Source organism: Lysinibacillus sp. NPDC093190 (assembly GCF_050280425.1).
Taxonomy (GTDB): Bacteria; Bacillota; Bacilli; order Bacillales_A; family Planococcaceae; genus Lysinibacillus.
Map to the genome: position 1 here is coordinate 1 of NZ_JBNNVG010000016.1, position 56,008 is coordinate 56,008.

Sequence of the window (56,008 nt, forward strand, 5' to 3'; positions counted from 1 at the left end):
AGAAAAACCGAACTATTTTGAAACACTTCATGAGCGTTTCATTGGATAGTTCGGTATTTTTGTTGGCTGAAACACTTTTGTCCCAGCCTCTTTTTGAATGAAATAATGCAAGTCCAGAATTGATTATATTTATAAATACAACTAAGTGGCCTATAAAGATTGAGCCTTTCACATATCAGTGAAGAGCTTTTTTATGCGTTGTACAAGCTATCGAGGTGGTCAACAGTACTAGTTACAGGTGTATTTTGATTACATAAAAAATTGGCGTGGTGTAATGTCGTGATAACTTGCATTAGATAATAATGAATTTAGAATTCGCTCATTTTGTTGGACAATTGCTTAAAATGAAACAAAACCCAATATTCTAATAAGAAAATAGTGTATTGTTGCAATAAATATAGTATAACATTCTATATTTTAGTATAATATTCTATATTTTTAACAAAAACAAGTTTCCTTTATTAGGATAAAGGGCTGAAGGAAGGTATTATATTGTTATATTTAGGATTGATCATGATTGCTTGTTTATTTTTATATTTACAAAGAGCATCATTTTCATTGGTGGCTGATTCAAAGTTGTATTTACCGATTAAAAGAATGGATATGTTAATTGTGATTGCTCCATTTATTTCATTAGTCGTGTTTTCTATTCTTTTTTTAACTGTACTGAAGGGACAATTAGCTGATAGAATATCTCATGCTTTAATAGTTTTTAGTCTTTGGATCTTTTTCACTTATTTCATAAAAACTCTATTTGGTTATTGGAAAAATAAAAATATATTATTAGTTTCTTTAGTTGGAATACCTTTGACGCTATATTTTATTTTCCAATTGACGCCGTTAGACAATTATACAAAGATCGTTTTTCTGAAAATAGGGAATTTCTCATTTATCATAGGTCTAGTATTAATCATTTTATTTTATTCGAATTATTTACATAAAAGGAAATTAGAATTGGCGAAGGTTAATTAAAGAATGGGGCAATTTTTATTTATTCGCCTTTAGAAAATAGAAGCGTATTCGGGAGATTCGAATACGCTTCTAAATTTTTTTAGATAAACAAAGATCGAGTATATAGAGATTTTCTAGGGGTTATATGAGTAATTTAGTAATGCGATATAGTTATGGTAATATAAGTAATATAAAGTTTATAATTAGAATAGGTGATTAAACGTGAACAAACAAAATAAAAAGATAATCAATATCGATGATAATCGCGGTCTGTATACGAAATTTCAACGTGACAGTGCTCCGAGTGTCATCTTTATAGCTGGATTAGGCGATAACTTTGAGACATGGAAAAAAGTCCAAGATCGAATATCGGATGAAACGTCAACTTTGTCCTACACGAGGGCGGGTATTGGTAGGAGTTCAGTCGCAGCTGTCCCACAGACTTGTCATGATTTGGTCGAGGAACTATCTGACTTGTTGCAAGAACTTGACGTAAAGAAGCCATATATACTAGTAGGGCATTCTTTTGGTGGTTTAATTGCAAGATTGTATGCCAGTCTCCATCCACTCGACATCTGCGGAATGATTTTGGTTGATGCCGCACCGGAATATAAAGAACTTGCTTATGAACAGGTTTTACCGGAAAATCTGGTTGCGGGAAATAGAGAATATTTAGAAAACCCTTCGTTGAATAGTGAAAATATTGATAAAATGCAGAGCTATAAGCAAATTGTTGATCATTCAAGACAAACTGACCTCCCTCTCACAATTATTACAAGAGGTTTACCTGATAGTGGAGAAGAGGGATGGCCGTCGCAAAAGATATTGGAAATTGAACAAAGTCTCCAAGAGGATTTCAAAAAACTATCAGCGTTAAGCAAGTTTCGGATTGCTAGTTGTAGTGGACATTATATACATCATGATGAGCCAAAGATAGTGATTGAGGAGATTATTCTAATGTTAAAGGAAAACACTCAGTTGAAAAATAATGATGAATGATCTTCTACTTTAGGATCTTTGGGTAAAACAAAGCAATCAAAAAAGCAACGGGGGAATCTCATTGAAATTGAATTATTATCTTCATTTATTTTAATTTTAGTATTATTAGCAGGGTGCGATAGCGAAAAAGAGTTCACTTTAAATGATATAAAAAAAGTTAAGCTGGAGTTAAAGGAAACTCTAAAAGAAAGAATATCATATTCCATAAAATTGATAAATGATAGTGATTACGTGATAAAGCAAAATAATGTTTTTGTTTCCTTCATGATAAAGGAAGGGGAAAATGCTCATAAAAGTAATGAATATAAGGTTGAAGCTAAGGGAAACAAATTAGATATTCAACCAGAGGAAAAGGTTACTTTAAATGTGTTTATGCCGTTTGAAGGTATGGGTGATAAATCTTTGTTAGGAATTGATAATCCTAGTATTCAATTAAATGGTTATATGGAAACCGTCGATGATAAACATCATTTTAGTACTGGAGGGGACTTAATCAAAGATTGAAGAGCGAAGGGGTGATAGCATTATTTTTTATTTTAAATGCAAATTTGAAAACTTTATTATTGCTGCATATCACTCAGTTTGAATGCACTCCAACAGTTAGGCCAAAATCTAACGATTGGGGTGCATTTCAATTTGAGTAACCTCCGCAAAAAAATTATTCTAATCTCATCTGCGTTTTATTCTTTAATTTACCGCTTTGAAAGGTAATAGATGCACTAGTATACGATGTTTTACCAGCATAAGTATACATTTTGAGATCACCTGATTTAGTAATTAAATCTCCTTCTCCACCAAGAATTTCAAATACTTGAGCTTCTGACATATCATTTTCAAGTTTATTAAATTGTTCCATTGTTATTTTTACATTAGAAGAACTCATACCCATTGGAGTTTTCTTTATTAATTTACCACCTTTGAACATCATATTAACAGCTGTGAGAGATCCATCTGTTTCAAAATCGTACAAAATAGTATGATTCGGTTCACCCGCTGTACCAATTTCAGAAATCATTTTTCCCTTTGAACCAACAATTTTAATAACTTCCTCATAAGTCATGCCTTCAATGATTTGTCTGAACTTTTCTGCGGTTAATTTAGTTGCAACTTTTTCTTTGGTAGCTGATACAATTGTTTCTTGCTTTGGAGATTCATTAACAGGTTTATCTTCCTTAGTGGCATTTTCATCACAACCAGCTAATCCCAAACTAATTACTAGTGTAGCGCTAAAAATTAATTTTTTCATTTCTATAATCTCCTCCTCTATATTTCCATTTTAGGGAATTATAAGAGGGAAGTACAAACAAAAAATAGATAATGGTGATTAGTTATCTTATTATCCAAGGGCCTATGCGCTCGATAAATTAGTTGAGTTAGTCTCTGTTTATCTTGGACATGCTGCTGCACAATATATATTATATCGACTAGATCAATTGCTGTCTGGGTCTTTACAACACTTTAACTTTCATTAGAGGAAGATGACGGTCAGGAAACACAGTAGATGGAGTAGAGCCAATGGTCTTTGCTCCCATTTTTAAATAAAAGCCTTCTGCGTTAGGTTCACTATCAAGAGTAAATTCGCTTATTCCTAACTCCTTTGCTTTATTTAATAAATGGTCCCATATCATTCTCCCAAATCCTTTACCGATATAATCAGGGTCTATGAATAATGCATCTAATTTCTGTTCATTAATAGTAAAGCTATAAAATGCTACTATCTTGTTGTCACTCTCCATTACGTAAACTGGATTTTCTTCTATGTACTCTTTTGTTACAGTTAAATCAGCTTTACATTGTTGTAGAAAAACTTCTGTATATCCCCAGTAGGCTTTGGACTTATAGGCTAAATGGCTTAATAGATGACAATCTTGAACTTTTGAACTTCTAATTAACATTATTATTCCTCCGATAAATCATTTTATGAAAACATGAACCTAAATCCTATTTTATTCATTTATTACCAAAATATCAAAGTTAGAAATATTGAAAGTAAAGCAGATGCTATTTTAATTGGAAAAGAGCTTGAATTAGTATTGTGTAGGTGAGCGAAAAGAAAACTTGAAGATTTTGTGCAGTAAAAAATGTAACGAGGTGAGTATATGACAGGTCAACTAGTATATTTCAAATAAAAAACCACTATGAAGTGGCTTTTAATTAAATATTTTAATTTAATATTCCCCTTTTTGGTAATTCCTTAGTAATCACATGACCATGCCGTACCTGCGGGAACGCATTTAGCAGCAGATGCAGTAGAGGCAGTGGATACAGATGTTACGCTAAAAATCGCTACAGCAAAAAGAATTATTCCTAATTTCTTTTTCAATATAAACACCTCCCTCCTTATTTATTTATACTCAACTAATTGGGAGATTAGAACCAAATAAAATATGAATGTTTTATTAAACTTTATTTTACGAGGAAATTATTACAAAGGTAATTAGGGATTTATGCTATTGGATTTCTTCTATGTACTCTTTTGTTAGTTAAATCACCTTTACATTGTTGTAGAAAATATTCCGAATTTCCCCAATAGGCTTTTGACTTATAGGCTAAATTGCTTAATAGATGACAATCTTGAGCTTTTGCACTTCTAATTAAAACTATAATTCCTCCGATAAATTATTTTTATGAAAATATGAATTTATATCCTATTTTATTCATTTATCCCCATAATATTAGTAGAATTTTAATAGTAAAGCAGAATCCATGTTAATCAATAAAAAGATACAAGACTTATAGGCAAATATGCTGTGGACTTTTAGGTAAAAAAACTATAAAAAGGTCACTTGGGATAGGAGTGACCCTTAGTAACAAGAACCGGACGTGTAAGGCTAAATTAGCTTACATTACTATTAATATGACGTTATAGCTTTGTTTGTATAGTTTATAGCTTGAGAAATAGATTTGAAAAAAAGCCTAAGGGTTAGGTGGAACGCACAGATACACCAATTCGATTTAGAGCTAAAAATATCTACTGGTACGATTGGGGGCACTTGCGTGTGCACAAAGGGGTTCGAATTTGATTAAATTTTGTTCCAAATAACCATAAATTGTGCTGCTTCAGATTCAAGTGCAATTAGATGATCTTCAGTAGAGGGTTCATCTGAAATCAACCTACCTTTTTGAACGTTTAAAATTGCAGGTTTTATATCGGGGGAATGCTCAATGCTAAAATTAGATTGATTTAATAGTGTCAAAGATGAGCGGCATTTGTTTTTATCAATTCGTTCGTCCTTGCCTTTGAAATATAACTTGATTAAGTGTGGAACTCCGTCAATCTTTAATCCAAGTTCTGGTGATGAACGGACAGTTATATATTCGCTATACCAATTGGATTTGCCTGGTTCAAACCATTCAATTTCTTTATTTTTAATAAATTTTAAATGTGCTTTGACTGCTTCCAGGTAATTTTTTTGTTTTGCTTGAGAAACTTTGTTAGCAAGAGAAAGCAGGTAATCGTTACTAAATTCGTTTTCATGAAATTTTCGTATACCATCCCGTAAAGGTTTCCAATAATCAAAAGCAGGATTGTATTCATCTTGATATTTTATTTGTCTAACCATTGAAGTTTTACCAGTAACGCCTTTGAAAGTAAAGTCTGTAAATTGTGTAAGACCGATAGATACATTTTTTGAAGACACTAATAACAACTCCTTTATTTGTAAATATCCCACAAAATACCTTAGATAATTTTCAGGAAGTTGTAACATGAATCAATTACAAATATTCGTCCATGACAACGGTCGTGTATTAACGACTAATTAAGCATCGTAAGGCAACCTACGAAGCTATCGGAGCAATGGAAACAAATGTGGTTATGGGAATATTACGATGTAGCCATGTAAAGAGCATACAACATTATCCAAAGTTTAGAAGCACTACAGGTTAGTCAGAAAATGGATTACATGGAAGTGTAAAAGGTCAATAAGGCCAGCAACAGTTGGAGGTGCCAAATGTTCAAATAAACAAAGTTATCGTTGCATGAACGCTTGGTATTAGTGGGTAAGTGGTGGTTCAGATACTGAAACGGTTAGTGAATTTTCTTTATATGCCAGATGATGGCCGAGATCACATAAAGAATTTTGTGTAATATGTGAGTTACTCATTATAGCCATTGGTGTACCAGTAATTATTGCATGCTAGTAATTAAAAGGCTGCCTAACAGTTACCTGTTAAACAGCACATGGATATTGTAAATATAAAACAAAAAACAGGAAAAAGTCAACAAATTTTTAGATGTTTTTGTATGGTTGCTCTTGTTAAGCAGTTTGCAAATGGTTGGTTTTAGATCATCATTTTTTAATTATTAAATAGATTTGTTCGAAGAAATGATTTTGGTTTTTGGGAAGGGTTAACCCTTCCCATTGTCGCAAAGTTTTGGTTGTAATCTTCGAACTGTGAAACAAGGAAGCATTCAAGTGATTCTTCATTTGGAAATTGCTCTTTAGATGAGGTTGGATCAGCATTTTCACAAAATAATAACAGTCCGGTCATTTTAATTTACCAATTTTCTATTTAAATTCTATTTAATTCATTTATTACTATCATATTAAAATTGAAAATATTGAAAGTAAGACAGAAGCTATTTTATCTACAAAGGAGAAGATTCAAGAACAAAGAGACAGGAATCTCTCGTATAGTCGGGGATCATGTTGTTTTTTTTCATGTTTACTTATTGGTTTTTATATGATAATTTGGGTGATGAAAAAATGAAGTGGATTCATGTTTTAGGTATAATTGTTTTAACAGCTTCGCTGAGTATAGGTGGTACTTATTTAATGATGAAGAAGAACTATGAAAACGAAAAATCTAAAAGTACTGAGAGCGAATTGGATAGCGGTCAATCAATTTCGAAAGATAATAAGAAGAAAGAGTTTGTATCGACAGTTGATACGACTATTGGTTGGAAAAATCAACATATTCCAAAATGATTGATGAATGGAAAAGTGGAAATGAACCCTTTATTGATAATCTAATGCAAGAAATTATTCAAGAAATGGCGCATCAAAAGATTATTGCTGATGAAAAAGAAAGTTCAATTATGATAACGCCCGAAAGAATCGACACTTTGATACAGATGGTAGAAGAAAATAAAGATAAATACGAGCATGATGATAAATATTTAGAAATATTAAAGTGTTGGAAAATGGGTGATTTTTCAACAGTTGACGATGACCACAACGTTATGATGCGTGTTCAAGGGTCAAAAGATCTTGGCGCGGCGATAGGTGTTGCTTCAAAGGAACAAGAGATAGATTATATATTTCAAGTTTTCAGTAAAGAGGTAGAAGAAGTTTTAGGTAGTTCAACGGAAAAATAAATTTTAATTAATAAATTGCGGAAAAAACGAATCCAATAGGCAATCTTTTCATTCGTTTTTGAGTATAACAAAGAAGCTGGCGAATACGTTAGCTTCTTTTTTGGTCTAAAATCGTGCAAAATAAGATGAATGATTTATAATTCTAAAGATAAACCGCTGAATACATTGGAAAATCCTTAAGTTAGATTTTTATCGAACGTTATTATTAATTATCAATCTTTTATATAATGAATGGACTTTGTTCTAAAGTATTTTATTTGAAATCAACACTAAGTAGCAATGCCATAAATAAAAACCGCAGAATCATCAGTAATTTAATAAAAGTGCTTTATTGAACAATCTGTGGAAAGTAACTATAAAAGGGTCACCAGGCTGGGGGCGACCCTTAAATCGGAAATGTTAATACTCTCTATTCATGAAAGTAGCGCTGATAATTATTAAAAGTATAAATAGAACAACAATTAAGGCAAATGTTGAACCATTACCATATCCGCCACCATAGTAACATCCATTATTTATACCACCAACGTTTCCGTAGTATCCCATAAAATATCCCTCCTTTCTACAATCTATAATATGTAAGCTGTTGAGAAGGAGTGGGGTGTTAAACCATTCAGCTAAAGGCATTAAAAAATATATTTTTGTGGGATAAGACAATAAAAAAGGGTCACTTGGGATAGGAGTGACCCTTAGTAACAAGACTTCGGAGGTGTAAGGCTAAATTAGCTTTACATTACTATTAATATGTCGTGATTGCTTTGTTTGTATAGTTCATAGCCTGAGAAATAGGTATAAAAATAAAATGCTGTAGCGTCGTCACACACTACAGCTCAGAATTGGTTTAAGACCTTCTTATAAGGTTTATTTGTATGAGCATTATAGGATGATTGAATCTATTGAGGAAGCAAGACAGCAGAAAGTGAAAGTAGATAATAACAGCTACGTTGGGGCTAAAACGGCTATATATGGCATTGAAGCAACACTTCCAAAGAATGCAAGTAATCTGGTATTTATTGAGGTGCCACAGTCTGCTTAATAGGAATACATACTAGTAATTGGTAAGCTATGAAGCTTTCCAGTACAACGATATTTAGAGTCAGAAACAAATTTTGATGGTGAAGTAGTCGAAAGGCTGCTTTTTTTGTTTTTCAAAAAGATAATTCAACTAACGATGAAGTTTTGTTGAAGTAGAAGGAATTTGTTGGAAGTATAAAGAAGTAATAAAGAAAAGTAAATTATTTGTAGGAGGGGATAAATTGAATGTTATAGACAAAATGGAGAAGTTTGATTTTGCAATATTGGAAATGAATGATGAACAAAAAGAGTTCGTCTCTGCTTTAAAGTTAATTACAGAAGGAAAAGAATGTTTGGCTGCAGAAATTTTAAAGGATCTGTATTGTGAGTCTCATGATCTCTCATTACGAAGTAGCTGTGCCAAGATTTTATTTGAGCTTTATTTTTCTAAATCCGAATGGAAACAATTAGAGATGCTCGGCCTTCTTGATGATCAAAGCATTGATCAAAGCAATCGTAACAACATTCGCCTTCTTAAACGATCAAATATGTATTCCAATGAAACTAAGCATCTCTGGCTCTCCAACGATTGATGTAATGATTAATGGAAGTAAGAAAAGCTTTTGGTTAGATACTGGAGCAGGGATGACGGTCATCTCAAATGCTTTAGTAAGTGACTGTAATATTAACATTGTGAAAGATGAAGAATTTGAGGTTGGAAATTCAACAAACCAAAATTTCAGTACCGATTTGGCCATCATCGATTCAATTGTCATACAGGGTCTGACGATTCTTAAGCAGCCTATATTGGTGTTAGCGAATGATTTATAAAGGATTCAAAATCCTAAAATGGAAGAAATAATGCAGGTAGACGGTATCATTGGATGGGATATCATACAACATATTTTTCTGGAAATCGACTATGGACGAAAACAGGTCGTAATTCAGAAACCGCAACGAAAAAATAGTGTGGATAACAACCTTTTCTTCTGTGGGTATCCGATTTTGAAAGTGAAAGGTCAGAATCAAGTTCCATTGTATTTCGGTTTAGACACGGGTGCGAATAAGACCCATTTTGGACAACCACTTCTATCGAAAATCGGGGATCTTAAAATAACGAAAAGAATGATACATTCTGGAGGCTTCGGTGATGTAAAAGAGAGAAAATTAGACAGCATAGAAAGTTTAATTGTTAATCTGAATGCGAATCAATCGATCAGCTTACACAACGTGAGAGAGATGTTGACAGATCTTGCTACTTTTTCAAGCTAGATGGTGTTTTTGGTAGTGATATTGCTAAGGATGGGCTTATGGTGATTGATTATACGAATAGAAAATTTGAGCTTGTGTTTAACTAATGATGCTTTCAAGAGTCAAGCAATTATTACAACCTCTTATGTATTTAATCATTGTATAAGGTTTTAATATCATAAATTTATTGGAGGTAATAGTTCATGCCCTTATTCAAATACGGAGTGCTAAAAGGTAAAGTTGTTGACGTGAGACCTGTGGATTCATATGACAAGACTCCTCATTACGAAGTGCATATTCGAGCAACAAAGAAGGATAAAAGTGAGGAGAATTATAGGATTGCGATTAATGTTGCCTCTAAGGTAAAGCCTTCAGAAGTCCTATATTTTGTTAGTGAAGATTTCAATTCGAATCAAATAACAATTATTCCAAATTACGAAGAAGGATTTACTGAGGTTACTAGTGAAAATCGCGAAATTGCATTAGATTATATTCGTGGTGGCTTATTTGATCCCAAAAAAATGATTCCTCTTCCTGCAACAAAAAATGGGCCAGACAATGACTTAAATGAGAAAGTTAATAAATATATGCAAGAGGCAATGACTAAAAAAGCAATAGTATATGCTTACGGAGAAAAATTTAAAAATGAAGACGCAAGAGATAAATATTTCGGTTTTTCTCCAGGCAGAGGCATACATGATATTCATATGAATCAAGGAAATAGTAGGGATTTTAGAAATGACGACGGGATATGGCAAGATGGTGGTGTACTCATTTATTTTGAGGAAGAAAATAGATGGGTTGGTATATTCCTTGCATTCCAATCGCAGTCTTGGTGTACAGATGACCATGGACATGCAACTAAGCCAGTTAGTGAATGTAACCATATAAATAACAAATCAGCGGGGAGGTTGTTCCAACAATTATAATTTCTTTAATAGGAGTGAGTAAAGTTGGAAGTAAAACAACAAAAGAAGGGGAAATTAGGTAAAACGATTCAAGTGCGTTTAGTTTCAGATTTAACAAAATCACAGGAATACTATTGAGATATTCTTGGATGTAAAATTGATGACTGGGGGACACGCAGAGCGAGATGAGATGACTATTATTCTTCAGCAGTCGGACTCACCAGAGGATGTACGACCAAATGCAACATCAAAAAAGCGTTCAGATTATCCTACCGTTTGGGAAGGTCCTGAATTCGGATGGGACACATATATTCACGTTAGCTGGGATGTCTTGGACACTTTGGGTGAGGAAGTTCGTGAAAATGGTGGGGAAATTGAGGTGGAGCCTTTTACAGGTACACATGGTAACTGGGAGTATAAAGATACCTGTATAAAAGATCCAGATGGATATAACATCGTATTAGGCTCAATGCGAGAAATATAGAAATATCAAAGTATTTAATGGCTTATATTTTCCATTTCGTAGGAGTTTGTTATTTTATTCGTTGCCAATAGTTCGATTAGATTAAATTTACTTGTCTGTGAACAATTGTACTTAAACTATAGGGTAACTTTAGTTGAAGTACATGAGGAAAAAACGAAAGAATATGCGACATAGAAAAAGAGGCTGGGACAAAAGTATTTTAGCTAAAGTAAAACCCGAACAAATTTGCAAGACACTCATACGGTGTTTTGCCATTGTTGGGGTTTTCTAAATATAGTGCTTAATTTATTTGAAAGTAATTCGGCTTTCGCAAAGAGCTAAATAGTTATGTCCCAGCCTCGTTCCATAGCTTTTAATTTTGCTTTATGTTTAGCTTTTGGAATCGAGTGATACTGCTCGTATCGACACATTCTACGGTATTACAAACTTTATCTCTCGCAAGCAATACCATCTTTGTCGCGATCTTTCGAAGCATTTGCTTTATATAGTTCAGCTGATACAAAAGGTTTGTATTTTGTCTTTCCACCTTTGTTTTTCACATTGGCATCCTTAGCAACGCCACCTTTGTAGTCTTTATTTAACTCTGCGCAATTTTTGTATGTTTTCGCTGCTGCCTCTATTGGTGTCGGGATGCTCATTGTTCCACCGATTAATAATGCACCTGCGATAATTGAAGTAGCTAATTTTTTCATAAATGTTCCTCCTAGAATTATTTTTATCGTTTTATAATGAAATACATAATAACAATAGTAATTTAAGTAGATTTTTCTTTATTATTGTTAATTGATGTAAAACAATAGGTTTAACGACCTTGAGTAAATATTACTATTTTGTTTGTGAAAAAACAATATCCATTATTGTTTTTTATTTACAATGATGGTTGTTGTGAAATACATAATTATGTTTCTTTTAAATTGTTTGAAAATTAATTGATAAAATGTATAATTATTTAAAGCAAGGTAATAAATTCCTTATAAATTGTTTTGGTGTCGTTAGATTCCAAATAAATAAAAAATTATCATTCGCGGTTAAACAAGTAGGAGATGTTCAATCTTCATAAGAATCTTCCACCTCTATGTATATTACCTCTACTTGAAATTCTAAACTAGAAAACAATACTATTATCCTTTTTTTGCCAAAACATTCTATGCAGTATCTTCATTTTGCTTGTAGATAATTCTTTCAAAACAATCTAGGAATGCGGAAGGAGATATGTTATGGAAAAGAACTCAAATCTATGGAAAATTGTATTTGTAGCTAGTTTTAAGCAATGAAAACATAGGTAGAGTTATTACTTTTAGGTCAACAAAATTAAATCCCAGGATCTCAATTGATTTTGAGCCTGTTTTTTTTATTGGTAAAATAAAACCAGCTCATTTTTACCATAATCGGAATATTAATCTAAAAAATATAAGCAGTATTAAAATAAATTGTTATCAGTTAAAAAAAGCAAACAAAAAGCATAACGACATGATTAAACGAAAATAGAGCGATTATAATATCGCTCTAAAAAACTCATAAAATCCCATGTCCATCGGAATAGCCCAAATTAAGAATCCAAGAAGGGCAATCGGGCCAAGTAATAAATTATAAACTTTAGTTGGTAATATTTTTCCGAATAAGGTTTTGTAAATTGCTACACAAACCACCATTACAACAGGTAGTAATAACATAGGTGGAATGAAATAAAGCAGACTTCCACCAAGGGATAAACCTGAAAATATGTCCATTGAGTTACCTCGGTATGTATTTTTTGTAAATGATAACATAAAAAAGCCGCAGCGTCGTCACTCGCTGCAGCTAAGAATTGGTTTATGCCCTTTAGGTTTCTCAAAAGTATAATATCACAGGTAGGAGGGCAAACCTATGTTAAAAGAGCAAACGGCAGTTACTAAAAAGAATTTGTTACAGTGGATTGAGAATTATCGATGGATGGTTGAAACGATTGAGGAAGCAAGACAGCTGCGAAAGTTGATAACAGCAGTTACATTGGGGATAAAACAGCTATCTATGGTATTGAAGCGACATTACCAAAAGCATCTGGAGGTACAAGTGATCCAGTATTTACAGAGGTGCAAAGTCGTGTATATTCACTAAATTATCGTATTAAGGAATACGAGCAAAAGATTGCAGAGGTTCAAAAACGTATTCCGTTAGTGCATGGAGACAGGGAAATCGAAGTGCTTCACAGATTACTTAATGGAAATAGTAAGCGAGCGATTGGCAAGCACGTGAAACTATCAAGTACTACAATTCTCAGAGTAAGAAATAGTATTTTGAGACAGGTGACGAAGTAGTCGGAAGGCTTCTTCATTTTTAGTGACCAAGGAAATTTATAGGCAATTGTAGAATATTTCTATGTACAAAAATTTGATAGGAGTGACTACAATTGCGTTTTGAAAATGATGAAATATATCCTTTTTGCACATTTATTAGTAGAACGGTGGAAGTTGGTGGGCTTACTAAATCGCAGCTTATCCAGAAATTGCAACAATACTCTATCTTGATGAATGAGTATGGAGAGAGGCTATTTGCAGACGATAAATTTATGACTTCTGTACAGCATACAGACCGTTGAACTAACTGTTGAAGACCTTGGTTTTCTTGAAGGAGCTAATATGACTCAAATCTATAAAAGAGCTGGGGAACTTGGTTTGGAGTTGTGCCCGCTTGAGTTAGGACCTCACCTAAGATTGGAGTACCTGGATCAGCTTGAAGGTTATTCAGGCAATCCTTTACAGCAACAACAAGCTCCTTCAGGTTCCATCACAATAGCATCGGAGATACTAACTGAAGATGATGAATTTCCGAAAGGCTTTTACCTTAGACAAATTAATGGTGTTTTGTGGCTTCGTGGATAAGAACAAATGTAACAGATGTAACAAAAGGAACAAATGTAAAACATGTAGCATGTTTTGAGATAGAAAAAATATGTTTCGATGTTCTAATGCAGCCTTTGTGTATTTCAATGATATGGGTATGCATAAAATGACCATTTTAAATGGAAACTTTATTAAAGTAGGAGATTCTTATAATAACGATAAAAGACGCTGAAACAAATGAAATTTTAGCTTATGAAGTATCTTCTACGTTGAGTATAGAAATTGCGCTCAACACGTTACATAAATTGAAGAAGCATCGCCATTTAAGGGAAGATGCTTTTATCCATTCGGATCAAGGTTTCCACTATACGAATCCAAAATTCCAAGGCTTAGTAAAGAAAATTGGCTTGGGGCAGTCCATGTCACGTCGAGGGAATTGTTGGGATAATGCGCCACAAGAATCATTCTTTGGACATTTTAAAGATGAAACAACAATTAGAGCATGTGAAACGTTAGAAGAAGTAAAGAAAGAAATTAAGAGTTATATGATTTACTACAATCATTATCGAGGGCAATGGAATTTAAATAAGCTGCCGCCTGCAAAATACAGACAGCAGCTTCAGAAAGTTGCCTAACCTTTTTTTAAATGTTCTTTACAAAGGGTACATATTACAATTTGAGTGACCTATTTTTTATTTACTGGTACAACTACAGTTACTTTTTCTCCAATATATCTGTTATCTTTTGAAGCACTATCAAAAACAAATTTTAATTCTTTGACACCTACTAAACCTTCTTTTCCTAAATCAAAAATAACTTCACCTTTTTGTATTACCTTACCAATAAATTCCGACTCGAAATGAGAAATTTCAACAATTGAATTGATTTGACGTTTTGTATCAGTAGTCATTTTCGCTGAATTTGGATGAAAACTTAAAGTATCATCAGATAAATTTTCTCCTGTTATAGATAGAATAAGTACATTTGTTTCGGCATCTGTTTCAATCATTTTTGGATCACGCGCAACCAGTTTAGCTGTTTTCATTCCATCAATTGAAAATTCAACATCAGCACTTTTATACTTGTCATTTGGTACATCATATAAATCAGTGATTGTATATGTACCTGCAAAATCATTTTTCACTACATCACCAACATTCGCTTCTGTTAAATTATCTGCTTTATTGGCTTTACTTTCTTCTTTTATTTTAATGTCAGTAGAACCTGTTACAGCTTTTTCTAGTGAAGCCGCATACTTAGCAAATTCATTATCTTCCATATCACCATTCATTTGTAATAAAAATTTTCCACTTTGATGAGTGTGAGAATAAAACATAGAACTTGAATTTCCTAATTCATCATAATAACTCTTTGCTTTAGATTTTCTTCATTATCGAATAAAAATATTCGACCACCTGAATCATCACCAAGAGAAGGGATTAAAATTCTTTTACCTTCTTTTCGGATATTTCCAAATTCATCATTTGGTAAGTCTGAAACTTCTCCTAGTTCTAAACCATCATCTTTAAAATGTTTAATTACATCAGCTGTTGTTTTAGCTAGAACTTTTTGATGTTCTTCAGTATTAACACCATTTTCTTTTGGTTTATCGTCCTTTGATGAATCACTTCCACATCCAGCTAATCCTAAACTTAATACTAATGCTGTACTAAAAATTAATTTATTCTTCATCTATAAAATCCTCCCTCTATATTTCCATTCTAGGAAATATAGAGGTAAAAGTACATGTAAAAAACAGACAAATGTGATTAGTTATCTTATTCTCCAATTAGACCCGCCTGTATTATTCCCATTGATTCTTTGCTAAAATACGAAAGTTTGTCTCAAAATAAAAAGCAACCAAAGCAACAAAAAAGCAACCAAAATTCTCCGCCAATAGACTAATATGAGTATGGCCGAGGATGTAGGTACGGAATTGTTTATTGATGTTGGTGAGGGCACCGAGGCGCTGGACTGTTTGGTTGAGCATCTTGACGGTAGGGGGGATGCCCTCTTTGTCACCAAATACAAAGTCGGATTTGATCCATTTGCGATCCTCACGCCATTGGTAGAGCTGCTTCAATTTCTCCACGACAATATCATCAATATCGACGGATCGGACACTGCCGAAAGTTTTGGGTGGTGTGAGTTCGAAGTCGCCCCGGATGCTTTTTTTCGCATAGACAGTTTTGTTGATGTTAATGATTTTTTTGTTTAAATCAACGTCCTCCAACTTCAAGGCAATTGTTTCACCTGGGCGCATGCCTGTGAAGGCGATTGTGTAAATGAGGGTGCGGTACATTATGTTGCGGTGCTTGTCCACGTAACTTAAAAATTCCTTCAATTCGTTAGTTTCTAAATAGAGTTTCGCGGTTTCTTCATTACTAACATCCTCTAACGTCAGCTTTTTCTTCGGTATAAATGAAGCTTCAACTGGGTTCATCTCAATCAAGCCAATTTCCTTTGCATAGGCAAACATCATCTTCGCTGCATTGTGTGTGCCACGCAGCGTGTAAAAGGCTGTGCTATTTTCAAATAGGTGATTGAGGGTGCCTTGTATTTTCTGTGTCATTATTTATAGCTTATGGTGGTGTAGGGTATGCAGTATCGATTGAAAATGAAGGGCCAGAACTAGTTCAACTTAATACTGAAGAGAATAATTTAGTTTCTAATAGTGAAATAGTAGAGCATAATTATTTTATAGAAGGCGACTCTAAATACGTTGAATCTAGTTTAAATACAGAAGAAATTACTATTATTAGTATGTTAGAGTTTAATGAAGATACAGATACTATAACAGTAAGTGCCAATTTAGATTATAAATATGGTAATTCTATTGATAAAAAATTCGATGTTACGCTTTTATCAATTACTGATGAAGATAATTTTAAAGCCAGCTTTATTGACCATGAAACTGGAGAAGAATATCTGTATGATAGTGCAGAGTTACAGGAATCTGTTTGGCCAGTAGTTGGTGTTATCGTTGGGTTTATAGCAAAGCAAGGTCTTAAACAAGCTTTGAAAAAATGGGGAAAAAGTGTTGTTGCTTCTATGATTCGCTCAGTCCCAGCTGTAGCAAAAGAAGCAGCTAAAGATTTAGGGTATTCTTTAGTTGAAAACCAATATTCACATGGAGCTAAAATATTTTATAATAAAAAAGGAAAACCTAAATATATTTCAATAGATCAAGATGGTCATAATGGAGGAGTATGGAAAGGCGCCGACTCTATAAAAAATTTAGGTTCAAAGAAAACACGTTCAGGAACCTATGATGCCGAATTAAATAGAATAGGAGATTGATACACTTTGGTAAAATTAAAAGACTTTAATATTGATTTTGACTGTACTCAAGTGACACCTTTTTTCCAAGTCCATGAAGACAATCGGATACGATTTGATATTGAGAAGCTAAGTAGTGTTAACCTACAATTAATTATTAATCAAATATTTAATGGGAATAAAGATATTAATGCTATCTTTGTTTCTGAATATATTTTCAATAAAAAACGTAAGTCAGCCAAAACAAAGATTGGTCAAATTATTCATTTGAAAAATTGGAAAGAGGATGTAGTATTAGAAGGCGATACAAATGATGGAGTAATTTATGCTTCTATAAAAAACTTAGATCCTTTAGATGTATATAATTACTGTTTTAATGTTAAAAAAGGATTAACAGGAGCATATATTTCATTCTATTCCAATGAATATTTATTATATGTAAGTAGTGATGTTATTGATATTATTTCAAATGATTACACTAATATTAATAAGCTAAAAGGTAACTATAAAAACCTTTATGATACGTATTATGAGATCTCTAATGAATAATTAAAACATTTGTTAATTTACTAATTAATTAAAGCAGTATTGTACTTAGGGGCTTTCCTTGAAAAAGGGGGAGCCCTTTTGTTATGTAGCTAAAGGGGCAGCATTCTTGAATGAGTAGTTGTAAAAGGTGTGGCCGTAAATTACGGTCACAAAAATCAATTAATAATGGTATGGGGCGTCAATGTAAGAAGAAGGCCACGAAAGAAGCAGAAAATGCAGAATTTTTAAAGATTCAAATGACAATTTTTGACCCTGAATTTTCGTGTGGAGGTGTTATCGATGCAAGGACGATGCATACATGCACTTGAAAAATCGAACCTTGTTGAAGGTGAAATATATTTTTTGTACCCTCATAGCGGTTTAGCTTATGACGTTAGTAGATTTCCCCACTCTGGTTCTCATTTTGGAACGTATCAAAAAAGTCGGTTTGAGATCATAACTGAAGAATGGCAGCAGATGGACTTGTTTAATCTATAAGAACTCAACAAATACATGTTGTTGGTAGAACCGCATTGTAAAAACTTTTAATCAGCAACCATCAAATAGTACTTAGGAGGTTTGAAAATGAACTAATAGGCAACTCCTGAGCATTGGGATCGTAAGGGCTACTTGAAAGAAATTGTGCAGTAGAGATAAGTGCATTATCCATTATTCTTACAATGCAAAAAAAACAACCGTCATTTTATACGGTTGTTAAGAATTGCTATTTACTTACTTTAATAATAGTACCTTGGTTGATTTTCAATAAGTCTTGAACATTTATTTTAACTAATGAGTTTTCGGAACCACCACCAGTATATATGTAATCCATATTTGTCACTTTCGGATCAACTAAAAAATTTGCTTGAAAACCAAAAGAAGGAACTCCACCTGGTGGGAAACCTGTACGTTCAATAATTTCATTTCCATTAGCAAGTCTTGGCTTTTCTATTTTTAATGATTTTGCAACACGAGTTGTACTAGCTCTATTGTTTCCTTTCACAATAGCTACTATTAATTCATTATTAGAGTCAATCATGCAAATATTTTTTACAAAATCGTCTTCCGAACCATTAACTGCTTCAGCAGCCTCTTTTACAGAGTGGCAAGATTGATTAAATACAAAGTGCTCAGCTTTTACATTGTTAGAGTTTAAAAATTCTTTAACTATAGTTTCATATGAATTCATAAAGGCCTCCTTTTAATAATCTTATTTGTGTAAATATTAGCACAATAATGCGAGTTTTAATACCATTCTACTGAACAATATGAGGAAAGTAACTATAAAATATAAAAAGGGTCACCAGGCTGGGTGGGCGACCCTTAAATCGGAAATGTTAATATCCAGTATTCAAGAAAGTAGCGCCGACAATAATTAGAAGTATAAATAGCACAACAATTAAGGCAAATGCAGAACCATTACCATATCCGCCACCGGAGTAGCCGCAGTTATTAATGCCACCAACATTTCCACCATAGTATCCCATAAAACACACCTCCTTTCTACAATATATAATATGTTAGCTGTAGAGAAGGAATGGGGTGTTAAACTATTCAGCTATAGGCATTAAAAAATATATTTTTGTGAGATAAGAAAATAAAAAAGAGGGTCACTTGGGATAGGAGTGACCCTTAGTAAAAAGTTTCGGAGGTGTAAGGCTAAATTAGCTTTACCTTACTATTATTATGATGTGATAGCTGTATTTGTATAGTGAATTGCCTGTGAAATAGATTTAAAAATAAAAAAGCCGTAGCGTCGTCACACGCTACAGTAAACTAATGAACAATATAAGGAAAGAAACTATTAAAAGGGTCACCGAGCTCCCTGTTGAGGGAGGCCGTGACGGTCAACTAACGCCACAACTTAATAAGTGCATGCGATACACTCAGTATTAATTTGTGCAAATTGAAGTTACCTATACATTAAAAAAGCTGTAGCGCGTCACAAGCTACAGTAAACTAATGAACAATATGAAGAAAATGCGAAGTAAGGGAGCTACTAAAATGAGAAACGTAATTTTTGATGTAACACAAGAAACAGTTCAAAAGATGGCAGGACAGATTACAAAAATAATCCTGATAGCATTTTAGTTTTTGCGCCATGGTCTGGTAATTGCTCTGTACATGCGCCAAGTAAAAATGACCACTTGAAAGAAAATGTGCAGCAGCATTAAAAAAAGCGTTGTTATAAAGCAACGCTAAATTCAATCAATAAGGAAAGTGCACAGAAGGATGATGTTTGTGTACTGTACGTTTTTAACTGTCTACCCATACTTCTACCTTATAATCGATACCTACATCTTTAAGAGATTTCTCAAAGTATTTTTTTACTTTTTCTTTGTGTTGTTCATTATCCATACGAATTGTTAGTACTTTTTCTTGTCCACTCCCGCCTACTGCATGGACACCATATTGTTCAAAAGCATATGAAACAGTTTTCGATTCAATAAATTCATCCATTTGGGATTGAAGTTCATTAGCAGTAATATATATATCATCCTTTTTAATAAAGTAAGACATTCCACCGACAAGTAAAACTGCTGATATTAAAAGTATTCCTATAACTTTTTTCATCTCAAGCCCCTTTTAATTTTGTCCTATATCAATGTTTTTTCAAAAATATAACATTTATAGTTTCATTATACACATGTAATGTCGGGAGTGAAATAAAACTAACATTTCGATCATTGAAGGATATCTTAGTATGATTGCGGACGTATGTGTTTTGTATTAGTGAAAGGTCAAAAATATGAAAGTATTAAGTATTCAAGGGGCAAGTTTAAGGATACAGCTCTTATTATGATGTGAGTGAAGGTTAAGTTCAGGTGAATAAGAAATTATTTACTGTACAATATGAGCAAATTACGCATTGGAGTAGATGAAAAGTTAGGTTAGAGCAACAGAAAATAGGGAGTAACTAAAAAAGCGACGCACTCCCTCCAAGAAGAAACGTCGCAAATAGCCGAAAGAAGGAGGGAAAGCCCACCATTTTTCATTAAATATTCTAATGCATCTGATAACCAAAGTAAATAAGAAAAGCCGCAGCGTTTGTAAACGCTACAGCAGATTAAAGGTTTCCCCTTTATGCGTGTTCAATATTATTATACCATAATTGGGATATTAATACAATGTAAAATATTTCGCCATTATTTACCCTGTTAATAAAAAAGCCGTAGCGTCGTCACACGCTACAGCCCAGAATTGGTTTATGCCCTTTTAAGGCTTGTCAGATAACAGTAGTATATCATAAACAACTTAGGGGGCAATCCTAATGGGCAAACAAGGGCAAAAAGAATTAAATCGTTATCAGTTGGACAAGGCAATCAAGAAGTATCATGACAACATGTGTAAGTATATGAGAATGAAGGATGCATTAGATTCTTTGACTGTTGCTGGATCTACAGCTGCATATGGAATTGAAGCGACTATGCCGAAAGCTGTCGGAGGTAACAGTGATCCAGTGCATGCACATGTTCAAATTAGAGCTTCACGTGAGGTACGAATCAACAAAATCAAAAATGAATTGATTGTGGTGCAAAATCTAATCGACAAGGTTTATGGTGATATTGAGCAAGAGGTGCTTTACTGGTTGTTAGAAGTCATGCCTTTCCGATGGATTGGAGCAAAGCTTAACATGAGCCATACAAGCGTACAGCGCATACGTGAGCGTATTTTAGACATGATGTTGAAGTGATCTTCGGAGTTTTTTTATTGGCACATCTAACCAACAAAGGAGTGGTTAAATAAAGATTAATTGGATTAAATTAATTTTGTACTTGAATCTCCAGTAGCGTCACCTTTTATGATGAATTTAGTTACTTAATTAAAAGGTAACAACTAAATAATTTACGCTATTGGAGGCACAGTATTATGAAAAAAGAGAGTCTATTAAATAGGGGATTGGCAAGTTTAATGCATTTGTTCTCGCTATTACTAACTTTTGTTTTACCTATATTAGTATACTTGATATCAAAGAATAGAAATAAATATTTTTCCGACCATGCAAAAGAAGGAATGAACCTTCATTTTACTTTCTTCCCAGTTTTTTTGTTACTAACTTTTATTTCTAAAAAATGGAGCGCGGCTGCCGTTCTTTCTTTTGCACTTATTATACTTGAAACAATATTGATTATAATTGCAGCAATTTATACTTTAAAAGGAAAAAAGTTTTCTTACCCAGTTATACGTTACTTTAAAGTCTGAAAAATCAAGGGTTTTTAAGTTTCAATATAGGAACAAGAGGAGTGGGTAATTTGTCTGGAAAAGGTATATTTACTATTGGAGCACTTGTGCAAAAGTCTGGTGTTAGCATTAGAACACTAAGATATTATGACAGTATAGGCCTACTTAAGCCAAGTGATTATACAGAGGGTGGACATAGACTATATTCAAAAGAGGATTTAACTATTCTACAAAACATTAAATCCTTGCAGTTTCTTGGATTATCCCTAAAAGATATTAAAATCATGCTTCAAAAAAACACCGTTAAAGGCGAGACAATATTAAAATCTTTAAAATACCAAAAGCAGTTATTTGAAGCAAAAAAACTTGAGATTATTAATATTTTATCAGATTTAAACCATCTTATTGAAACAATAGAAGATGAGGAAATCATAAATATTGAAATATTTTGTGCTATGCTTCAAAAATTAATGTTTGAAGAAGATACAGAAAAATGGTTTAAAGAGCACTTTTCTAAAGATATAACTGATGAATTATTTAATATAAATAAATCCGAAGAAATCGATTTAGATAAAAAATGGACTAAAGTTTTATCTGAAATCAAACATTTAACGTTTACTGATGCTATACCGTCTTCGAAAGAAACACAAGAAACTATTGAAACACTTCTACTGCTTATGGATGAAACCTTGAAAGGAAATTTGGATTTGGTTGAAGAAAAGCTACCATCCACAGAATCATTTTCATTTCCAAATCCTTTTACAGAAAAGGAACAAGAATTTTTAAAAGAAGCTATGGAGTTTTATAAAAATAATTCAAACTAATTTAATTATCGTCTAGTGAGACAACATAATGTCTGATACAAATGTGCCAAGTGTTTCAGATGTTCCAAAGCTTCTATTTTCTGCATACGGTAATGTAAACTTGGAGGTAGGAACGGGCTGTAAAGGTTTCCTACCTTGGTATTTATATTAGAGAAAGACAGACCGACGACCGACCTGCGCTGACAAAACGTTCAGCGAAGAAGCGACAACATGGCCGGCCCCACTTTTATATTAGATTAGGTATTTCTAATATATATAAAGAGCCAAAAACGGAAAAAGGAGTGGTTTTTATGTGAACTTCGTCCACTTTCCATAATTCAGTCAAACTTACTAAAACAAACTTACTGAGCAACAAGTGCACGGAAATGCACTATAAATAAAACACAACGCTTTACTATAATAACGTGGTGTAGCTTTATCACGGTTTCGCAATGAGCTAGCCCGACAGATAAATATTTTACCGCAAAGGAGAGCCTTACACATAGCTTGGGGTAGCCCATAAATTAAAAGTTTGGGCAGAAGATAGTGTAGTGTTTAGAAGAAATTCGAAATAATTGACTTATTACATATAAAAATGGATAAACTTTTCACCATAGTCGGAAATGGAAATATTTTTATACACAGGGCTTTGACCAACATAGGTATCGGAGAAATAGAAAGATTGTAATAAATCAAGTGACTCCAATCGACTAGAAGCTCCTTGTCGTAAGCTTGGTTCTATTTCATTAATAGTATCTTTTATATGTTCACTGAATTCGCTGTAGCTAAGTAAAATTTGAAACTCTAGTAAAGTAATAGTTGATAAAGTTTCTAGTAGTAGTATACGTTATCATAATTATTAGTAGTAGTAGTGGGACTTTGAACTAATTGCAAAAAAAGTTTTTAAAATAGTTGGGTTTTTTAAAAGAGGACTCTTTTTCAACCTCGTCATTTAATCTTTCTAAAATTGCAATTAAACTTTCTTCATCATGTTTATCAAAAGCACATATCGTAGATTCCAGATTGTTCATTTGCATTGAAAGTTCTTCGTAAAAAGATTCAATTCTTTTAAAACGTTTTTCTTGTTTTGTGGAAAAGTAAGCGGTAGATAATGAACTTCCGATATACGGTACAAGTTGCAGACTAGTCTCAACAGCAATTTGCAACTTATCTTTTGAGGTTAATCTTTCAATCATAAAAAAACTCCTTTCAATTGATATAAGGAAATATTAACATAATAAATAACAAAGGGAATAATACCCAGTGTAAATATGTCTGTATAAGGCGAGGGAGCTAAAATGAGAAATAGTAAAAATCAAATTCTGAAATCGACCGACTATTGTGATTTGCTAAAGCAAGGGAAAGTTGAAGTTGAGTCATCTGTATATGCAATAGAAGAAATATATGTTAAAGAGAAGAAAACCAAAGAAATAAGATTTGCCTATTATAAGAAAAATAGTGATGGAAAAGAGCATTTTGTTCCAAGACCATTAGATTTAGAAGAAAAACATTTAATTCTACTATTGAAAGAAGGCATAAAAGAAGGAATAATTTCAAGAGATAGTCTAAACAATTTGTAATCGGAAAATACTAGTTAAAAGTGAATCTTAAAGGCACTCTCAAACCAGACTTTTCTAAAATGAGGCAACTCTTTAGGCAGTAAAAAAAGAGCAAACGATAAAAAAGTGGAGGCATGGGAACTACTACGAAAACAAGTACAAGATCATGCCAATACCATTAAACTATATGTTAAAGTACCTCTAAATCAGAATCAGTATGATGAGCTTGCTTCTTTCCAGTATAATCTTGGTCGTCACATCCTAAAAAATAGCGCACTATTAAAAAATGATCGTCAATGGGATAAAGCGGGAAACGAGATGTTACTTTATTGCAATGCTGGTGGTATGCTAAACAGATTGCAAAAAGTGCCATTTTAGCAGGGAAAATAAGCTTTACTACATTTCATGGTACAACTTAATAAATGTTTAAGACCAAGAAGCTTAATAGCCGTCTTGGTCAGTTTTTAATTCATGATTAAAATGTTACATAACAATCTTCATCTCTGTCTGGGGCAAAATATTGAAATTCTCTTATCCCGTGTTTTTCTTGTAAATATTCTTTTACTATCTCTACATCTTTACCAAAAGTATGGAATGGGTTACTTTTAAATATTATTAAATATGGAATCTCTTCAGATATAGAAGCATTTAATATTTTTTTATCATCGTAGTGAAAATGGGCTCTCCATCCACTATAACAAATCAAATAAGTTCTATCGTCTCTTAGTCCGCATTTGTCTTCATAAGGAACAATGTTAACATTATCATTTATTGAAAATGATTCCACTTTTCCTTGCTCTTATGTAATAAATTTTTATTACATAGTGCATTTTAATGGGAAGTTTTGATTAAATACATAGTAATTTAAATACAGAGATTCATTCTACGTATACGGAATCATACGTATGGTAGTGTGAGAGGTCAGTAGACTCCTATCATTAATTATGACAAACTCTCCATAACTTCTTGAATAAAAGAGTCTCTATATTCAGAGTCAAAAATATAAACACCTTTTTCATTCGAAATTTGCAGTATTTCTTCAATCTTTGATTTATCATTCTCTTTAAAGGCTTTTTCAACATATTGCAAATCCTTCTTGAAATGTTGAATAAATGTATCCCCTTCTCTTTTAATATCGATAGCAATAAAATCAAAAGATAAAAATGTTTTCGTTGGAATAATAATTGTATCAAAAATATAATTTAGAGCTTTCAAAGGAACATAAGAAATGTCCTCTTTATATTCATATTTCTCGATAATAGGTAAAACTTCATTCACTAGTCTTTGTATTTCTTTAACATCACATACTTGGGTATATTCTAAGTCATTGACATTAATAATATCTTGTATTTTATCATATTGTTTTTGAGCCAACAGTTGTTTAAGATATAGGATTTCTTCTTTGAGTTTTAAGCGTTCTTTTCTAGATACTTTCCTATAATCGATAACTGCATCTTCAAGTTGTTCCCACTCAATCAGTGGGTAAAAATGAGCTTGTAAAAAATACTTAGTTTCATCAAGGTTTTCCATTCAGATAACTCCCTTATTCATTGTATTCTATTAACGGCGCCGTGAAGATAATGTAAAATCCTTCTTCAGAAAATCCTGATTTCTCCAAAATAATATAACTTTTTGTTAGATCTGTATACTTTTGTTTTGTGCGTTGTGAAATGCCATAGCCAATCGGATATTGATGGCTAGAGTCTAATCTAATGCGTCTACGGGAATCACTAGAGTCTTCCCATAACCATTGAGCAATTTCTTCACTATGCATATTCAATATTTCATTGACAATTTCAATAGCCATATCTCTGTTATAAAAGCAAGTAATATCATTAAATGAAATTCTTATATTTTTTTCTAGTTCTTCGTTGGGTAAATCATAGAACATTATTTCTCTATTTGATATCATTCTTTCAACTCCTTTAAAACGTATAAAAACTATGTTAATAAACAATAAACAAAACTTCAAGATTTTGTTTATTTAACCAATGGATATGCTGTTTTCACGATAAAGCCATATTCATTACTAGCATTTTTCTCTAATACTACTAAACCTGTATTAAGTTTGTCAGATTTCACATATGAATTCTTTTTATTATTATATTTAAATCCATACCCTAAAGGGCTATTTGATTTGTGGGTACCGGAAGCATAGTCACGTGTAGTATTACTTTTTAACCAAGAAGCAATCTTATCAGCATCTTTTACTAAAACAGTATTAATAAATTCATTCATTACTTTATTACTTGAAAATTTACTAGCACCTTTTTTGGCTTTGGTTCTAGATCGATTTTGTAATGCTTCATCTGTAATTTCTAGATGCGTTGTTTTTGTGTGTCCGCGATCTTTACCTTCAGATGCGTTAACAAGTTTTCTCGTATCCTCTATATCCATTTTTCGGATTTTTGCAGCAGATGTTTTAACTAAAGCATCCGTTAATTTTTTTGCAGTAGATTTATTTAAACTAAATTTATCTATAATTACATCAGCAAATTTTTTCAACTTGCTAACACTTGGTCCAGGAACTAAGTCAACTAAAGCCAATGCAATATCTGCAACTTTTGATTTAGGATCTACTATTGTCTGATAAACATTATAAATGTCTTTTGCAGTGCCAACTCCAGGGATAAAATCAGTTACAATATCAAAAACAGTTCCTGCAATATCCCAATATTTATTATTTGAAGATTTAGCCGCAAATAGTTGTCTTGACTCTCCTGAAATTTCAACGGTATCTAACGATGCTGTTCTCACACCGTTCATGCTATTGAGATTGTTAAGTGTAAGCATTGTACTACCAATACTAGATGAATCAACACCATAAAAAATTTGATAACCAGTATCTGATCTAATATTAGTTGAATTGTTAGAACTTGAATTAGATGATTCACGGTTAGCAATTTGTGACCTTACTCCATTTTCTAGTGCAGATTTTGATTTAGTTATAACTTGTTTAGGATTGTATTTACTATCTTTAGAGGAATTACTTGTGTTTGAGTTTGATTTTTTTTCTAAGGCAATTTTCCTCATGACTTTTGTGACTTTGTTTGTGTCAATATCATATGTACTAATTTTTTTACTAGGACCGGGAATACTTCGAACCATATACAGAACCACCTATAATTTATTTTTTTACAATTTTATTACAAAAAATAGTATATGTTACCAAAGTTGTAATAGCAAATCATTTTTATGTGTGTAAGTTTGTGTTTTAAGTACATTTATTCTCTTTTAGGTGAGGATATCAAGAAATAAGAATATAGAAACTTTTGAGAAAATATGTAATTATATGACAAATAAAAGGGCTTTTGGATATATAATTAGAAATAAATGTTGGGTCTAATGGTGTAAAAGGGTCCGCTGGATTTCGTGACAAAGGGGTTATTATTTAACTTCAAGACATACCAACAATTCAAAAAGAGATACTATATTCGTAAGTAGTATCTCCTTTCGAATTTTTAATCTTCCAACAGCTTCGTAAATTTAACATGCATTTTTTCAGTAGCAACTGCTCGCATCCCAGAAGTAACATGCAAATAAATCTTCGTAGTAGTATCAGAATTTTTATGCCCAACCCGACTCATAATGAAGTTTAAATCCACACCATCCTCTGCCAGTAGACTAATATGTGTATGGCGGAGGATGTAGGTGTGGAACTGTTTGTTGATGTCTGTGATGTTTCCAAGGCATCGGACGGTTTGGTTGAGCATTTTGACGGTAGGAGGTATGCCTTCCTTGTCACCGAATGCAAAATCAGACTCTATCCATTCACGATCTTCACACCATTTGTAGAGTTGTTTCAATTTTTCTACCACAATATCATCAATATCCACGGAGCGGATGCTGCCAAATGTTTTTGGGGGAGTGAGCTCGAAGTCACCTCTAATGCTTTTTTTAGCATACACCGTTTTATTGATATGAATAATCTTCTTCTCCAAATCGACATTTAGGGCAATTGCTTCTCCTGGACGCATACCTGTAAAGGCGATTGTGTAAATCAATGTGCGATACATGATATTACGGCGTTTGTCCACGTAACTTAAAAATTCCTTCAATTCATTTGTTTCTAAATAAAGCTTCGCTGTTTCCTCAGTAATAACATTCTCTAACGTCATTTTTTTCTTCGGTACAAGAGTAGCTTCCACAGGATTCATCTCAATTAATCCAGTTTCTTTTGCATAGGCAAAAATCATTTTGGCAGCATTGTGAGTACCACGCAGCGTATTAAATGCTGTACCATTTTCAAATAGGTGATTGAGAGCACCTATTTGAAAATGGTTGTAATGGCTGTCATTTTCTTTTTGGCTAAGTAACGATTGAGTAGGGCAATGCAGTAGGCACGATGTTCATTAGTCGTTTCCTTATTGCCTTTCATTCTGTAGAGCTTCAACCAATCTTTACTAAACTCATCAAACGTTATTTTTGCATCAACGGTATATGCTTTCTTTAACTCAGCAATTGCGTTTTCCACTCTTTCACGAGCTTTGCTTTTACTTTTACCAATTTAGTTTCTCAACATCCTTCTTATTGCAAAGAGGGAGAGACTTATACCATTGCTGTAAAGAGGGGTTATGTGTAAACGGCTCTTTTAGTGCAGGGTTGTAAGCTGAAATATGCAAATAACCCGCAGCCTCAATCAGCTTCATGTAGTCGTATTTATATGCGTTTGCGATTTGATGTAGCGTTTCTGGTGTTGGCTTTAGGGGCTTACCTGTACGCCAATCAGTTCCTTTTTCTAACATGGACAAATAAGAATACGTAATTTCCATTCGTTTCGCTGCATCACGTAAGCCCTCGTCACCACGAAGCTCCTTCAATAATTCACCTAAGCTCACATCCTTCTCCTCCATTCCATTTGTTTTGAATGCTTATTTATGTGCATGTCTATCTTTTTATGAATATAAAACAGCTGCATCTCACAGGCTATTCCAATTCAGCATAATTGTTTATTGCTTATGTATTGCTCCAATCGTTTTACTGCAAAATCGTATTCGACATTAAATAGTATTTGTACATATTCGACTTTAAGGGCACTTGCATTAGAGTGCTCCAGTTCATCAAGCATGAAGGAAGGTATACAGGCATGATACATGAAGTTGTTTGCCTTATTCTCTTGGTACTCATGGAATAGGGGAGTCATACGCCCTTGGGGATTGATGGGATTAGAACTTTAAAAGAACTGGTTGATAATGCTGAGGGTTATATTCTACAAAATGCCATAATTGAAACTATTTATTTTACATCAAAGAAACAAAATAATAAGCTTCTATTTATAGAAGATGATAATCCTTTTGTTCTAAACCCTGTAATAGATAATGAAATGGCAAATTTTGCAGATGAAAAAATGCATGAGCTTGTCACAGAGAGCCTTACCAACAAAAAACTATTTGGGATAATAATTAAATTTTTCTCTCAGCAAGAAGTAGAAAATTATATATATGATAATAATGCTTTCACAGATTACATTTTTAAGATATTTAGAGAGACGTCCATTAAAATAAATAGAAAAGTCATTAATAATTTTGAGAAATTAATTAATACAGCCAATTTAACAGAAGAAGAATATCAGAAGTATTTATTTAATCATCCAGTGTTAATAGATCCATTGGCTAAAGAAATAATTCCAAAACAACGCCTAGGTTCAGACTATATAACTGATTTTGTAATTAGAAAATTTAATGATGAATATGTATTAGTAGAAATTGAAAAGCCAACTACACCTATTTTCACTAAAGCAAATGATTTTACTTCTCACTTTACACATGCCTTGGGTCAAGTGTTAGACTTCCAAGATTGGGTGGAAAGAAATATCGCATATGCTAATAATCTAATGCCTTCAATAACAGCTCCTAAGGGATTATTAATATTAGGAATGATGTCAGTCCTTACTGAAGAACAAAAAAGGAAAATAAGGAGATTTAATATAAATAATCAAGGAAAAGTTAGAGTCTTAACCTTTGATGAAGTATTAGAAAATGCACGAAAGCTTTATAAAAATTTAATAGAATAAAATTTCAAACTGTAACAGATTTATGTTCTTACATAAGCATAATAATAGGTGTTAAATTAAAAAGTTCATCTAATTTTATTGACATTTAAAATGTTATTCTTATAATAGAATGGAATTATCTTCAAATATAGGTTTAGCCCCTCTAGCTCAGTTGGTAGAGCGCACACCTGATAAGTGTGAGGTCGGTGGTTCGAGTCCATCAAGGTATGCAGTCCATATTGAAAACGAAAGCGAACATTATCCTATTCAATTAATGTGTCGCGTTTTAAAGGTACCTAAAAGTATGTATTATCAGTCTTTCCACAAGAAACCAAGCGTGTACGAAGTTGAAAACAAAAAAATTACAGTACGTATTTGTGCAATTCACAAAGAAAGTGATGGACGATACGGTGCGCCGAAAATACATGTACAGTTACTCAAAGAAGGCGTGAAAGTCAGTATTAAACGCGTACAACGACTCATGAAAAAAGCTGGTATTCGCTCGAACATCACAAAAACGTACCGTCCGACGCCAACGCAGAAACCTGTGGAAGAACGAGAAAATGTACTCGAACAAGATTTCCATACAACGACGGTTAATGAAAAATGGGTAGCTGATATTACATATATTCATACGATCCGCGATGGATGGTGCTACTTGGCGTCGGTTCTTGATTTACATTCGAAGAAAATTGTAGGTTATAAATTCGCACGAAAAATGACAGTAGATTTGGTCGTTGAAGCATTGGATCACGCTGTACAAGCTCAAAATCCAGCCCCAGGATTGATCATCCATACCGATTTAGGTACGCAATATACGAGTGAAACATTTCAAGAAAAACTAAAGAAACATGAAATGATTCCGTCGTTCAGCTCATTAAATTATGACAAATTCTCCATAACTTCTTGAATAAAAGAGTTTCTATATTCAGATTCAAAAATATAAACACCTTTTTCTTGCGAAATTTGAAGTATCTCTTCAATCTTTGATTTATCATTCTCTTTAAAGGCTTGTTCTACATATTCCAAATCTTGCTTGAAATGTTGAATAAATGTATCTCCTTCTCTTTGGATATCGATGGCGAAAAATGGATAAGATAATGATGTTTTTGTTGGAATTATTATAGTTTCAATCATATATTTTAGACTTTCTAATGGAATATAAGAAATTTCTTTTTTTAATTCGAATTTTTCAATAAGAGGTAAAATTTCATTCACAAATCTTTGCATATCCTCAATATCAGTTAATTTTGTACCTTCTAAATCATTGTTCACAATAATTTTTTTTACTGTTTTAAATTGATTTTGATCTAACAAATTTTTTATATATAAAATTTCTTCTTTGAATTTAATTCGTTCCTCTTTACTTATTTTTCGGTGATCAATAACTGCATCTTCTATCAAATCCCAGCCAATACCCTGGAAAAAATGTGCGTCTATAAAATACTTTATTTCTTCTATAACTATCATATTTAGCGACTCCTTTTAGCTAGTATTCAATTAATGGTGCAGTAAAAATTATATAAAATCCTTCGTCGTGCAAACCAGATTTTTCTAAAACGAGATAACTCTTTGTTAAGTCAGTATATTTTTGTTTTCTCTTCTTTGAAATACCATAGCCTATAGGGAATTGGTGAGTATACTCTAATCTCATACGTCTATGTGATTCACTGGAATCTTGCCATATCCATTCTGCGATTTCTTCACTATGCATCATTAAAGTTTCATTTATAGCATTTATTGCTGTATCTCGATTATAAAAACACGTGATATCAGTAAATGAAATTCTTAATTTTCTTTCAAGTTCTTCATCCGTCAATTTACAAAACATTACTTCATTATTTGATATCATTTTTTCTCTCCCTTTAAAACTGATTAAAGAATATGTTAATAAATAAAACATAAAACTTCAACGGTTGTAATTATTTTTTAACTATAGGATAACTGGTTAATACAATAAAACCATATTCATTACTATCATCTTTTCTTAACACTACTTTTCCTGTATTAAGTTTATCAATGTGTTTATATGTTTTCTTTTTTGCATCATATATGTATCCATCCCCTAAAGAGGTAGCTGACTTGTGTTTTCCTGATGCAAAATCTTTTTTATTAGAGCTCTTTAACCAAGAGGCAATTTTATCGGCTTCTTTATCTAATACATTATTTACAAATTCATTCATAACTTTTTGACTACTAAATCTACTTGCACCCTCTTTAGCTTCGGTCTTAGAACGATTTTGTAATTTTTCGTCAGTTATATTAAGATGACGGTCTTTTGTGTGTCCGCGATCTTTACCTTCAGATGCGTTAACAAGTTTTCTCGTATCCTCTATATCCATTTTTCGGATTTTTGCAGCAGATGTTTTAACTAAAGCCAATGCAATATCTGCAACTTTTGATTTAGGATCTACTATTGTCTGATAAACATTATAAATGTCTTTTGCAGTGCCAACTCCAGGGATAAAATCAGTTACAATATCAAAAACAGTTCCTGCAATATCCAAATATTTATTATTTGATGATTTAGCTGCACTGACTACCAATATTAGATGAATCAACACTATAAAAAATTTGATAACCAGTATCTGATCTAATATTAGTTAAATTGTTAGAACTTGAATTAGATTCTCTGTTAGTAATTTGTGACCTTACACCATTTTCAAGTGCAGTTTTTGATTTAGTTATAACTTGTTTAGGATTTTGTTTACTACCTTTAGATGAATTACTTGTGTTTGATTTTGATTTTTTTTCTAAGGCAATTTTCCTCATGACTTTTGTGACTTTGTTTGTGTCAATATCATATGTACTAATTTTTTTACTAGGACCGGGAATACTTCAAACCATATACAGAACCACCTATAATTTATTTTTTACAATTTTATCACAAAAATAGTATATGTTACCAAAGTTGTATTAGCAAATCATTTTTATGTGTGTAAGTTTGTGTTTTAAGTACATTTATTCTCTTTTAGGTGAGGATATCAAGAAATAAGAATATAGAAACTTTTGAGAAAATATGTAATTATATGACAAGTAAAAGCTTTTGGATATATGGTTATAAAAAAAGTGGGGTATAATTGCGTAAAACAGTCTGCAAGATTTCATGACAAAGGGGTTATTTTTGGTTAAAGGGATAGGATATTTAAACCTTGCATAATAATTAGCAGTTAGTCGAAGGTACATTAATTTGAGGAGTGAAATACTTACATCTAAAGTTGGATATATAACTTCCGAAAACGAATTCTTATTATGATGCAAACAATAACAAACGGGATGAATTAAAGATGAACGCAAAAAGGAAACTTCAATCTAAACAAAATTTAACAGGCAGTTAAATGTCTTTAAATCTTGCAAACGCATCTAGCTTAATTGCTAATGGGAAACATCCGTTTAAAGATGTGTCAAAAACTACAGAAGAAAGTAAAGTTATAGTAACTACTATTTCATTAGAAGGGGTTTCTTTTTTATTTTGTTCCGCTTCATTTTAGTCTTAAGAAGAACCACCTCTTCCAAACTAATAGTTATTATATAAGAGCAGCACTGACACTCCAATGAAACCTTCAATTTTCAAAAGTTATTCACTAAAAATAAAAAGCAACCAAAGCAACAAAAAAGCAACCAAAATTCCGATTGCAAGTGAATAACGGTGAAATCGAATCATTATACAATGACGTAAAACCTTGCTATAATAACCTTTGCGAATACATATGAAAGAGGGTAAAAGCATGAACGCTTACGATGAATATATGAAACAGGTAGTGAAACCGATGCGTGAGGAGTTAGTGGGGGCTGGATTTACGGAGCTTACGACGGCTGATGCGGTGAATGAGTTTATGGCGGAGGCGAAGGGAACTTCGTTGGTTGTGATTAACTCGGTTTGTGGTTGTGCGGCTGGGTTGGCGCGTCCGGCTGCTCGTGAGGCAGTGGAGACGGTTAAGCCTGATAATCTTGTGACTGTTTTTGCGGGTCAGGATCCTGAAGCGACTGCTTCGATGCGTAGCTTTTTTGAGGATGTGCCGCCAAGTTCACCATCGATGGCGATTTTAAAGGATGGGGAATTGGCATACTTTATTCCACGTGAACAAATTGAAGGGTTCCCTGTGGAGCAAATCGTTACACATTTAACAGGTGTTTTAGAGCAAACATGCGAGAAGTAAAAACCATTGTTACAACAGCGGGCAGACCAGACGATTTATCGTTGGCGCTCGCTGCTTTTGCGTGTGAACAATTAGATGCTTCGTTTGAGCTAAGAAAAAAGCGTTCTGTTCGGAAGATCTCTCAGGAATTGCATGCGCATGTGATCGTTGCTGGGAAAAATCGTTTTGAATATTATGCTTTTGGTGCAAATGAGCCGTTTTTCTTCCATCCGAATTCAGCAGCGTTTCGCTTAAAGCGTGTAGCTCGTGGGGAAGCGGAGCCGTTTTTAGAAGCGGCACAGCTTGAAAAAGGAGATTCGGTGCTTGATTGTACATTGGGACTTGCTGCGGATGCTATGTTGGCGGCTTTTACAGTTGGAGAAGCGGGCAGAGTCGTTGGACTAGAAGCGAATTCTAATGTGGCCTTTATTGTTGAGCATGGAATGCAATTTTATGATACGACTGAGCTACCGTTAACTGAATGCATGCGCCAAATTGAAGTGGTGCAGGCTGAAGCAGTCAGCTATTTGAAGACTTTGTCGGACAATACTTTTGATGTCGTATATATGGATCCGATGTTTGAAGAGGTTATTGAAGAGGCCAATAATTTTGAAGCATTACGCTTAGCCGGGGAACATTTGACATTAACAGATGAATGGGTCAGTGAGGCGAAGCGAGTGGCGAGAAAACGGGTAGTGTTAAAGGCTCATTTTCGCTCAGAATGGTTTGCCAAATATCATTTTCAACAATTAAAAAGAACAACTGCGAAGTTTCATTATGGTGCTCTGAATGTTGATTGAAGTAAATATTGAGTGTTTTCAAGAGGCTTATTCATTTTGAACTGGCCTCTATTTTTTATCTAAAATTTTAAATATGGTAATATGAAACAGTGTAAGATTGTTACTTTATTGGAGTGTTGTGGGACTTTTGCAATTGCATTAATTCACTTTCTAATATAGTAGAATAATTAAATTAGTAAAAGAAAGATGGGCTAGAAATGTCATTTAAGCAATGAAAATCAAATTTTGAGAGGTATGTGTATGAACCAAATAGAGGAGAAAATCGAGCAGTTTTTGAAAAATCCATCAGCGGAAGAAGAAAGCTTTTGGAATAGCGAAGCATTAGTTTGGGTGGATTGGAAAGATTTTGATGAATCGATCGCGGAATATTTTAACGAATACTTACTTGAAGAAGATAAAATAAATGTTGAACTAGTTGAAAATGATAAGCCAAGGTGTGTTGATATTTTCTTGATAAAAGATGAAGTGAAGAAAGCAATCCCATATGATGAAGAAAGAACGGATAGGGATACAACTTTGAAAGCTGTACAGGACTTTATTGCTCCGAAATATCAAATCCGTTGGTACATGGATTCGCTTGGCGGAGATACGCTGGCTTTTTGTTTGCTACCAACTGAAAAATGGTTGCGGTTAGAGGAAGAATGTGGGAAAGAAAAAGTTACATATTATTTTGCGCCTCTATCACATGACTCGATTATGTTTGAAATGGATATAGACAAAATTTCGGATTTGTTGGAAAAGAGAAAGCAGAATGTTAATTAAGGAAAGGTGATTTTGCACATGACAGCAGATAAAATTCCTCGTTAAGCTCGTGGTCCTCCACGGCCAATTATATACCTCATTTAAATAATTCATTCACAAGGAGAGATAAATATGATTGGTCCGAAAAAAGTAACGAGAGAAGAAAGAATGGAAATTGTTTATTCAATTGCAAACCAAGTTTTAGAAAGATATGGTTCGAAGGTTCAAGCTATCGGAATTTACGGTTCATTAGCACGAAAAACAGATGGACCTTTTTCAGATATAGAAATTAAATGTATTTTAAACACTTTAGATGAAAGTTTTACCTATGAGTGGACAGCAGAGCGTTGGAAGGCAGAGGTGAACTTTGAAAGTGCAGAAGATATTATCGGAGAGGCGGCTACAGTTGACGAAGAATGGCCGTTGACGCATGGACAATTTTTCAACATTCTACCTATTTATGACCCGAGTAATTTTTTCCCGGAACTAAAATCAAAAGCCAGCTCAGTAGATAGCTCAATATTTAAAGAAGCTATCTGTCGAACTTTAGTAGAAGAAATGTACGAGTATATTGGCAAATTGAGAAATATTGAAATGCAAGGTCCTCAAACATTTTTACCGATTTTGGCTATGAAAATTGCTACAGTAGGTGCGATGATTTTGGGATTACACAATAAACAATTTTTTACAACTTCTGTTCAAGTATTACCGGAAGCATTGTCGTTTACAGATAAGCCTGAGGGATTTGACATTCTATGTGAGTTGGTGATGTCTGGTAATCTCTCAGATCCACAGAGAATTATTATTATTTGTGAAAACTATTGGGATTCTTTACTAAAATGGTCTGCTCGACATGGATATAATATTGAATGTTCAACTGTTATACCGTGGTAACTTAAAATAAAATGTTTACTTTTTAAAAACTCTATAGTATAATATGAATCGTGCTATTATAGGTGGCATATTTACGTAATCTGGAATTCTGCTTTTTGTTTTTGTAGATACTTATTCACACTGGCGCATGCTTTGGGGCTGCAAGGACGCAAAAGAAGGTTGGGTTTGCGTTGCTTAAGTTAGAAGGCACACAGTGGAATTTTACCGCGGTGATGAAACATATACGTTTCAATATAATATTATTCCCCAGATGATTGGGTTGAGACTTTACAATTTACGAAAAATGTTACCTATTAAATACTAAAGGGGTGGCTTCGCAAAAGCGAGGCTGCCCCTTGTCTAATTTACTGGGAAATGAAGATAGGATGTTTCAGAAGCGACGGAAAGAGCCATCGAAACGACGAAAAGAACCATAGAACAGACCTATAGAAGAGCTATCGGACCGTAGACAGACTTTGTTTACTCTTTTTTTATGTAATGAATTCTCAGTCATCGTATCTGATCTAGTTCTTTTTGATTATTTTTCAGATAAATGTTCCAATGTATTTGAACTTATGTAACAATGTTTATTAATATTTTAACAATCGATCTGCAGACCATTTGCAATATTGTCATATTGCAAATATCGAAAACGAATTCGCTGCCATTGCTCGTAATCGTTAATATTGTTAATAACACCTAATATCATATTCAAAAGCAGTGCCTTCTACTGATATGTGACGTTATAGATATTAGTAATGTGACATGTATTGAATTGGAAGATATCGATTGATCAAAGTGGTAAAAATAACCTTGCTGAATTCTTTGATTTCGGAATATTCCTACTCTTTACAATTTGGAAGATTCTACATAAAAGCCGTCAAGCCAAAATAATAGAGAAAAATTGTGGAGGAATAGATATGGCGCTAAAGCAGACATTGTTGATTTTAGATGTATTAGATCATCCAAAAGTGAATGGTGAAAAAGTGGTACAACTATTTGAGGAATATGAAGGTGTGGAAGCATACTATCAAACTGTACGAGGTGGGCGGGGTGCAACAGATTTTGTGAAAATTGTTATTCCGGGCTCAGAAGGAAAATTGAATGATGGACATGCACCTACTTTAGTAATTATTGGACGCCTTGGCGGTATAGGGGCAAGACCTAAACGTATCGGCCTTGTGTCAGATGGGGATGGAGCAGTTGCGGCAATGACAGTCGCTTTAAAGCTTGCAGAAATGAAGGAACGTGGTGATGTATTAGCGGGAGATGTATATATTACCACTCATATTTGTCCGGATGCACCAACTGAGCCGCATGAACCGGTAGAATTTATGGGTTCACCAGTAGATATTTTTACAATGAATCAGTATGAAGTTTTAGAAGAAATGGATGCCATTATTTCGATTGACACAACAAAGGGAAATAGAGTATTGAATCACCGAGGAATCACGATTTCTCCAACAGTAAAAGAAGGCTATGTGTTGAAATTTGCAGATGATTTAATACGCATTAAAGAAATGACGACAGGTGATTTGGCGGTTACTTTTGCGGTAACTACTCAAAATATTACACCGTATGGCAATCAGGTCTTTCATATTAATAGCATTTTACAGCCGGCAGTAGCTACGTCTGCACCAGTAGTTGGTTTAGCAATAGCGACAAAAAGTGTTGTCCCTGGTAGTGGAACAGGTGCCAGTCATGAAATAGATATAGCTCAGGCTGCGCGCTTTAGTATTGAAGTGGCGAAGGAATTCGGAAGAGGCACTGCTAAGTTTTATGATGAAGATGAATTTATGCTTTTGAATAAATTATACGGTTCAATGACCCATCTTCAAACTTTAGGGATGACTACGAATGAATAAAGTCGGTTTTTTTGACTAATGGACAATCGCCTCGTTCAGACATTACATCTACATTTAAAGAAATATTTAATAAAGATATTGAAATTGTGGAAAGAGGAGCATTGGTTTACTAACAGTTATAGCGAGAAAGGAAAAGAACACATGTATTTCGCGATTACGTGATGGCAGATCAATCATAATGGACAGAAGGAAAACTACTACCATTATTACAAGATGAATTATCAAAGTTAGAACAAGAGGTTGATATGTTCGTCGTATTATGCACAGATGATTTGCCGACTTTAACACATGTGGAAAGCCCATTTTTTATCCAAACCGAATCGTCACACAAATGATTAGTGCAATGGCCGATCAACCGAAGATAGGTTTAATTATCCCGCTAGAAGAACAGAGAAGAACTATGCTTAAAAAGTGGAAAGGGATTTCGGATGATATCACGTTTGCTGTTGCTTCACCGTATGATTATGGCAACTTTGAAGAAGCAGCTCGTTATTTTCGAGATTATCGAGTGGATCTAATTGTATTGGATTGTATGGGATACAATGAAGAACATAGACAGATAGTTCGGAAAGAGAGTGGTATTTTAACAATTTTACTGCGTACCTTAGTAGCGGGAATTGTGCTTGAATACTTATAAATCTAGAATGAAAATCGTTCCAGACGGTAGCTACTATAGATAAATTTAGTCTACAATCTTTTCTACTTTGTGGGAAATTGTTATCAGACGGGAAAAACATCCGCTTTTTACTATTCTATTCGAAATCTAGTTAAGGACTTTGAAAGGCAGAATAGGCCATAGGAAAGAGTTTTGGATTTGCAAGTCTACGATAGAATATTTAGTTAACCCAGGAATGAGGAATATAGAATCGCACGGGTAGGTGTGAAGGGAAAACAATGAAAAGCCGAGGGGAATCGGCTTTTTAATTTGTTTAATACTCAATAAAGTACAATTCTCAAGTTGAATTACACGCATTAATAGGGTATTTAATTAGAGATATTTTGATAAAGTATTTCTGGCTTAGAGAGTATAGCAAAAAAAGTCAAAAATCATTAATTTTAATTCGATATGATTATAAGTGAAAGGGAGGTGAAATACCGTTGAAATATGAATGGATAATTCAAAAAACAATACATTGGATTGAATCTCATTTACATGAGCAAATTTCCGCCAATGATATTGATGAAATTACAGGATTTTCAAAGTATCATTTTCACAGGGTTTTTCAAGCCTCAGTTGGAATGTCTGTCACAGAGTATATCCGAATGAGACGACTTGCAAATGCTGCAAGTACACTACTTAATACGGATGAAAGAATTATTGATATTGCATTCTTTTATCAATTTGAGTCACAAGAATCTTTTACACGTGCATTCAAAAAACTATATAACTTACCACCTGGTCAATATAGAAAAATTATGAAAATCATGAGAAAAAACAAGGAGGAAAAAATAATGGAGGCAAAAGTTAAAGGCTGGTTTATAAGTGGGAGTCATCCTTTTAATTATGAAATGGGAACAGATCGGGAAAATATACATCAAGGGAAAGCATCAGGTTATTTAAAATCTAAAACTGTTCAAGAACCAGGAGAATTTGCAACAATGATGCAGGAATTTAAGGCTGATAAATTCTTAGGGGAAAGGATTGAGCTCTCTGGTTTTATTCAAACAAAGAATGTCCAACAATTTTCAGGCCTATGGATGCGAATAGATAGTACCTCGGATGATATACTTCAATTCGATAACATGGGTGATAGACCAATCATTGGTACAAATAATTGGAATCGATATTCAATAGTACTTGATGTACCAGAAAACAGCGCAGTAATATCGTTCGGAATTTTATTAGCTGGAAAAGGAGAAGTTTGGTTAGATGGACTTAGATTTGAGGTAGTTGATAAAAATACTCCGACAACACATTTTAGTGTTGAAAAGAATCTTTTAGAGGAACCGACCAATCTATCATTTGAAGAATAATGGAGTTATTGGATCCAGTTCGTTTGAAACTATAGGGTCCTCATGAAAAAAAGAGAGGGATAATATTATGTTATTCGATTTAATATTCAATAGCTACTTTTTATTAGGATACGGTACTCCCCAAAGAAAAATAAATAAAAAGGTTGAAAAAATCTCAAAATATCACCCCAAAATAATGGATTTATACGTAAACAATATACTTACTTTTGAGAAAGATCCAGTACTTTCACAAACTATTTTGAATTCTAATATTAAAGATATTGAAAGTAAGAGGGAACTTGCTGAAAAAATCAAGGTATTTTTACAAAAATAGACAATTAAGAGTGATAATGAATTAGTCATGTATATAGGTACTTTGAGTGAAATTAGTAAGGATTCATTACTTTGTAGAGGGCTGGTTGATGCTGAAAAGCAGTAGGTAATCCCTGAACGCATCCGTGAGTAGTTGTACTAAATAAGACTAAGTACAACGGGTATTTTACTTTAACTGCTTTCAATTATTGGTCTGATTGTTTAAAAGGCAAATATCTAACTCTTATAGAGCTTTAAATGGGTTCTTTACAATGTGTGGGTAATAACGAAAAAAAGGTTGAAGCCAATTGTTAGCTCCAATCTTTCTCACACATTTCTATACACACGCCGCATATTTCTAAATCCCCCAATTAGACCAGTATTGCCCTGTAAAAGAGTGTCAACTAGCTCCAATTTGAAGCATTACATCATATTGCATTAAAAGAAATTCAGAAATAATAGCAAAAACCTTGATAACATGGCATTAGACATATGAATTGTTTAAAGTTTCCATTTGACTAAATTAGTTCGTGTAACATTAAACGAATGATAAAAGTATTGATTTATCAACGTTTACATGGTCTTTCAAACTAATTAGCCCCAGTTTTAGCCCCATTACCTACTTTTAAACTTCTGCTGAAAACTTCCATTGACTGTTCTTCCAACTCTTTCATTACGTGTCCGTAAATTTCATAAATCATTGCTGGTGTATTTCCAAAACGTTCCGCAATTACTTTTACGTTTTGCCCGCTATTTCATAAAATCATGGCATGAATGTGGCGTAAACCATGAAATGTTATTTTTGGTTCACCATCATCGTTTAGTATATTAGCCTTTAGCATAGTATCTCTAAATTAAAATGGTTTTTAACTGCTAATTCGCGTTGCTTCACTTGCCTTTCTACAATTGGTTAAAAGAACGTGATGGCCTTCCACAGTCAATAAATAATAGACCATGTAATTTAGAGAATTGGGTAGAATGGTGGATGGGTGAAATTATGTTATGGAAAAACACTATACTTTTGTTGGGTTTTTAACATTATTATACTTCCATTGGTAGAGTATTAGATTACTAGTATATAATACTAAGATATTATGTTTTCTAAAAAAACTGTTAGGGGGAGAAAAATGAAAAAATTATTTATTGTGTTACTAGCAGCATTCGTATTTGCAGTAGTAAATCCTACAAAATCAGAGGCTATCGTAAGGTATGATGGGGCAGATGTATATAAAGACCAAACAGGAAAAATGACCTTTACAAAAGACATCAAGGTATACAAGAAAAATGAAGATGGTTCATTTGATTCGCTAGTGGTGAAGCGAAATAATTACTTTAGAACGTATGATATTGAAAAATATGATGGTAAAACATTTTATCAAATGGGGCAATATCGGGTACAAGCAACCAATCTGGTAGTTTTTAAAGAAGTTCCAATGAAAATTCGCTCATCCTTCTATCCAAATCCAACTTATATTAATATTAATCGTGATAGCGGAGGATACGGGAAAATATTCACTGAATGGCGCGATTCTACAATAGTAGATATGAATGGTAATCAAATGTTGAAATATTGCAAGAGCGATGGGGGAGGGCTAAAGTGTGAAAAGTATTATCCTGGTTCAGATATGAAAGTAGCTGATACAAAATTTAGAAAAACAGGTGTACGTTATGAGGTAACAGAAGATACCGAAGCGAAATCCTATCCATTAATAGATTCTAAAACTGAAAAAGTCATGCAAAAAGGAAGCATTGTTTATTCAGTGAGTGATTCAATTAATGCTTATCTATGTGTAAAGGATAACTTGGAAGCAAATGACGAACAATGTATTTGGCTTCCCGTAGGTATTTTAAAGCCAATCTATTAAAGTCAATATATAGCTCTCTTATTTATTTGATAAGGGGGCAATTTTTTATGGCTGGTTGACATGTGAATAGGATGTTTGTCGGTGTCTTGGGCTTAGCAGCTTTATTTTATTATTAAAATTGGAAGGGAATCCCTTCCTTTGTCGAATTGAAGTAGATGGAAAAAGGAGAGGTTTTATGCAAAGAGACCAGCTTAAACAGAGAATATTAAGAGAATCATCTAAATTTATTTCATATTTGAAAGAACTAATTAGCGAGAATAGATTTGACGATGGTGAAGTGTTAGAAATATCGTTGCTTGTCATAAAAAATGGACCTGAAAGTTTGTCGGATAAACAATGGTATGTCTTTTTAGAGAATGGTATTTTACGTGATAAGTATGTAGATAAATGCGAAAGATGTTCTGAACATATTCCTTGGTCAAATATGAACAGTGCTATATTTATAAATAAAGATTATCTTTGTGCTAACTGTAGTTATTTTGAAAATAAAGTTACCTTCTGAAGGGTTATCTAATGTACCTAGAAATGCACTGTGCCAAACAGTGCTATTTTTTTGTAAGAAAACTTTTCTTATAATGGACCAACAAAAAAAGATTGAAGCAGTAGCCCTAATTTAGGTGTTTAGTCATTCATACAAACATGCCCACCAATGCAATATATTATCAGCCCCAAAAACAGCCCAAAATTAATGTTATTTAAAGTGTTTTGATGCATTGTTGATAAAAAGTAAAAAGCCTACAGAATATTGATGTAGTAGGCTTTGTGGGAATTAATTATTGCTCTTTACAAAGGAATTGTATTAGTTCGTGAAGCATAAAGATGATAAGTAACCTAACATTAATAAAAGACCAATACCCATTGCGATTTCCATGTTTTGTACCTCCTTTTAAAAAAACGACACATTTAACCCGCATACTGTCAGTAAATGCCCGATTAGTTTGGGCAACAGGATGAGGGTCATACAAACGTTTTCACAAGATGTGAAGTTTTTACTTTATACATAAATATTGTACAATGAATTATGGAAATATGAAACCTTTTATAGGCTTATGCGTATATATAAGTAATAGAATTACCAATTTGTACATAAAGAGAAGGTGTTAATTAATGAAGAAATGGGTTCAAAAAAGTATCGTCATTATGGTTGCGTTTTTAACTTTTGGATTAATTACGCCAACACATGAGATATGGGAAGCATTTGATCAAAATCCATCAAATCGTGCTTCTATCGGACCATCACCTGGGACAAGCACTGCAGAAGCGGCTGCTCTTCCGATAGAGACAGAAATACAAGAAGAACCAGTCGACTATAGTGCATTGCTCGTTGACGCTGCGAAAGAGCAATCCTATATAAAATTTGGCACAAAAATCGGCCCAAAGATTAGCAATGAATTTGACTCCATTATCTTCCCGAAAATGGAGGAAGCCATTGCGATGACAGTAGCTAGCTTAGACGATTCATCATTAGCATCGTTAACAATTTCTGAAAAGCCAAGTGGCAACTATGGAGAAAAAATTTTTAATATTAGTAGCAATGAAACAGGCATGGATTTAATTCGCTTCCATGTCCGCACAGAAAAAAGACCACAGGAAGGCTATTATTACAACTTCCACTACCACAGTGCCGAGGATGACTTTATGGCACATAATAATTTAGGGGATATTTACTGGGAGAAAAACACACCTCCGAAATGGTTATCCTAATAGTCACGAAACACTCGTTTAAAATGCGAGTGTTTTTTTTGTTCGAAAACATTGATATATCAACGTTTGTGGTAGATTGCTAATAATTTAGATACCATTCTAATGTGAAAGGGGAGAGAAAAGCATGTACCCCAAAATGTACCCCAAATTAATTATTTTTCGAATTCCTTAGATTCTTCAAATGAATTTAAGTTGATGATTTCATCCATAAGATTAGATGCGTGTACTTCATCTTTTCAATAGTTTTGTTTCTATGATTTGTATTGTTTTCAGTAGTAATTAAATTTGAGAAGCTATCTCCCAGCCACTACATATACAATCAAAAATAAAGTGGAATTCTTTCTACAACTGTCTATGCAATTGTTTTTTTATTTTAATAAGATATACAGAAAGTAATATTTTTTATTAGGAGGTGAATCTTTGTCAAATCAAACATCAACATGTCAAAATAGAAAGTATACGATTACTACAGGACCATTTCTTGTTCCATTGGAAGCTACAGTTGGACAGCCTAATAATCGACTTGTGATTCTTATTAAAAACCCTACAAGCAAACCACTAGAGGCTGATGTTGTGATTGAATATTGCCCTTCTTTACAGCTTTCAATAGAAGGAATATCACTTCCTTTTATAACGAATGAGAAAGAAAAACCTTTTCTAGAAGGTCTTCCGTCAACTGTTATACCTCCAAGGAGTTGTACTCGATTGGAATTTGATATAAGTTCTCTTGTAAATGGAATCCTTCATGTCAAATCTACAGGCGATTATTTAGTAGGAGAACGCCCATTACGTGGAAAACTTGAAATCGAAGTGGTTGGGGGAGCTGGACTTTCCCATCCTACAAATCCTGGCTTTTCTGTTGCAGATCCCTCCATGGTATTCCATTATGGTGATATGAAGGTTATCCTTTTTGGAAGTTAGATTAAATGATAAAACCTTAAACGAGTACAAGTTGCAAAAAAGCACCGTACTCGTTTTCATTTTTAGATAGTTAGCTTGTGAAAATAGTAAAAGGTGAACTAGAGCGAATAGCTATAGATTTTTTCGAACCACAAAGACAGAAAATGCTTATTGAGCTTTAAATACTTCGATAAGTTTCTTGATTATCTTCATTTCATTTTAAATTACTAACAAAAATAGTAAGTAAATATTTAAAATGATAAGTTGGTATGGTATACTATTTTTGTTTTACATATTTGGAAATTAATTTAAAATTAGGGAGAGGGAGCATCTTAGGGTGGGAAAGGATATGAAACAATTTTTTAGAAAATTAAATAAAATCGATACGTTTTCGCCGTATTTCTTTTTACCATTTATTTTACTGCTATATTTCTTTACGAGCATGTTTGATTGGCATAGATTTGAAATGTTCAATATACATGTTTCCATTTGGCCGGCAGTCATTTTAGCAGTTATTTGTTATTACATAGGTGTTTACGTTATAGACAAGCTGAAATGGACAATCCCTTCATTTGGTCTGTCGTTTTTAGGCAAATATGTGATTCATTTTATCGTGTTTCTTACGTTACTTGGTTTATGTTCGTACATATTGATGGTTTTTGGAAGCGGCCTTGGTATTTCAGATGAGTCAAATCGCCGAAATCTAAATCCAAAGCTGAACTTCTTTAGTCAATTACTATGGTTTGGAGCTTTATTGCTGCTATCTTATAAAATGATTTTGGAAAAGCATATGACATGGAAGAAAGCGTTTATCTACGGTTCTATCTATGCATTTATCATGTTTTTATTTGTGTTAGTTGCCTATCGAACGCCATTAATTATTATCCTTTTTACAGGGATCATCATAATCCACTATGTAGTAAAACGAGTGAAATTAACGTGGTTTTTAACAACGCTGTTAGTTATTGGTGTAGCTTTCTCGATGTTTAGTTTTATTCGTGTCTTAATGGAGGACCCGTCATTAGAATTTAATAACCGAGATCAGCCCGATGTGGAGCTAACGGAAGAGGCAAGAGAGCAGCTGTTAACGGCTGAACAAAAGGTAAACCAAACGCCGTTATGGGTGCGTGCATTAAATGAAGAAAGTGTAACAGGGCATATTGTGTTAAGTACAATTATTGAGTATACGCAGGAGAACGGTTATTTAAACGGTGAAGTCCATAAAGGTATCTTTAGTACGGTATTACCTGGTGAGCAAATTTCACCTCGTATGATGGTAACAGAGGTTGTCAATTCCGTGAGTGTGGAGAAGGGTAAGGTTATTACACGTGGAAATCGCACAACTACACCAACCTTTATCGGTCAATTATTTTTAGATGGGGGCTATTTATTAGTAGCAATTGGCTTCTTTTTATACGGTGCTTTAATTTCGCTTCTTTATAATAAAGTGAAGCAGGAGGGCATTTGTAGTTTCCATTCTGTCGTCTATGCATTTACTATTACGGTATTTACGGTGTCTATGCATACAGGTTTACTCGATTTAATCTTTGTTTTAATGCTCGGCTTTGTCATCATTGCATCGTCGATTATGAAAGTGGATCAGGGACAACCTTCAGTTTAATAAAAAGAGGATTCAGTTATGTATGGTATTGACTGCACATAAAGTACGTTGGTGAAAATTAAAAATCAGTGGGATAAAGGAAACCCCACTGATTAATGCTTCACTTTATTGAGTGATGCGCTCGAAAAACGCTTTTGTTTTTTCTATATCCGTCACATGTCGATTGCATATTTGGCTATCTGCGCAAATGTAATTACTATAATTCGTGAACGTTCCAACGATTTGCCCTTTTACAGACGTAGTAAATAGGCCAACATCGGAATGACGGTTACATATTGCACATATTCCACGAATAGTATCATTGGAGAATGTGCCTTTAATCGATTTTAGCTTTTCATCTTGTTCTAGCAAGACATATTTACGATGTGTTCCAGGATCATCCCAAGCTAAATAACAAATCTCCTGAAAATCCATTTCTTCAAGTTTCGGTAGTTTTAGCTTTTTTTCCTTTTTAAAAAGGCTCTTCAGTGTGCTTGCAGTGACTGCTTTGAAAGGGATGACGTATGGTTTTAATTGCTCTATATACGCATCACCCTGTGCACGATTTGTCACTTCAAAAAGCTGTTCAATTAGCTCAGCTTCCTCAGTGGACAGCGCTAATTTTGCTGTGATCTCGCTTTCAACGATACCGTGTACGGCAAGGATGACGTCCTTATCTTTCGTCGTTGTAAGTGTTAGTATGATTTTATTCATTTGCTGCTCAAGTAAATGATAGTTTGCGACCGTTAAAAATGGTTGTATTGTTCGTTTTTCCATTTGAATTCACTCCTGTATTGTAGGCTTTTAATAAAGGTTTATGGCCTAAAGAGATCATTCAATTAATGTTATTTGCGTTAACTTTTCTAGACCTCTTTGACCTGTAAAGTGTTTGGTCTAGAGCAAGCATTACAAAAGAATGCGTCCATTTCGATTCCTCCTTGAAAAGAAAACTATTCTTATCATAGCATTTTTTAGGAATTAAATAAAGTTTGAAAATTCACTCACTATGAATATGTAATATTTGGTATAATAGTTTAATATTCGTTCATCGCAAAACGTATGTCATATGTATAGGTTGATTGGAGTGGAGACTGGATGACTCCTTGGGGATTAGCGTTCAGATCAGACCCTGCAGCGAAGCGGGTAGGGGAACGAAGGCTAAAAACATCACATCCTGTGATAACGCCTTCGTGACCAACATCGTGTAGGCCCAAGCACCCAGTCGGAACTGAAATCAACCCAACTATACGGTGATGAGCTTGAATTTTTGAAAGGGGGAATTTTTTATGAAACAGGTTATCGGTCATGAAAAAAATTTATATGTTTGGAGAGGGATTGTTAGTAACTAACAAGGGTTTTTTAGTACTAATAGACCTTCCAAACTCGTAATCGATTGAAAACATAGGAGGAACTATTATGCTAAATCAACTAGGATTTAATTTATGGGCTGATGGTTACGATAAAACGGTTCAGCTAAGTGAAGAAAGCAATCAATATCCATTTGCAGGATATAAAGCAGTGTTAAATACGATTTTTAACGAGGTCATGTCCATTCCAAAATCAACTGTATTAGACATTGGATTTGGCACAGGGGTATTAACGGCAAAGCTTTATGATAATGGTCACACTATCAATGGATTCGATTTCTCCTCGAAAATGATCGAAATCGCCAAAGAAAAAATGCCTGATGCAAACTTTATGGAGTGGGATTTGTCAAAAGGGCTACCAGCGGAGCTCCTTCATCAAAAATATGACGCTATTATTAGTACGTACGCGCTGCATCATTTTACCGATGAAATGAAGGTGAAATACATTACAGCATTATTGCAGCAACTAACACCTGCAGGCAAAATTTTTATCGGCGATATCGCGTTTGAAACAAGAGCGCAACTTGAAAAATGTCGTCAAGAAAGCATTGATTATTGGGATGATGATGAATTTTACTTTGTCCATGAGGAAATTAGCTCCTTATTAAAAGGAGTATGCCAATTAGAATTTCACCCAATCTCGCATTGTGGTGGGGTTTTTGTACTCTCGAATCGTGCTTAGGAAGATGCTTACATGATTATTTCTGATTATTTATATGGTGAATTCGAGATAGATGATGTGTTAGTGGAACTTATTTTGAGTAAACCTGTACAAAGATTGAAGGGGATTCATCAAGGTGGGGCAAGTTATCTTGTAAATAGCCGATGGAATGTAACACGTTAGGAGCATTCGGTTGGTGTCATGCTGTTAATTAAACTGCTTGGTGGTTCTTTAGAGGAGCAGATTGCAGGATTATCATGAAGAAATATTTATGAATGTGATTATAAACTCAGAGATTCCTCTTAACCTTAAAAAGGATAACTATGATTATGAATATCTGCTATTTAATACATGGAATTTACTTGAACAACCAGCTCCTGATTTATGTGCAGATTGGGTAGATTATACTTTAAGAGATATGCACACAGATAGACAAGCCTCATTAGAAGAAATACAAAAATTTTTAAATGATATTATTATTTATCAAGGGAAGATGTGTCTTAAAAGTATCGAAAGTGCAGAATGGTTTGTGAAAACATATTATCAAGAAGTACTTGATTTCTTTATGAATCTGTTAAATATTTATGCCTATGATAAGTTGGCACAAACGCTAAAGTAGCATTAGAAAAAAAGATCATTACGCTCGCTGATTTTCTTAAGGAAGATCATGAACTAATTGAACTGATGAAATCTTCAAATGATAGGCAAGTGCAGAGCCTTTTAAAACAACTTCATCCATACGTAAAAATGAGGGTAGATCAGTCAGAATTTGATATTCATCAAAAGAATAAAACTCGACTTATCGATCCTTTGCTGTACTTTGAGAATCAATTAATAAAGGCAAGCGAATTATCTGAAGATGTTAGAGAAATGAATATAGCTGCTAAGGAAAAATTTCAGCAGGGTGTGTTTGTGAAAATACTTTGAATGTCTCGATATTGCTAAAAAGTTTCGGTAAATCATATAAAAATCTTGATAAATTCACAATATTCGTCGAAAATTGGGTTTCTTCTAGATAAAAAGGGTAAAGGGGCTGACTACTGTCGGCCCCTTTACCCTTTTTAATGAACTATCTGAATATATAAACTTTAAAGTAAATGAAAAGAATTATCTTTTAATATATCGCTCGTTACGATATAATCGTTTCAAACGATATATTAAAGGAGTTAATTCAATGATTAAAGATCTAAATAACTATTTTACATCGATTTTCTACCATCTACATACAACGCATGAAGAGTCAATTTCGCATCAAAGCGTGCGTATTTTACAGATGATTCAAAAGGAAGATGAAGTAACAGTCCGTAATATTGCAGAGTTACTGAATATTTCTCAAAATACAGCTTCGGAGCATATAAAAAAACTGGAGCGTAATGGCTGGGTGAAAAAGGAGCGGGCTATCGATGATCAACGCAAAGTTCATCTTCATTTAACAGCTGAAGGGTTTCATATCTTAAAGAAAAACACAGAATTAGATGATGAGAAACTACAACATGCACTAAACCGACTATCAGACGAAGAGCAACAAACGATTTTACAGGCATTTCGTTTATTAAGTGAGGTGTCTAAATAATGTACACATTAGTAAAAATTCTTTGCTCGGCAGCCGTTATTGGTATTGTTACTGAGGTTGCTAGAAGATTTCCTTCATATGGCGGTATTATTGCAGCACTACCACTTGTCAGTATTTTAAGTATCATTTGGCTTACTGTGCAAAGTGAGTCGAGTGAGCACATTCAGCGCTTTACGGTTGGTGTAATCGTTGGATTACCGGCCACAATGTTTATGCTGTTTGTTATTTATATGGCGATGAAATCATCGATCCATATCGTGTTTGCCATTGGACTAGGAATTGCTTCATGGGCAGTATTTCTAGGTGTTCAAAAAGCCATTGCAAGTGTGTTTAATATTTCAATTTAGGAGAATAATAGATGACAGTAATCCCAATTCAACAATTACCGCAAAATGATGTGTTGCAATTTTTTCAGGAGCATTGGGGAAGTACAGAAATGGTCATTTCCAGTGGAATTTATGACTGTAGTAAATTAGATGGCTTCACTTATGTAGATGAACAAAACATGATTTTAGGTCTCGTGACGTATATCATTCGTACTAAAGAATGTGAAATTATTTCCCTTGATAGTATTGTAGAAGGAAAGGGGATTGGTTCATTGCTTGTACAAGCAGTTGAAGAAAATGCATTCGAACAAGGCTGTACAATGATTACCCTCATTACGACAAATGATAATTTACACGCGATAAAATTTTATCAAAAGCGAGGCTATCACTTAGTTGAAATCATACAAAACGCGGTCGAGCAAGCAAGAGCATATAAACCTGAAATTCCTTTAATCGGTTATGATGGGATTCCAATACGTGATGAAATACGATTAGCAAAGCAATCTGGCTTATAATGAGTCAGGTTGTTTTTCTGTGTATTTAAGGGTAGCGTAAAGAAGTTGATTGGTGAAGAAAAATCCTCACTGATTATTTTCAAGGTTTCATCACCTACGATTTCTCGCTATACTTGATAGGGTGCAAGAAAGTGAGGAATGAAATGAAAAAATTACTATTTGTTTTATTATTTAGTGTTCTAGTGGTGGGAGGAGCCTTCATCATTTATTTAAAAAGCAATCCACCACTTGTCATGAACAGCTATACGAATCCTACAGATGCTTCAACTATAAGAATCGTAGAAATTGAGAATAAAGGACTACGTGACATAAAACTTCAGCAAATACTGGTCAATGATAAAGTGCCTGAAAATGTCGAGCTCGTCGTGAGTAAGTCTGAACCGTTTGAAGCAGAAACGAAGCTGGTAGGTAATCCGAATATTACGTATCATAAGTTAAGGCAAGTAAACATTTTCCCTAGTCAATACATAGATCGCAAGGCCATTGGAAAGCAACCTCAGCATTATGCAGTAAAGGTTGAAGCACCTAATATTAAAACAATAACGATTAAGTACGATTATTTAAAAATGCCATTTACTTTAACAGCTGAGTTACAGACTACTAAATAAAGTTAATCAATGGGGTCTTCTTTCCCCACTGTTTTGCTGTTCAAACCATTTTTATTAAGCTGAAATAGATTCATATGGTAGGTTTGAAAGCCACTAGAAACAAAAAAAGCGTGAGAATATCACGCTTTTCACTGTCGTTTTTTCAATTGTATATTGCTTTTATTAAACATAATAAGTCCATTGAATCGCTCGTAAAGAGCATAAAACGGATATAGTACTGCCGTATATACGATAGGGGGAGCTATTTTTTCAATAACAGGGATTATGCCGGATAGTATAGGTACTAATGTTTTTGTTATGAAAATTAATAAAGGAATTATAGCAATCAAACCAATTAAAAGTAATGGGGTTACTTTTGTTTATTTTAATTTGGCGTCGCAGTATGGACATTTCATAGTAAATGGTGATGAAAAATCCTCAAAGTCATCAAGCGTTATTGCTTCTTAACAATTTGGGCAAGGTACAGACGTTCTCATAATAAAACTCCTTAAGAATAAATTCACTTTAGTATAGTTGAGAATTACTTCTAAAGTAAGTAGTAAATAATGGTGTTAAGAAGTTGGTTATTGACAGATAAATTACTGCTCGATAAACGCAACATACTCGTTTTATGTCTTATCATTTATGCCCGTGTCATTTCATAAGATTGTTTGATGAAAAAATACTATTTCTCCTAAAACATGGTAATCTAATAGTAACAGTCATTGCAATATTAGGAGGGACTAAATGGGGTTTGTCGTCATCGGCATAGTGCTTGTTATCTGTATTTTCACTGTGACTTTAGTGGTTATTAGGAAGCATTCGAACGGGGATATTAAGTTGGAAGTAACAGCTGTATGTGAAGGGAAAAATGAATTAGATCAAGCTATTATGAAGATATATTTTACGTTTTCAATTGGCAAACTGGCGCATCGTAAAAAAGACATAATAGGCAGTATTGATTGGTCAAAAGGATGGATGCCTGTTTGCTATAATTTAAAGGAAAACGGAGCCTATCAAGAGGATCGATTACTGCCTGCTACAAATGAGAAAACGTATACTACCTTCGAAATAAACACTACAAATGCAATAGATCATCTGGGACGGGGTGAGGGGTATGTTGTATTAGTGTTAGAGGACCCTATTTCTACAGTTCAATCTAGAGCAGGTGTGATTCTTGCGGTAACCGCCAATATGGTGACCTATCAGCTATCTGATTCAACTAGCTGGAATAATGACTTTGCAGTTAATCATTAAATAATTAGAAAAGCTATTCATTAGGAGGAAAAACCTAATGAATAGCTTTTCTAATTAGTAGGAAAATAACGGAACTTATTAAAGTGAATTTCGTAAATATTAAAAGGAGGGAGTGTCTCAGCTGTATTCCTTATTATAAGGAGACAATCTTGGAAAATTGAAAATGAATGGGAATCCCATCAAGATGCCCAGAAGGTCAAAAGTACATCAAACTTATTACGACCTATATAAAATATGATCCATAAGGGGAAAATCCTCATGGCATAGGCTACCAATATGGTGACAATTCCTCGCGAAGAATGGTCAGTATATATACAAGCTTAGATCAAACGATTACGAATCAACAATTGAAAAGAAGGTATAAGACTTTGGATATTTTAACAGATAAATTGATCATGATTGCTTTATTTATTCTTATCATTCATTCAATTGAGACACTTGCGTATGCAGTTCGATTATCAGGTGCACGTGTGAAATTATTAGCCTCTGCACTATCCTTGTTTAATGTCATGGTCATGTTTTCAAGGCTGGCAAACATGGTGCAGCAGCCTTTTACCGGAAGTCTGACTGACACAGCACCAAAGGAAAACACATTGGCATTTGTGGAGCAGCAGTTCCGCATACTTATTGGTGCCGCGTCACTAGGTACATTGGTAGGCATTCTACTTTTGCCGACATTTGTAGCAATATTTTCAAGGGCTATTATTCATTTGTCTGAGGAAAGAGGCTCCATTCCAGCATTATTCAAAAAAGGTTTTAGTATTGAGTATATCAAACGGGGAATAAAACATATTCATTTGCCAAGCTTTTCATACTTAAAGGGGATTAGCTGGCGTGATATTCACCTTAAATTATTTATCGTGAATGTCGTTATAACGGCCATCTATACAATTGGAGTTCTATCTGCACTTTACGCCGCTTTATTAGTTCCTGAAAGATCGAATACTGCTGTAATGTCGTCAGGACTTATTAATGGTGTAGCAACGATGCTACTAATTATATTTATTGACCCTAAAATCTCCATTCTGGCAGATGATGTTATCAATCAAAGAGGCAGCTACTTAAGTCTTAAACAAGCTTCTGTGATGATGATGGGATCAAGGCTACTAGGCACATTTTTGGCACAGCTATTATTTATACCTGGAGCAAAATATATTGCTTGGTTTACACAATTCATGTAAGGGGGATATACATTGATAATAACTATTCAAGCCGAATAACAGCTTTCTCTAGGAATTAAGAAGGATAGATCGAAGTTGATATTATTATGATAACTTTCAAAGAAAGGAAAATCGATATCTAATGAAAAAAATATGCTTCCTAATTTTAATGATGTTTGTGTTAGTTGCTTGTAGTACGAATCAACAAGAGGAGGTCCATTACATAGCGAAAAGTGAGCACTGGAAGGCCGTATATCATAGTAATACCGAGGAGGGCTTACAACTTTTCTACCTTGGGGAAGAGGAAGACTTAGGTGATTTACAAATAACGATAGAAGGGTCTAAAGAATCACGATCTTACATTGACTTCCGATTGAATACAGATAAACAGTTTATCTTAAAGAAAAAAGAAAGTGCGAAAATATTTAAAAAGGATACTGCACCAACCATTCACATTAAGTGGCAGTCTCACAATGAGACTTTAGAAGTACGAAGTGGATGAAGACTTAGCATAGGGAACACGTTGAGAGTAATGAAGTCGAGCATACCTTTGCTCGAACAAATACAGTGCTACACATTGTAACTTTCCTGCTTTAAGTAGAATGTGCAATCAAGTACATAATTGGGTGAAGAGTTCAAATTATTACATAAAAAAATAATTTTCGAACATTGACAAGAATTGGAGCATTCGTTATAGTAGATAACAATTTCACAAAGCAATGAAATTGGCGATGAGAAGGACACGAGTTTTGATGAACGATTCACAGAGAGGGAGGCCTTGGCTGAAAGCTTCCTAATGCAGCTATCAAAACTTACTACCTTTGAGCAGTGCTAGGAAACTTGCACCGTTTTTTGCAACGTTACTGCAAAGCAATGAGCCACTAGTGCATCTAGTGGGAATTTGGGTGGAACCACGGGTAATCAACACATACTCGTCCCTTTATGGGGCGAATATGTGTTTTTTTATTTTCATTTAATAAGTTTTTTAAAAAAGGAGTAGAGAACATGTCAAATCAAGTTATTAACATTCAATTTCCAGATGGTAAACAACAAGCATTTTCAAAAGGTGTTACACTAACCGACATTGCACAAGCGATTAGTCCCGCTTTACGTAAAAAAGCAATTGTAGGGAGTGTCAACGGAACCATCATTGATTTGACGCGCCCGATTTTGGAAGATACACAAATTACCCTGTATGATGCTAGCTCAAAAGAAGGAATTCAGGTGATTCGTCATTCAACAGCTCATTTACTAGCCCAAGCAATTAAGCGTTTATTCCCTGATGCTCAATTTGGGATTGGTCCAGTTATAGAAAATGGATTTTATTATGATATCGACATTGAGCATTCCTTTGCGCCAAGTGATTTGCAACAAATTGAAAAAATGATGAAGCAAATTGTCCAAGAAAATATACAAATACAGCGTAAAGAAGTAACAAGAGCAGAGGCACAGCAGCTATTTGCACATGATGCGCTAAAGCTTGAGTTATTAGAAGATATTCCTGAACATGAAGTTGTAACGGTTTATGAACAAGGAGATTTTTATGATCTATGTCGTGGACCTCATGTACCTTCTACAGGTAAATTACAACACTTTAAATTAATGAATGTGTCCGGAGCTTACTGGCGTGGAGATAGCAATAACCAAATGCTTCAGCGTATATACGGTGTAGCATTTGCCTCAAAAAATGAGCTTGAGGAATACTTTGTTTTCTTAGA

The 56,008-nt window shown here is 33.8% G+C and carries 68 protein-coding genes, 1 tRNA gene, 8 pseudogenes and 1 other annotated feature (1 of these 78 cut by a window edge); of the genes and pseudogenes, 51 read left to right on the forward strand and 26 right to left on the reverse strand.

From position 1 onward, the window contains the following. The first annotated feature begins 492 nt into the window (after positions 1 to 492). The 3 genes from ACQKOF_RS13515 (at position 493) to ACQKOF_RS13525 (ending at position 2,454) form a co-directional block, all read left to right on the forward strand. Positions 493 to 972: a hypothetical protein gene (locus ACQKOF_RS13515; protein WP_427557778.1), complete on the forward strand. Its 480-nt coding sequence runs from the start codon at positions 493 to 495 to the stop codon at positions 970 to 972. A gap of 201 nt (positions 973 to 1,173) precedes the next feature. Further along, complete coding sequence (locus ACQKOF_RS13520) at positions 1,174 to 1,950, forward strand: alpha/beta fold hydrolase (RefSeq protein WP_427557780.1); 777 nt, start codon at positions 1,174 to 1,176, stop codon at positions 1,948 to 1,950. Positions 1,951 to 1,968: 18 nt separating this feature from the next. Continuing rightward, on the forward strand, positions 1,969 to 2,454 hold the full coding sequence (locus ACQKOF_RS13525; protein ID WP_427557783.1) for a hypothetical protein: 486 nt from the start codon (positions 1,969 to 1,971) through the stop codon (positions 2,452 to 2,454). A gap of 154 nt (positions 2,455 to 2,608) precedes the next feature. Here the strand turns inward: ACQKOF_RS13525 and ACQKOF_RS13530 are convergent, their stop codons facing one another. The 5 genes and pseudogenes from ACQKOF_RS13530 to ACQKOF_RS13550 form a co-directional block, all read right to left on the reverse strand. Next, positions 2,609 to 3,196 (reverse strand): hypothetical protein, encoded by a 588-nt coding sequence (locus tag ACQKOF_RS13530; RefSeq protein WP_427557786.1) that lies wholly within the window; start codon positions 3,194 to 3,196, stop codon positions 2,609 to 2,611. A 202-nt stretch (positions 3,197 to 3,398) separates the two neighbouring features. Beyond that, complete coding sequence (locus ACQKOF_RS13535) at positions 3,399 to 3,845, reverse strand: GNAT family N-acetyltransferase (RefSeq protein WP_427557789.1); 447 nt, start codon at positions 3,843 to 3,845, stop codon at positions 3,399 to 3,401. Positions 3,846 to 4,144: 299 nt separating this feature from the next. Beyond that, complete coding sequence (locus ACQKOF_RS13540; protein ID WP_427557792.1) at positions 4,145 to 4,273, reverse strand: hypothetical protein; 129 nt, start codon at positions 4,271 to 4,273, stop codon at positions 4,145 to 4,147. A 700-nt stretch (positions 4,274 to 4,973) separates the two neighbouring features. Further along, a complete protein-coding gene (locus ACQKOF_RS13545) occupies positions 4,974 to 5,591 on the reverse strand; it encodes a hypothetical protein (RefSeq protein ID WP_427557795.1) in 618 nt (205 codons plus the stop codon). 658 nt (positions 5,592 to 6,249) lie between these two features. After that, positions 6,250 to 6,405 (reverse strand): annotated as a pseudogene (locus tag ACQKOF_RS13550) (IS256 family transposase); the annotation flags it as partial. Between the two features lie 254 nt (positions 6,406 to 6,659). On the opposite strand from ACQKOF_RS13550, the gene ACQKOF_RS13555 reads away from it, so the two are divergent. Then, positions 6,660 to 6,881, forward strand: a complete 222-nt coding sequence (locus ACQKOF_RS13555) for a hypothetical protein (RefSeq protein WP_427557798.1) — start codon at positions 6,660 to 6,662, stop codon at positions 6,879 to 6,881. Beyond that, the gene (locus tag ACQKOF_RS13560) at positions 6,854 to 7,270 is read left to right on the forward strand and encodes a DUF6241 domain-containing protein (protein WP_427557801.1); all 417 of its coding nucleotides are present in this window, start codon (positions 6,854 to 6,856) and stop codon (positions 7,268 to 7,270) included. The genes ACQKOF_RS13555 and ACQKOF_RS13560 overlap by 28 nt, the downstream gene beginning before the upstream one ends. 399 nt (positions 7,271 to 7,669) lie before the next feature. On the opposite strand, the gene ACQKOF_RS13565 is transcribed toward ACQKOF_RS13560, so the two are convergent. Next, positions 7,670 to 7,816: a YjcZ family sporulation protein gene (locus tag ACQKOF_RS13565; protein WP_427557804.1), complete on the reverse strand. Its 147-nt coding sequence runs from the start codon at positions 7,814 to 7,816 to the stop codon at positions 7,670 to 7,672. 337 nt (positions 7,817 to 8,153) lie between these two features. Here ACQKOF_RS13565 and ACQKOF_RS13570 point away from each other — a divergent pair, with 337 nt between their 5' ends. From ACQKOF_RS13570 to ACQKOF_RS13595, 6 genes are all read left to right on the forward strand, one after another. Then, a complete protein-coding gene (locus ACQKOF_RS13570) occupies positions 8,154 to 8,306 on the forward strand; it encodes a hypothetical protein (protein ID WP_427557807.1) in 153 nt (50 codons plus the stop codon). A 220-nt stretch (positions 8,307 to 8,526) separates the two neighbouring features. Next, positions 8,527 to 8,877 carry a hypothetical protein gene (locus ACQKOF_RS13575; RefSeq protein ID WP_427557810.1) on the forward strand — a complete coding sequence of 117 codons (351 nt, stop codon included), beginning with the start codon at positions 8,527 to 8,529 and terminating at the stop codon, positions 8,875 to 8,877. Continuing rightward, positions 8,843 to 9,115, forward strand: coding sequence for a retropepsin-like aspartic protease (locus ACQKOF_RS13580; protein WP_427557813.1), 273 nt, complete (start codon positions 8,843 to 8,845; stop codon positions 9,113 to 9,115). Before ACQKOF_RS13575 ends, ACQKOF_RS13580 begins: the two co-directional genes overlap by 35 nt. Before the next feature lie 18 nt (positions 9,116 to 9,133). After that, positions 9,134 to 9,556 carry a hypothetical protein gene (locus tag ACQKOF_RS13585; protein WP_427557816.1) on the forward strand — a complete coding sequence of 141 codons (423 nt, stop codon included), beginning with the start codon at positions 9,134 to 9,136 and terminating at the stop codon, positions 9,554 to 9,556. 182 nt (positions 9,557 to 9,738) lie between these two features. Further along, the gene (locus ACQKOF_RS13590) at positions 9,739 to 10,464 is read left to right on the forward strand and encodes a DUF2278 family protein (RefSeq protein WP_427557819.1); all 726 of its coding nucleotides are present in this window, start codon (positions 9,739 to 9,741) and stop codon (positions 10,462 to 10,464) included. Positions 10,465 to 10,603: 139 nt separating this feature from the next. After that, positions 10,604 to 10,927, forward strand: a complete 324-nt coding sequence (locus ACQKOF_RS13595) for a VOC family protein (RefSeq protein ID WP_427557822.1) — start codon at positions 10,604 to 10,606, stop codon at positions 10,925 to 10,927. A 428-nt stretch (positions 10,928 to 11,355) separates the two neighbouring features. Here ACQKOF_RS13595 and ACQKOF_RS13600 read toward each other — a convergent pair whose 3' ends face one another. Continuing rightward, positions 11,356 to 11,565, reverse strand: coding sequence for an excalibur calcium-binding domain-containing protein (locus ACQKOF_RS13600; RefSeq protein ID WP_370043414.1), 210 nt, complete (start codon positions 11,563 to 11,565; stop codon positions 11,356 to 11,358). Between the two features lie 855 nt (positions 11,566 to 12,420). Continuing rightward, a complete protein-coding gene (locus ACQKOF_RS13605; RefSeq protein ID WP_427557825.1) occupies positions 12,421 to 12,657 on the reverse strand; it encodes a hypothetical protein in 237 nt (78 codons plus the stop codon). Between the two features lie 136 nt (positions 12,658 to 12,793). Between ACQKOF_RS13605 and ACQKOF_RS13610 the strand changes: the two genes are divergently transcribed. From ACQKOF_RS13610 to ACQKOF_RS13620, 3 genes and pseudogenes are all read left to right on the forward strand, one after another. Further along, the gene (locus ACQKOF_RS13610; RefSeq protein ID WP_427557828.1) at positions 12,794 to 13,024 is read left to right on the forward strand and encodes a hypothetical protein; all 231 of its coding nucleotides are present in this window, start codon (positions 12,794 to 12,796) and stop codon (positions 13,022 to 13,024) included. 292 nt (positions 13,025 to 13,316) lie between these two features. Further along, positions 13,317 to 13,788: pseudogene (locus ACQKOF_RS13615) on the forward strand (helicase). Positions 13,789 to 13,964: 176 nt separating this feature from the next. After that, positions 13,965 to 14,384, forward strand: a pseudogene (locus tag ACQKOF_RS13620) (IS3 family transposase); the annotation flags it as partial. A gap of 593 nt (positions 14,385 to 14,977) precedes the next feature. Here the strand turns inward: ACQKOF_RS13620 and ACQKOF_RS13625 are convergent. Together ACQKOF_RS13625 and ACQKOF_RS13630 are read right to left on the reverse strand one after the other, a co-directional pair. Beyond that, positions 14,978 to 15,441, reverse strand: a pseudogene (locus tag ACQKOF_RS13625) (stress protein); the annotation flags it as partial. A 112-nt stretch (positions 15,442 to 15,553) separates the two neighbouring features. Continuing rightward, complete coding sequence (locus ACQKOF_RS13630; protein ID WP_427557831.1) at positions 15,554 to 16,321, reverse strand: tyrosine-type recombinase/integrase; 768 nt, start codon at positions 16,319 to 16,321, stop codon at positions 15,554 to 15,556. Between ACQKOF_RS13630 and ACQKOF_RS13635 the strand changes: the two genes are divergently transcribed. The 3 genes from ACQKOF_RS13635 to ACQKOF_RS13645 all read left to right on the forward strand — a co-directional run bounded on the left by ACQKOF_RS13635 (position 16,315) and on the right by ACQKOF_RS13645 (position 17,885). After that, a complete protein-coding gene (locus ACQKOF_RS13635) occupies positions 16,315 to 17,049 on the forward strand; it encodes an SAR2788 family putative toxin (RefSeq protein WP_427557834.1) in 735 nt (244 codons plus the stop codon). The genes ACQKOF_RS13630 and ACQKOF_RS13635 overlap by 7 nt on opposite strands. A 6-nt stretch (positions 17,050 to 17,055) precedes the next feature. Beyond that, positions 17,056 to 17,577 carry a hypothetical protein gene (locus ACQKOF_RS13640; protein WP_427557837.1) on the forward strand — a complete coding sequence of 174 codons (522 nt, stop codon included), beginning with the start codon at positions 17,056 to 17,058 and terminating at the stop codon, positions 17,575 to 17,577. Between the two features lie 110 nt (positions 17,578 to 17,687). Continuing rightward, a complete protein-coding gene (locus ACQKOF_RS13645; protein WP_427557840.1) occupies positions 17,688 to 17,885 on the forward strand; it encodes a DUF6011 domain-containing protein in 198 nt (65 codons plus the stop codon). Positions 17,886 to 18,280: 395 nt separating this feature from the next. Here ACQKOF_RS13645 and ACQKOF_RS13650 read toward each other — a convergent pair whose 3' ends face one another. The 3 genes from ACQKOF_RS13650 to ACQKOF_RS13660 form a co-directional block, all read right to left on the reverse strand. Continuing rightward, a complete protein-coding gene (locus ACQKOF_RS13650; RefSeq protein ID WP_427557843.1) occupies positions 18,281 to 18,745 on the reverse strand; it encodes an aminoacyl-tRNA deacylase in 465 nt (154 codons plus the stop codon). 148 nt (positions 18,746 to 18,893) lie between these two features. After that, a complete protein-coding gene (locus tag ACQKOF_RS13655; RefSeq protein WP_427557846.1) occupies positions 18,894 to 19,043 on the reverse strand; it encodes a YjcZ family sporulation protein in 150 nt (49 codons plus the stop codon). A gap of 769 nt (positions 19,044 to 19,812) precedes the next feature. Beyond that, positions 19,813 to 20,130 carry a hypothetical protein gene (locus tag ACQKOF_RS13660; RefSeq protein WP_427557849.1) on the reverse strand — a complete coding sequence of 106 codons (318 nt, stop codon included), beginning with the start codon at positions 20,128 to 20,130 and terminating at the stop codon, positions 19,813 to 19,815. Between the two features lie 697 nt (positions 20,131 to 20,827). On the opposite strand from ACQKOF_RS13660, the gene ACQKOF_RS13665 reads away from it, so the two are divergent. The 4 genes from ACQKOF_RS13665 to ACQKOF_RS13680 all read left to right on the forward strand — a co-directional run bounded on the left by ACQKOF_RS13665 (position 20,828) and on the right by ACQKOF_RS13680 (position 22,713). After that, positions 20,828 to 21,250: a hypothetical protein gene (locus tag ACQKOF_RS13665; protein ID WP_427557852.1), complete on the forward strand. Its 423-nt coding sequence runs from the start codon at positions 20,828 to 20,830 to the stop codon at positions 21,248 to 21,250. Between the two features lie 176 nt (positions 21,251 to 21,426). Further along, the gene (locus ACQKOF_RS13670) at positions 21,427 to 21,759 is read left to right on the forward strand and encodes a DUF4870 domain-containing protein (protein WP_427557855.1); all 333 of its coding nucleotides are present in this window, start codon (positions 21,427 to 21,429) and stop codon (positions 21,757 to 21,759) included. Between the two features lie 50 nt (positions 21,760 to 21,809). Next, positions 21,810 to 22,562 (forward strand): MerR family transcriptional regulator, encoded by a 753-nt coding sequence (locus tag ACQKOF_RS13675; RefSeq protein WP_427557858.1) that lies wholly within the window; start codon positions 21,810 to 21,812, stop codon positions 22,560 to 22,562. A 28-nt stretch (positions 22,563 to 22,590) separates the two neighbouring features. After that, on the forward strand, positions 22,591 to 22,713 hold the full coding sequence (locus ACQKOF_RS13680) for a hypothetical protein (RefSeq protein WP_427557861.1): 123 nt from the start codon (positions 22,591 to 22,593) through the stop codon (positions 22,711 to 22,713). Between the two features lie 712 nt (positions 22,714 to 23,425). Here ACQKOF_RS13680 and ACQKOF_RS13685 read toward each other — a convergent pair. Then, complete coding sequence (locus tag ACQKOF_RS13685) at positions 23,426 to 23,737, reverse strand: hypothetical protein (protein ID WP_427557864.1); 312 nt, start codon at positions 23,735 to 23,737, stop codon at positions 23,426 to 23,428. 102 nt (positions 23,738 to 23,839) lie between these two features. Here ACQKOF_RS13685 and ACQKOF_RS13690 point away from each other — a divergent pair, with 102 nt between their 5' ends. Both ACQKOF_RS13690 and ACQKOF_RS13695 read left to right on the forward strand, forming a co-directional pair. Beyond that, entirely contained in the window at positions 23,840 to 24,121 is a 282-nt protein-coding gene (locus ACQKOF_RS13690) for a hypothetical protein (protein ID WP_427557867.1), read from the forward strand. A 105-nt stretch (positions 24,122 to 24,226) separates the two neighbouring features. Further along, positions 24,227 to 24,478, forward strand: coding sequence for a glycoside hydrolase family protein (locus tag ACQKOF_RS13695; RefSeq protein ID WP_427557870.1), 252 nt, complete (start codon positions 24,227 to 24,229; stop codon positions 24,476 to 24,478). Between the two features lie 97 nt (positions 24,479 to 24,575). On the opposite strand, the gene ACQKOF_RS13700 is transcribed toward ACQKOF_RS13695, so the two are convergent. From ACQKOF_RS13700 to ACQKOF_RS13730, 7 genes are all read right to left on the reverse strand, one after another. Beyond that, positions 24,576 to 24,887 carry a hypothetical protein gene (locus ACQKOF_RS13700; RefSeq protein ID WP_427557872.1) on the reverse strand — a complete coding sequence of 104 codons (312 nt, stop codon included), beginning with the start codon at positions 24,885 to 24,887 and terminating at the stop codon, positions 24,576 to 24,578. Positions 24,888 to 25,042: 155 nt separating this feature from the next. Then, positions 25,043 to 25,630 (reverse strand): hypothetical protein, encoded by a 588-nt coding sequence (locus tag ACQKOF_RS13705; RefSeq protein WP_427557875.1) that lies wholly within the window; start codon positions 25,628 to 25,630, stop codon positions 25,043 to 25,045. Between the two features lie 13 nt (positions 25,631 to 25,643). Then, entirely contained in the window at positions 25,644 to 26,012 is a 369-nt protein-coding gene (locus ACQKOF_RS13710; protein ID WP_427557878.1) for an RNase A-like domain-containing protein, read from the reverse strand. Between the two features lie 68 nt (positions 26,013 to 26,080). Then, positions 26,081 to 27,208 carry an RNase A-like domain-containing protein gene (locus ACQKOF_RS13715; RefSeq protein WP_427557881.1) on the reverse strand — a complete coding sequence of 376 codons (1,128 nt, stop codon included), beginning with the start codon at positions 27,206 to 27,208 and terminating at the stop codon, positions 26,081 to 26,083. 353 nt (positions 27,209 to 27,561) lie between these two features. Continuing rightward, positions 27,562 to 28,296, reverse strand: a complete 735-nt coding sequence (locus ACQKOF_RS13720) for a site-specific integrase (RefSeq protein ID WP_427557884.1) — start codon at positions 28,294 to 28,296, stop codon at positions 27,562 to 27,564. A gap of 71 nt (positions 28,297 to 28,367) precedes the next feature. After that, entirely contained in the window at positions 28,368 to 28,574 is a 207-nt protein-coding gene (locus tag ACQKOF_RS13725; RefSeq protein WP_427557887.1) for a hypothetical protein, read from the reverse strand. A gap of 25 nt (positions 28,575 to 28,599) precedes the next feature. Then, positions 28,600 to 28,938 (reverse strand): helix-turn-helix domain-containing protein, encoded by a 339-nt coding sequence (locus ACQKOF_RS13730; protein ID WP_427557890.1) that lies wholly within the window; start codon positions 28,936 to 28,938, stop codon positions 28,600 to 28,602. A 311-nt stretch (positions 28,939 to 29,249) separates the two neighbouring features. Here ACQKOF_RS13730 and ACQKOF_RS13735 point away from each other — a divergent pair, with 311 nt between their 5' ends. The 3 genes and pseudogenes from ACQKOF_RS13735 to ACQKOF_RS13745 all read left to right on the forward strand — a co-directional run. Further along, a complete protein-coding gene (locus tag ACQKOF_RS13735) occupies positions 29,250 to 30,113 on the forward strand; it encodes a Shedu anti-phage system protein SduA domain-containing protein (protein ID WP_427557893.1) in 864 nt (287 codons plus the stop codon). Positions 30,114 to 30,253: 140 nt separating this feature from the next. Next, a tRNA-Ile gene (locus ACQKOF_RS13740) sits at positions 30,254 to 30,321 on the forward strand. After that, positions 30,319 to 31,002: pseudogene (locus ACQKOF_RS13745) on the forward strand (IS3 family transposase); the annotation flags it as partial. The gene ACQKOF_RS13740 and the pseudogene ACQKOF_RS13745, both read left to right, overlap by 3 nt. Here the strand turns inward: ACQKOF_RS13745 and ACQKOF_RS13750 are convergent. The 3 genes from ACQKOF_RS13750 to ACQKOF_RS13760 form a co-directional block, all read right to left on the reverse strand. Next, positions 30,975 to 31,562 carry a hypothetical protein gene (locus ACQKOF_RS13750; protein ID WP_427557895.1) on the reverse strand — a complete coding sequence of 196 codons (588 nt, stop codon included), beginning with the start codon at positions 31,560 to 31,562 and terminating at the stop codon, positions 30,975 to 30,977. The pseudogene ACQKOF_RS13745 and the gene ACQKOF_RS13750 sit on opposite strands and share 28 nt — an antisense overlap. Before the next feature lie 19 nt (positions 31,563 to 31,581). Continuing rightward, on the reverse strand, positions 31,582 to 31,944 hold the full coding sequence (locus ACQKOF_RS13755) for an RNase A-like domain-containing protein (RefSeq protein ID WP_427557898.1): 363 nt from the start codon (positions 31,942 to 31,944) through the stop codon (positions 31,582 to 31,584). A gap of 70 nt (positions 31,945 to 32,014) precedes the next feature. After that, positions 32,015 to 32,638, reverse strand: a complete 624-nt coding sequence (locus ACQKOF_RS13760; RefSeq protein ID WP_427557901.1) for an RNase A-like domain-containing protein — start codon at positions 32,636 to 32,638, stop codon at positions 32,015 to 32,017. Positions 32,639 to 33,820: 1,182 nt separating this feature from the next. Here ACQKOF_RS13760 and ACQKOF_RS13765 point away from each other — a divergent pair. The 9 genes and pseudogenes from ACQKOF_RS13765 to ACQKOF_RS13805 all read left to right on the forward strand — a co-directional run bounded on the left by ACQKOF_RS13765 (position 33,821) and on the right by ACQKOF_RS13805 (position 40,797). Continuing rightward, entirely contained in the window at positions 33,821 to 34,252 is a 432-nt protein-coding gene (locus ACQKOF_RS13765; protein WP_427557904.1) for a BrxA/BrxB family bacilliredoxin, read from the forward strand. Then, a complete protein-coding gene (locus ACQKOF_RS13770; protein ID WP_427557907.1) occupies positions 34,240 to 35,031 on the forward strand; it encodes a class I SAM-dependent methyltransferase in 792 nt (263 codons plus the stop codon). The genes ACQKOF_RS13765 and ACQKOF_RS13770 overlap by 13 nt, the downstream gene beginning before the upstream one ends. Before the next feature lie 240 nt (positions 35,032 to 35,271). After that, the gene (locus ACQKOF_RS13775) at positions 35,272 to 35,793 is read left to right on the forward strand and encodes a hypothetical protein (protein WP_427557910.1); all 522 of its coding nucleotides are present in this window, start codon (positions 35,272 to 35,274) and stop codon (positions 35,791 to 35,793) included. A 105-nt stretch (positions 35,794 to 35,898) separates the two neighbouring features. Next, positions 35,899 to 36,666 (forward strand): ANT(4')-I family aminoglycoside nucleotidyltransferase, encoded by a 768-nt coding sequence (locus ACQKOF_RS13780; protein WP_427558104.1) that lies wholly within the window; start codon positions 35,899 to 35,901, stop codon positions 36,664 to 36,666. A gap of 899 nt (positions 36,667 to 37,565) precedes the next feature. Then, a complete protein-coding gene (locus tag ACQKOF_RS13785) occupies positions 37,566 to 38,510 on the forward strand; it encodes a DUF1177 domain-containing protein (protein ID WP_427557913.1) in 945 nt (314 codons plus the stop codon). Between the two features lie 11 nt (positions 38,511 to 38,521). Continuing rightward, on the forward strand, positions 38,522 to 38,623 hold the full coding sequence (locus ACQKOF_RS13790; RefSeq protein ID WP_427557915.1) for an AroM family protein: 102 nt from the start codon (positions 38,522 to 38,524) through the stop codon (positions 38,621 to 38,623). A 179-nt stretch (positions 38,624 to 38,802) separates the two neighbouring features. After that, positions 38,803 to 39,147 (forward strand): annotated as a pseudogene (locus tag ACQKOF_RS13795) (AroM family protein); the annotation flags it as partial. 461 nt (positions 39,148 to 39,608) lie between these two features. Next, positions 39,609 to 40,484: a helix-turn-helix domain-containing protein gene (locus tag ACQKOF_RS13800; protein WP_427557918.1), complete on the forward strand. Its 876-nt coding sequence runs from the start codon at positions 39,609 to 39,611 to the stop codon at positions 40,482 to 40,484. A gap of 67 nt (positions 40,485 to 40,551) precedes the next feature. Further along, positions 40,552 to 40,797 (forward strand): hypothetical protein, encoded by a 246-nt coding sequence (locus ACQKOF_RS13805; RefSeq protein WP_427557921.1) that lies wholly within the window; start codon positions 40,552 to 40,554, stop codon positions 40,795 to 40,797. Between the two features lie 568 nt (positions 40,798 to 41,365). On the opposite strand, the pseudogene ACQKOF_RS13810 reads toward ACQKOF_RS13805, so the two are convergent. Further along, positions 41,366 to 41,581 (reverse strand): annotated as a pseudogene (locus ACQKOF_RS13810) (site-specific integrase); the annotation flags it as partial. A gap of 321 nt (positions 41,582 to 41,902) precedes the next feature. Between ACQKOF_RS13810 and ACQKOF_RS13815 the strand changes: the two are divergent. From ACQKOF_RS13815 to ACQKOF_RS13835, 5 genes are all read left to right on the forward strand, one after another. Further along, positions 41,903 to 42,640 (forward strand): hypothetical protein, encoded by a 738-nt coding sequence (locus tag ACQKOF_RS13815; protein WP_427557924.1) that lies wholly within the window; start codon positions 41,903 to 41,905, stop codon positions 42,638 to 42,640. A gap of 175 nt (positions 42,641 to 42,815) precedes the next feature. Continuing rightward, the gene (locus ACQKOF_RS13820; protein ID WP_427557926.1) at positions 42,816 to 43,142 is read left to right on the forward strand and encodes a hypothetical protein; all 327 of its coding nucleotides are present in this window, start codon (positions 42,816 to 42,818) and stop codon (positions 43,140 to 43,142) included. A 605-nt stretch (positions 43,143 to 43,747) separates the two neighbouring features. Further along, on the forward strand, positions 43,748 to 44,344 hold the full coding sequence (locus ACQKOF_RS13825) for a YpjP family protein (RefSeq protein ID WP_427557929.1): 597 nt from the start codon (positions 43,748 to 43,750) through the stop codon (positions 44,342 to 44,344). Positions 44,345 to 44,764: 420 nt separating this feature from the next. Further along, on the forward strand, positions 44,765 to 45,265 hold the full coding sequence (locus ACQKOF_RS13830; RefSeq protein ID WP_427557932.1) for a hypothetical protein: 501 nt from the start codon (positions 44,765 to 44,767) through the stop codon (positions 45,263 to 45,265). Positions 45,266 to 45,593: 328 nt separating this feature from the next. Then, the gene (locus ACQKOF_RS13835; protein WP_427557935.1) at positions 45,594 to 46,865 is read left to right on the forward strand and encodes an oligosaccharide repeat unit polymerase; all 1,272 of its coding nucleotides are present in this window, start codon (positions 45,594 to 45,596) and stop codon (positions 46,863 to 46,865) included. A 105-nt stretch (positions 46,866 to 46,970) separates the two neighbouring features. Here ACQKOF_RS13835 and ACQKOF_RS13840 read toward each other — a convergent pair whose 3' ends face one another. Beyond that, a complete protein-coding gene (locus ACQKOF_RS13840) occupies positions 46,971 to 47,621 on the reverse strand; it encodes a FusB/FusC family EF-G-binding protein (protein WP_427557938.1) in 651 nt (216 codons plus the stop codon). A gap of 639 nt (positions 47,622 to 48,260) precedes the next feature. Here ACQKOF_RS13840 and ACQKOF_RS13845 point away from each other — a divergent pair. From ACQKOF_RS13845 to thrS, 11 genes and pseudogenes are all read left to right on the forward strand, one after another. Further along, positions 48,261 to 48,893: a class I SAM-dependent methyltransferase gene (locus ACQKOF_RS13845; protein ID WP_427557940.1), complete on the forward strand. Its 633-nt coding sequence runs from the start codon at positions 48,261 to 48,263 to the stop codon at positions 48,891 to 48,893. A 12-nt stretch (positions 48,894 to 48,905) separates the two neighbouring features. After that, on the forward strand, positions 48,906 to 49,055 hold the full coding sequence (locus ACQKOF_RS13850; protein WP_427557943.1) for a hypothetical protein: 150 nt from the start codon (positions 48,906 to 48,908) through the stop codon (positions 49,053 to 49,055). Positions 49,056 to 49,073: 18 nt separating this feature from the next. Further along, positions 49,074 to 49,799, forward strand: a pseudogene (locus tag ACQKOF_RS13855) (HD domain-containing protein). A gap of 247 nt (positions 49,800 to 50,046) precedes the next feature. Next, positions 50,047 to 50,445 (forward strand): MarR family winged helix-turn-helix transcriptional regulator, encoded by a 399-nt coding sequence (locus ACQKOF_RS13860; RefSeq protein WP_427557944.1) that lies wholly within the window; start codon positions 50,047 to 50,049, stop codon positions 50,443 to 50,445. Continuing rightward, entirely contained in the window at positions 50,445 to 50,792 is a 348-nt protein-coding gene (locus ACQKOF_RS13865; protein WP_370043195.1) for a DUF3147 family protein, read from the forward strand. Before ACQKOF_RS13860 ends, ACQKOF_RS13865 begins: the two co-directional genes overlap by 1 nt. Before the next feature lie 11 nt (positions 50,793 to 50,803). After that, the gene (locus ACQKOF_RS13870) at positions 50,804 to 51,286 is read left to right on the forward strand and encodes a GNAT family N-acetyltransferase (RefSeq protein WP_427557947.1); all 483 of its coding nucleotides are present in this window, start codon (positions 50,804 to 50,806) and stop codon (positions 51,284 to 51,286) included. Between the two features lie 143 nt (positions 51,287 to 51,429). Further along, positions 51,430 to 51,894, forward strand: a complete 465-nt coding sequence (locus ACQKOF_RS13875; protein WP_427557950.1) for a hypothetical protein — start codon at positions 51,430 to 51,432, stop codon at positions 51,892 to 51,894. A gap of 726 nt (positions 51,895 to 52,620) precedes the next feature. Then, positions 52,621 to 53,130 carry a hypothetical protein gene (locus ACQKOF_RS13880; RefSeq protein WP_427557953.1) on the forward strand — a complete coding sequence of 170 codons (510 nt, stop codon included), beginning with the start codon at positions 52,621 to 52,623 and terminating at the stop codon, positions 53,128 to 53,130. A 395-nt stretch (positions 53,131 to 53,525) separates the two neighbouring features. Continuing rightward, a complete protein-coding gene (locus ACQKOF_RS13885) occupies positions 53,526 to 54,311 on the forward strand; it encodes a lipid II flippase Amj family protein (protein WP_427558107.1) in 786 nt (261 codons plus the stop codon). A gap of 121 nt (positions 54,312 to 54,432) precedes the next feature. After that, complete coding sequence (locus ACQKOF_RS13890) at positions 54,433 to 54,792, forward strand: hypothetical protein (protein WP_427557956.1); 360 nt, start codon at positions 54,433 to 54,435, stop codon at positions 54,790 to 54,792. A gap of 220 nt (positions 54,793 to 55,012) precedes the next feature. Beyond that, positions 55,013 to 55,233 (forward strand) — a binding site (T-box leader). A 62-nt stretch (positions 55,234 to 55,295) separates the two neighbouring features. Further along, a protein-coding gene (thrS, locus tag ACQKOF_RS13895) for a threonine--tRNA ligase (RefSeq protein ID WP_427557958.1) crosses the window boundary here: on the forward strand, positions 55,296 to 56,008 show its 5' end (the start). It continues 1,204 nt past the right edge of the window; the window shows 713 of its 1,917 coding nt (coding positions 1-713); it begins with the start codon at positions 55,296 to 55,298; its stop codon lies off the right edge, out of view.

Coding starts and splice junctions, on each gene's coding strand:
- ACQKOF_RS13530 (WP_427557786.1), bottom strand. CDS start 3,196: ATGAAAAAATTAATTTTTAGCGCTACACTAGTAATTAGTTTGGGATTA.
- ACQKOF_RS13535 (WP_427557789.1), bottom strand. CDS start 3,845: ATGTTAATTAGAAGTTCAAAAGTTCAAGATTGTCATCTATTAAGCCAT.
- ACQKOF_RS13555 (WP_427557798.1), top strand. CDS start 6,660: ATGAAGTGGATTCATGTTTTAGGTATAATTGTTTTAACAGCTTCGCTG.
- ACQKOF_RS13565 (WP_427557804.1), bottom strand. CDS start 7,816: ATGGGATACTACGGAAACGTTGGTGGTATAAATAATGGATGTTACTAT.
- ACQKOF_RS13570 (WP_427557807.1), top strand. CDS start 8,154: ATGATTGAATCTATTGAGGAAGCAAGACAGCAGAAAGTGAAAGTAGAT.
- ACQKOF_RS13580 (WP_427557813.1), top strand. CDS start 8,843: ATGAAACTAAGCATCTCTGGCTCTCCAACGATTGATGTAATGATTAAT.
- ACQKOF_RS13585 (WP_427557816.1), top strand. CDS start 9,134: ATGGAAGAAATAATGCAGGTAGACGGTATCATTGGATGGGATATCATA.
- ACQKOF_RS13590 (WP_427557819.1), top strand. CDS start 9,739: ATGCCCTTATTCAAATACGGAGTGCTAAAAGGTAAAGTTGTTGACGTG.
- ACQKOF_RS13595 (WP_427557822.1), top strand. CDS start 10,604: ATGACTGGGGGACACGCAGAGCGAGATGAGATGACTATTATTCTTCAG.
- ACQKOF_RS13600 (WP_370043414.1), bottom strand. CDS start 11,565: ATGAGCATCCCGACACCAATAGAGGCAGCAGCGAAAACATACAAAAAT.
- ACQKOF_RS13605 (WP_427557825.1), bottom strand. CDS start 12,657: ATGGACATATTTTCAGGTTTATCCCTTGGTGGAAGTCTGCTTTATTTC.
- ACQKOF_RS13610 (WP_427557828.1), top strand. CDS start 12,794: ATGTTAAAAGAGCAAACGGCAGTTACTAAAAAGAATTTGTTACAGTGG.
- ACQKOF_RS13630 (WP_427557831.1), bottom strand. CDS start 16,321: ATGACACAGAAAATACAAGGCACCCTCAATCACCTATTTGAAAATAGC.
- ACQKOF_RS13645 (WP_427557840.1), top strand. CDS start 17,688: ATGAGTAGTTGTAAAAGGTGTGGCCGTAAATTACGGTCACAAAAATCA.
- ACQKOF_RS13650 (WP_427557843.1), bottom strand. CDS start 18,745: ATGAATTCATATGAAACTATAGTTAAAGAATTTTTAAACTCTAACAAT.
- ACQKOF_RS13655 (WP_427557846.1), bottom strand. CDS start 19,043: ATGGGATACTATGGTGGAAATGTTGGTGGCATTAATAACTGCGGCTAC.
- ACQKOF_RS13660 (WP_427557849.1), bottom strand. CDS start 20,130: ATGAAAAAAGTTATAGGAATACTTTTAATATCAGCAGTTTTACTTGTC.
- ACQKOF_RS13665 (WP_427557852.1), top strand. CDS start 20,828: ATGGGCAAACAAGGGCAAAAAGAATTAAATCGTTATCAGTTGGACAAG.
- ACQKOF_RS13670 (WP_427557855.1), top strand. CDS start 21,427: ATGAAAAAAGAGAGTCTATTAAATAGGGGATTGGCAAGTTTAATGCAT.
- ACQKOF_RS13680 (WP_427557861.1), top strand. CDS start 22,591: ATGTCTGATACAAATGTGCCAAGTGTTTCAGATGTTCCAAAGCTTCTA.
- ACQKOF_RS13685 (WP_427557864.1), bottom strand. CDS start 23,737: ATGATTGAAAGATTAACCTCAAAAGATAAGTTGCAAATTGCTGTTGAG.
- ACQKOF_RS13690 (WP_427557867.1), top strand. CDS start 23,840: ATGAGAAATAGTAAAAATCAAATTCTGAAATCGACCGACTATTGTGAT.
- ACQKOF_RS13705 (WP_427557875.1), bottom strand. CDS start 25,630: ATGGAAAACCTTGATGAAACTAAGTATTTTTTACAAGCTCATTTTTAC.
- ACQKOF_RS13710 (WP_427557878.1), bottom strand. CDS start 26,012: ATGATATCAAATAGAGAAATAATGTTCTATGATTTACCCAACGAAGAA.
- ACQKOF_RS13715 (WP_427557881.1), bottom strand. CDS start 27,208: ATGGTTCGAAGTATTCCCGGTCCTAGTAAAAAAATTAGTACATATGAT.
- ACQKOF_RS13720 (WP_427557884.1), bottom strand. CDS start 28,296: ATGATTTTTGCCTATGCAAAAGAAACTGGATTAATTGAGATGAATCCT.
- ACQKOF_RS13750 (WP_427557895.1), bottom strand. CDS start 31,562: ATGATAGTTATAGAAGAAATAAAGTATTTTATAGACGCACATTTTTTC.
- ACQKOF_RS13755 (WP_427557898.1), bottom strand. CDS start 31,944: ATGATATCAAATAATGAAGTAATGTTTTGTAAATTGACGGATGAAGAA.
- ACQKOF_RS13765 (WP_427557904.1), top strand. CDS start 33,821: ATGAACGCTTACGATGAATATATGAAACAGGTAGTGAAACCGATGCGT.
- ACQKOF_RS13770 (WP_427557907.1), top strand. CDS start 34,240: ATGCGAGAAGTAAAAACCATTGTTACAACAGCGGGCAGACCAGACGAT.
- ACQKOF_RS13775 (WP_427557910.1), top strand. CDS start 35,272: ATGAACCAAATAGAGGAGAAAATCGAGCAGTTTTTGAAAAATCCATCA.
- ACQKOF_RS13785 (WP_427557913.1), top strand. CDS start 37,566: ATGGCGCTAAAGCAGACATTGTTGATTTTAGATGTATTAGATCATCCA.
- ACQKOF_RS13805 (WP_427557921.1), top strand. CDS start 40,552: ATGTTATTCGATTTAATATTCAATAGCTACTTTTTATTAGGATACGGT.
- ACQKOF_RS13815 (WP_427557924.1), top strand. CDS start 41,903: ATGAAAAAATTATTTATTGTGTTACTAGCAGCATTCGTATTTGCAGTA.
- ACQKOF_RS13820 (WP_427557926.1), top strand. CDS start 42,816: ATGCAAAGAGACCAGCTTAAACAGAGAATATTAAGAGAATCATCTAAA.
- ACQKOF_RS13825 (WP_427557929.1), top strand. CDS start 43,748: ATGAAGAAATGGGTTCAAAAAAGTATCGTCATTATGGTTGCGTTTTTA.
- ACQKOF_RS13835 (WP_427557935.1), top strand. CDS start 45,594: ATGAAACAATTTTTTAGAAAATTAAATAAAATCGATACGTTTTCGCCG.
- ACQKOF_RS13840 (WP_427557938.1), bottom strand. CDS start 47,621: ATGGAAAAACGAACAATACAACCATTTTTAACGGTCGCAAACTATCAT.
- ACQKOF_RS13845 (WP_427557940.1), top strand. CDS start 48,261: ATGCTAAATCAACTAGGATTTAATTTATGGGCTGATGGTTACGATAAA.
- ACQKOF_RS13850 (WP_427557943.1), top strand. CDS start 48,906: ATGATTATTTCTGATTATTTATATGGTGAATTCGAGATAGATGATGTG.
- ACQKOF_RS13860 (WP_427557944.1), top strand. CDS start 50,047: ATGATTAAAGATCTAAATAACTATTTTACATCGATTTTCTACCATCTA.
- ACQKOF_RS13865 (WP_370043195.1), top strand. CDS start 50,445: ATGTACACATTAGTAAAAATTCTTTGCTCGGCAGCCGTTATTGGTATT.
- ACQKOF_RS13870 (WP_427557947.1), top strand. CDS start 50,804: ATGACAGTAATCCCAATTCAACAATTACCGCAAAATGATGTGTTGCAA.
- ACQKOF_RS13875 (WP_427557950.1), top strand. CDS start 51,430: ATGAAAAAATTACTATTTGTTTTATTATTTAGTGTTCTAGTGGTGGGA.
- ACQKOF_RS13880 (WP_427557953.1), top strand. CDS start 52,621: ATGGGGTTTGTCGTCATCGGCATAGTGCTTGTTATCTGTATTTTCACT.
- ACQKOF_RS13885 (WP_427558107.1), top strand. CDS start 53,526: ATGATTGCTTTATTTATTCTTATCATTCATTCAATTGAGACACTTGCG.
- ACQKOF_RS13890 (WP_427557956.1), top strand. CDS start 54,433: ATGAAAAAAATATGCTTCCTAATTTTAATGATGTTTGTGTTAGTTGCT.